We start from the raw sequence: 55741 nt of genomic DNA, 5'->3' as shown, positions 1-55741 counted from the left end.
TGCGTTGACGATTGCCGCGCCACCGGGTTCGAGCCCTTCAAAGATCGCTGCTTTTTCATGGGCGATACCAGCGACGGACTCGAAGGCTTCCAGATGTACCGCCGCCACGGTTGTAACCAGCGCCACATGCGGGCGGGCCTGCTGGGCCAGCGGGGCAATCTCGCCCGGATGGTTCATTCCGATCTCGATCACTGCGAACTCAGTGTTACACGGCATCCGTGCAAGGGTCAGCGGAACGCCCCAGTGGTTGTTGTAACTGGCCACGCTGGCATGGGTTTTGCCTTGTGTTTCGAGGATCACGGCCAGCATTTCCTTGGTCGATGTCTTGCCGACACTGCCGGTCACCCCCACCACACGCGCATTCGTTCTGGCGCGTGCCGCCTGCCCCAAAGCCTCGAGCCCCGCCTGAACATCATCGACGATCAGCAGTGGTGCGTCTGGCGATACGTTGTCGGGAATATGCGAGACCAAAGCCGCGCCCGCGCCTTTCTCAAGCGCTTGGGCCACGAATTCATGCCCGTCCCGCGCCGCTTTCAGCGCAACAAACAGATCACCGGGTTGAAGGGTGCGCGTGTCGATGGAGACACCATCAGCGGTCCAATCGGTCGTGACCCGCCCGCCCGTTGCCTGAGCGGCCTCGGATGCTGTCCAGAGCGTCATGCGACCCTCCCGTCCAGCGCGGCGACGGAAATGCTGGCCTGTTCCACATCATCAAAGGGCAGTACCTGATCGCCGACGACCTGCCCGGTTTCGTGGCCCTTGCCCGCAATCAGCAGTGCGTCGCCGGGTTGCAGGGCATCGATGCCGCGCAGAATGGCTTCGGCGCGGTCGCCGACCTCGGTCACGCTGACGTCGCCCGCTGCCTCGAGTGCACCTGCCATGACGGCGGCGCGGATGGCGGCGGGGTCTTCGCTGCGCGGGTTGTCATCGGTGACGAAAACCATATCCGCATAGTTCGAGGCCGCCCTGCCCATCAGCGGGCGTTTCGTGGCATCGCGGTCGCCGCCCGCGCCGACAATGGCAATCAGGCGGCCCATCACATGCGGACGCAGCGCCTTGAGGGCGGTGGCCACGGCGTCGGGGGTGTGCGCGTAATCCACAAAAACTGTCGCGCCGTTGTCGCGGGTTGCGGCCAGCTGCATACGCCCGCGCACGGTGGTCAGATGCGGCAGTGTTTCAAAAACCCGTTCGGGGCTGTCGCCCGCAGCAATCACCAGACCGCAAGCCAGCAGGATGTTTTCGGCCTGGAACCCTCCGATCAGGTTCAGGCGGGTCTGGAAGGTCCGGCCCTGCCACGCAAATCGCAGGTCCTGCCCGGTGGCATCGAACCGCTGGTTGATCAGGCACAGATCGGCGTCGCCCAACCCGACGGTCAACACCGATTGACCGCGCGCCTCGGCGATCCGGCGGACCCGAGACCCCTTGGGATCGCTCAGATTGATAACCGCGGTGCCATCCTGTGGCAGAACCCGGTCGAACAACCCGGCCTTTGCTGCGAAATACGCTTCAAAAGTCTCGTGGTAATCCAGATGGTCCTGCGTGAAGTTCGAAAACCCGGCAGCGGTCAGGTGCACGCCATCCAGGCGGCGCTGTTCGAGGCCGTGGGACGAGGCCTCCATCGCGGCATGGGTCACGCCGTTTTCGGCGGCTTCCGCCAGACAGCGATGCAGGGTGATCGGCTCGGGCGTAGTATGGGCCAGCGGTGCTGTCCATGCCCCTTCGACACCGGTTGTCCCAAGGTTGACGGCGGCATGGCCCAGTTCGGTCCAGATCTGGCGCACAAAGGTGGCAACCGAGGTTTTTCCGTTTGTTCCGGTGACCGCGACAATGGTCTGCGGCATCGCGCCGAACCACAGGGCGGCGGCCCCGGCCAGCGCCTGACGCGGGTCTTCGACAACCACCAGCGCCGCATCCGACGCCGCAAGTTCAGCTGCTGCGATTCTCGCCCCTTCGGCATCGGTCAGGATGGCGGCGGCCCCCATGCGCAGGGCGTATTGGATGAACGAACCACCATGAACCCGCGTGCCGGGAAGGGCTGCAAACAGGAAACCGTCTTTCACCTCGCGGCTGTCGACGGCCAGACCGGTGATCTCGGGGTTTACCCCGCCTCGCGCGGTCAGGGCCAGTTGGCTGAGTTTCTTTGTCCTTGTGCCCATGACCCACCTCTTGCCGGACAGCCTAGTTTGAGGTCAGCGTTATAGCAGCGCCCGCCTCAGGCTCAAGCCGGGGACGCAAGCCCAGCAGAGGTGCCACGCGACCAATAAGTTCGGCAGCTACAGGCACTGCTGTCCAGCCTGCAGTTCGGCGTTTTTCGCCGTATGCCACGATCGAGGGTTCATCCAGCGTGACGATCAGAACATATTTCGGATCGTAGGCCGGGAAGATCGTTGCGAAAGTTGCGATGACCTTGTCTTCGTAATACCCGCCGCGTGGCTTGGGCTTGTCTGCCGTGCCGGTCTTGCCAGCCACGTCATACCCTTGCACTTCGCCAAAGCTGGCAGTGCCATCCGTCACCACCTTGCGCAGCATTTTCTGCGCCTGACGCGCGGTTCCCTGCGACATCACGCGGGGGCCGTATTGCGGGCCGTTCTGGCGCAGGATGGTCGGGCTGACATAGTGCCCGCCATTGGCAATCGCCGCATATCCCGCTGCCAGATGCATCGGGCTGGTTGACAGGCCATGGCCGTAGGAGATGGTCACGGTGCTCAGCTCGCCCCATTTCTTCGGCATCAGCGGCACACCACCCTTGGCTTCGACAATCTCGAACGGAGTCGGTTCGAACATGCCGAGCGCGTTCAGAAAGTCCTGCTGCCGCTGCGCACCGATCTGCAACGCCAGACGCCCGGTGCCGCGGTTCGAGCTGTGGACGATCACATCCGCCACGCTGATCTTGCCGTAATTCTTGCCGTTAAATTCACCAATCGGGAAGCGCCCGATCTTCATCGGGCCGGATGTATCGATGATGGTGTTCGAGTTTACCAGCCCAAGCTCGACCGCCTGCGCGGCGGTGAAAATCTTGAAGACCGACCCCAGTTCGTACACGCCTTGCACATAGCGGTTGAACAGCGGGCTGTCCGAGGGATCAAACCCCGCGGTCGGCGGGCGCGGACGATCATTGGGATCGAATGAGGGCAGCGAGGCGGCGGATACAACCTCGCCCGTATGCGCATTCATCAGAACCGCCGATGCACCCTTGGCATTCATGATCTTCATACCGCCATAGAGCACCTGTTCGACCGCGGCCTGAATGGTCAGGTCCAGCGACAGTTGCAGCGGCTTGTTGCCGTTGGCGGGATCGCGCAGATAGTCGTCAAACTGCTTTTCCACCCCGGCCACACCGATCACCTCGGCGGCGCTGACGCCCTCGCGGCCAAAGCCGGAGCCGCCAAGGATGTGCGCGGCCAGCTTGCCATTGGGATAGAGGCGCATTTCGCGCGGGCCAAACAGGATGCCGGGATCACCGATGTCGTGCACGGCCTGTTTCTGTTCGGGCGAGATGCGTTTCTTGATCCACAGGAACTTGCGGTTGCCGGTGAAGTCCTTGACCAGACGCTCTTTATCCAGATCGGGGAAGATCGCGACCAGCTGATCTGCTGCCGCAATCGGGTCGATCATCAGCGGTGGCTGCGCGTAGACGGAATAAGTGTCCAGATTGGTTGCCAGAATGCGCCCTTCGCGGTCGACGATATTGGCGCGCTGCATGGCAATCGCAGCCCCCGGCGCATTGGCCAGCGGCTCCTGCGCCTCGGACGTTGCCAACATACCCATGCGGACGCCAACCACCGTGAAAGCGCAAAAGAAGAACAACCCCAGCACCAGCAGACGCCCTTCGGCGCGGGCGCGGGCGCGGTCTTTCATGTCTTCGTGGCGCTTGCGGATGTTTTCACGCTCAATCGCCTTTGGGTTTTCGCCCCGGGCGCGGGCGTCAAGGATACGGGCCAGTGGGCGAAGGGGCGTGCGCGTCATGGGATCTGCACCTCGCCCAAGGCCTGAATGTCGGTGATGGCCTGCAATTCAATCGGGTCAACGATGGGCAGGTCAGGATCCTCGGCAAAGGCAATCTGGTCGGCGCGCCCGAACTGTTCGGCCCGCAGAGGCAGCAGACCAAGACGTTCAAAATTCAGGTCTGCCAGTTCTCGCAGCCGGTCCGGGCGGTTCAAATAGGCCCATTCGGCGTTCAGGACCGCCAGCCGCACCTGCGCCATGCCGATCTCGCGTTGCAGGGATTGCGTTTCCTTCACCACCTGTTGGGTGCGATAATTCTCCTGATAGGCCCAAAGCGCCAATCCGAACACGGACAGGGCAGTCAACACATACAAAACACTCTTCATCTTGCCCTTCCCCCCAGTTGAGGCGTTCCAATGGCGCGGGCCTCAATTTCCCCCGCCGGAGCATCGGTACGGATCGCAACACGCAGCTTGGCCGAGCGCGCGCGCGGGTTTTCCTGCAATTCCTGTTCGTCGGGCCCCACCGCCTTGCGGGTCTTCAGCGTGAATTGCGGCTGGTCCTGTTCCATCTCGGGCGCATAGCGGTTCGCACGCCCTGTCTTGCCCGCGCGCGACTGAAAGAACCGTTTGACCATCCGGTCCTCGATGGAATGGAAGGTGACAACGGCCAGCTGCCCACCAGGTTTCAGCGCACGTTCGGCAGCCATAAGGCCCTGAAACAGCTCTTCATATTCGGCATTCACCGCGATCCGCAGGCCCTGAAAACTGCGCGTTGCGGGATGCGATTGCCCCGGTTTCGGACGCGGCAGACAGGATTCGACAATCTCGGCCAGTCGCAGGGTTGTTGTGATCGGCGCCTCGGTTCGTGCCCTGACAATCGCCTTGGCAATCCGGCGGCTGGCGCGTTCTTCGCCATAGTGGAACAGGATGTCGGCCAGTTGCGCCTCGGTCGCGGTGTTCACCAGATCGGCGGCGCTTTCGCCTTGCTGGCTCATCCGCATATCCAGCGGACCGTCCTTCATGAAGGAAAACCCGCGCTCGGCCTGATCCAGCTGCATCGAGGACACGCCAAGATCCAGTACAACGCCGTCCAGGTCCTGCGCATATTCGTCCATTCGCGAGAATACGCCGGGCTGCATCACCAGCCGGTCGCCGTAATCCTGCGCCCAATCTGCCGCCATTTCAAAGGCCAGCGGGTCTCGGTCTACACCGATCACCTTGTCCGCACCGGCCTCCAACAGCCCGCGCGTGTAGCCGCCCGCGCCAAACGTGCCGTCCAGCCAGATGCCAGTGACCGGCGCAACCGCAGCCAGCAAGGGGCGCAGCAGAACGGGAATATGTGGTTTTTCAGATGAGGACGCAGCGCCGGCCATGCCGTTACGCATCCCCGGTGCCATCTAGGAACTGCATCGGATCAAAATCGTCCGGCAGATCATCCATCCATTCTTCGGTCTTGGCCAGTTCCTCGACCTCGTAGGTCTCGGGTTTCCAGATCTGAAAGGTGTCACCTGCGGCAATAAAGAACGCCTCGCCTTCCAGACCGATCTTGCTGCGCAGCTTGGCGGGCAGCACAAGACGCCCGGTTTCGTCCACGTTGGTCGGGAAGGACTGACCGTGGAACATGCGCTGCAACATCCGCCGCTGCATCGAGCCACGCGGCAGGGCATCGATCTTGGCATCAACCTCGTCAATCGCCTGCATGGTATAACATTCAAGGAACTTGCGGCGGTGGTCACCATAGACAATCACCAGTTCAGGGTTGTCACCGGGCTGCCAGTTGGGATCGGACGATTCAAGCACACGGCGAAACGAGGCCGGGATCGACACCCTGCCCTTCGTATCCACCTTGTGGTGGCTCTCACCTCTAAACCTGCGCGCCAAGACGACTGTCCCTTTCGCTTGCGCCCCACCTTGAATTCACGGTCCCCCCGGATGAAAAACGGCGGGTTGATCTGCTGCCACTGATCAACCCGCCGCATTGACCCGCTAAGCGGGATGTCCAGCTGCGCGCGCCACCTGGGGGGATGTCTGCTCGCCCGCGCGCCGGATCTCTTGGTTGATGAAAGCGAGATGCCTGTATGAAACCTGAATATTTTTGGTCGGGGTCGTTTGGTGCCCCTGCTGCCTCGTCCTCATCGGATGTATTAGGGATGACATGGGAATTCATGGAAATCAATAGGAAATTTGCGCAGCGTGTCATGAGGAACACGGCCAGAGCGGAATATCATTGAAGGATTCGAGCCCCACGACACCAGTTTTAGCGTGCGATGAAAAACACGCCCCTATATATAGAAAATTCTGCGGCCGAATTTTTTCCCGCGATTTCCCAAGAATTTTGCCTGCTTTTCTTTTGGACTGGAAATATTGGCCCCAAATGCACAATCAGCCCTTCGAATCGTTCAGAATTTCGGATCGCTTTCCAGTATTCTCCCCCGCGCGACCACATCGCCCCATGATTTCCCACGAGCGATTTACCCATGCCTTGTCAACATCAGAACGGATATGTTTTGCCCATTTTCCCGCCGAGTGCGCTCAATTCAAAGGCAGGCTATCGGGAAGGGCCAGATGCCGCCGACAAAGCTGACCTAGGGTCGACCCCATATTTTCAAGGCGCATCGCGGCAGGAAGAAAAAACTGAGCCAATCTATGCATTTGCTGCATAGCGGCATTGATGTCGTGACCTATTGTGCAATTGCAGCATTTGCCTATCTTCAGTCTCAAGCAAGGGCCGGACGATACCGGCAAGACAAAAAAGATACGGATGATGAGCATGGCAGTCGCAAGCACGCATACAGCAGTAAAGAACGCACCGGCGTTTGGTTTTGGCGCAGTTTTGGAAAACGCAAAGACCCGGTTCGTGCGCTATCGCCTGTACCGCCAGACCGTCAATGAACTGTCCGCTCTGTCGAACCGCGAGCTAGCCGATCTTGGCCTGCACCGCTCGATGATCCGCCGCGTTGCCATGCAGGCAGCGAGCGAACAATCCGGGCGATAAGCGCAACACGCATACTGAGATCAGGCCCTTCCTCCTCCCTTAGGGTCTGTAATCAGCGGCAGCGTCTTCCTCCTCCCTGACGTTGCCGCACCTTATACCGGCCTCAACCTGCCGGACACGGATACATCGGGGCTTCCTCCTCCCTGCCTTGATGTTGAAAGCGCGCGGCGATGTCTTCCTCCTCCCTGACATCGCCGCGTCTTCCTCATACCGGGTTCAAACCCGGGTTCGCATACATCAGGGCTCTCCTCCTCCCTGCTCTGATGTTGACAAGACGGCGGTTCCCTTTCCTCCTCCCTGGGACCCGCCGTTTTTTGTTTTTCAGACACTGGTGTAGGATGGCATCCTGACTTCTGATGCGGAGGACGCCATGGCCGCCTATTTCATTGCGCAGATCAACATTCACGACCCCGACGGGTACCAGGGCTATCTGGCAGGTTTCATGCCGATCTTCGACCGCCACGGCGGTCGCCTGCTGACGGTCTCATCCAAACCGGTCGAACGGATCGAAGGCGATTGGCCAGAAGGCGGGATTGTGTTGATGGAGTTTCCGGATCTTGCAGCGGCGAAAGCCTGGAAGGACGACCCGGATTACATCGAACTGGCGAAGATCCGAAAGGCCACCGCAACCACCAATCTGGTTCTGGTCGACGGGATATGACGCCTCAGAACGGGACGTCATCCTTGTTGGTCAGAAAACGCGAGACCACTTTCTTGATGCCCGCCTTGTCGAAATCGACCTCGACCTTGTCACCTTCGATCCCGATCACCGCGCCATAACCGAATTTCTGGTGAAACACCCGCTCGCCCAGCGTGAAACTGGCCAGTGCGGTGGCGTCGATCACCGTGTTGCGGCTTTCGCGGGGTTGCGACATGCCATATTGGCCCTGCCGCGCCTGCAGCCGTCTCCAGCCCGGCGAGTTATAGACGTTGGCTTCGGCCGCGCGGGTTTCTATGCCCGCCGTCTGATGACCGCCACCATAAAGGCCCGGAGGTGTCAGCACCTCGACATGGTCCTCGGGCAACTCGTCAATGAACCGTGACGGCATCGAGTTCTGCCATTGCCCGAATACCCGCCGGTTAGCGGCGAAGGAAATCGTACAAACCTCTTCGGCGCGGGTGATGCCGACATAGGCCAGACGGCGTTCTTCCTCGAGTCCTTTGAGGCCGGTTTCGTCCATCGACCGCTGCGAGGGGAACAGCCCGTCTTCCCACCCCGGCAGGAAAACGACGGGAAACTCCAGCCCCTTGGCCGCGTGCAGGGTCATGATCGAGACTTTAGCGCCGTCACCATCCTGCTCATTGTCCATGACCAGGCTGACATGTTCCAGAAACCCTTGCAGGTTTTCGAAATTGTCCAGTTGGTTGACCAGTTCCTTGAGGTTTTCCAGACGCCCCGGCGCTTCGGGGGTCTTGTCGTTCTGCCAATGGGCCGTATAGCCGGATTCGTCGAGAATGATCTGGGCCAGTTCGATATGGGTATGCTCGGGCGCGCCATATCGGATCGGCGAAACCCCATCATCGATAACAGTGTCATCATCGACCTCAATCCGGGGACCGCGTGTCATCGCATTCCACCGGGCCAACCCGTCGATCAATTCGCGCAGCGCTTTGCCGCCCTTGCCCTTGATCAGCCCATTGTCGACTGCGATCCGGGCACCTTCGACCAGAGACACGCCGTTCTCGCGCGCCACAATCTGAATGGCCTGCTGCGCCTTGTCGCCCAATCCGCGTTTAGGCGTATTCACGATCCGCTCGAACGCCAGATCATCCTCGGGGCTGGTCACCAGCCGGAAATAGGCCATGGCATCGCGGATCTCCATCCGCTCGTAGAAACGCGGGCCGCCGATCACCTTATAGGGCAGACCGATGGTCAGGAACCGGTCCTCGAAGGCGCGCATCTGGTGCGAGGCACGGACGAGAATCGCCATCTCATCAAGGTTCATCGGACGGATACCGCGCGTCCCGCCCTGCATCGCGTCGATTTCCTCACCGATCCAGCGGGCCTCTTCCTCGCCATCCCAATGGCCGATCAGGTTGACCTTGTGGCCGTCTTTGGCATCGGTCCAAAGCTCTTTACCCAAGCGGCTTTCGTTGCCCCGAATGACGTTGGAAGCCGCCGCCAGAATATGTGGGGTCGAGCGATAGTTTTGTTCCAGCCGCACTACGCAGGCACCGGGAAAGTCCTTTTCAAACCGTAGGATGTTACCCACCTCGGCCCCGCGCCAGCCATAGATCGACTGGTCGTCATCGCCCACGCAGCAGATGTTCTTGTGCCCCCCGGCCAGCAGGCGCAACCACAGGTACTGGGCAACGTTGGTATCCTGATACTCATCCACAAGGATGTAGCGGAACCAGCGCTGGTATTGTTCCAGAACATCTGGATGGGTCTGAAAAATCGTGACCATGTGCAACAGCAGGTCGCCGAAATCCACCGCATTCAGCTCGCGCAGGCGGGTCTGGTATTGAGCATAGAGCTCAATGCCCTTGTTGTTATAGGCCCCGGCATCCGCCACAGGCACCTTGTCGGGCGTCAGCGCACGGTTTTTCCAGTCGTCGATGATCCCCGCCAGCATCCGCGCCGGCCAGCGTTTGTCATCGATATTGGCGGCCCGAACCAATTGCTTGAGCAGGCGCAGCTGGTCGTCGCTGTCCAGAATCGTGAAGTTCGATTTCAGATCGACCAGCTCCGCGTGGCGGCGGAGCAGTTTGACGCATATGGAATGGAAGGTGCCCAGCCATGGCATTCCTTCAGCTGGCTGGCCCAGCAAGCGGCCTACTCGTTCTTTCATCTCGCGCGCGGCCTTGTTGGTGAAGGTCACCGACAGAATCTCGTTCGGGCGCGCGCGCGCCGTGTTGAGCAGATGCGCAATCCGGGCCGTCAGCGCCTTGGTCTTGCCAGTCCCCGCCCCGGCCAGCATCAGAACCGGGCCGTCCAGACGTTCGACCGCGTCACGTTGCGCCGGGTTCAGATCATCCAGATAGGGCGAAGGGCGCACGGCCATAGCCCGCGCCGACAGGGATGCGCCTTCGAAGGCGTCCATTTCGTCAAAACTGCTCATGCCCCCAAACTACGCCGGATGATCGCCAAGGGAAAGAGTTTGTTCACGGCTTGTTCGCGGGGATTTTTCACGTCTTTTTGCATTCAATTCTGAACAAAGATGCCGCTGCCCTGTAGGGCTGTTAACCCTCTGTCAAGTCCTGACCCGGATGCTGGTTCCATGGCTGCGGGAGTGGAACAGATGGAAGCGACGGAACTGGCGGGCGGGTCGTCACGGCTGAAACTTGTGGGTGTGACCTTGATTCTGATCGCGCTGACAGCGGCAGCGGGATGGGGCATCTATGCTGCCCCTGCCCCGGTTGTAGACCGCATGTTGGAATCGGACCTGCGAAAAGACGCCATGCGGTTAAGCCGTCAGGTCGAAAGCCATCTGAACAATCTGGATGCAACGTTTCGGTTCCATGAGTTGAACGAGCATGACGCGGAATTCCTGATGCTGTTGCCCGAAACCTCGGATATTTATCGGTTCAAGCTGTTTGACGCATCCGGTCAGGTGTTCTGGTCGACCCGTGCAAACGATATTGGGGCCGTAAATACAAAACCTTACTTCCAGTCGGTCGTCGCCGCCGGAAGGGTCTACTACAACCACGAAGAAAAGCCCGCGACAGAGGTTGATTCATTTGACAACGACCCCGCTAAGCGAACCGGCCCGGGCAGCCGCCATGTGGCCGAAGTCTATACGCCGATCACCGTGGATGGCGTATTCCTGGGCGCTATCGAGTTCTATTCGGACATCACCGATCTCAGGACCCTGTTCATTACCCGTGTGCGTTGGTCGTTGGTGTTTCTTAGCGGTGTCGCGCTGCTGGCACTGACCACTGTCATCCTGATTGTCCACCGCACCAACCGCCGCCAGATGCGTGATTTGCGCAAACGGGCCGTGAAAGAACGCGAACTGATGGGAGAGCAGCTTCGCCTGGCGCGCGAGGTGCGCCTGCTGGGCGAGTTGAACGAATGGCTGCAATCGAGCCGCTCACTGGATGAGCTTTTCGACATGGTGGCCCGCTTTATGACCCATATCCTGCCCGAGGCTGAGGGCAGCGTGTACGTCTATTCCAACTCGCGCGATGTGCTGGACGGGTGTGCCAGCTGGAACGGTGGAACGCATAAATCTCATATCCATCCGGAAGGATGCTGGGGTTTGAGGCGCGGCCGGACTTATGAGTTCGGTGCTTCTGAGATCGATTTTGTCTGCGAACATGCCGAACCGCATGACGGGCGGCCCTATTTCTGTTTTCCCATTCTGGCCCACGGGGAAACCGTTGGTCTGTTGCATCTGCGCGCGGCTGAGGGGCGAGAGGCCTGTTTCCATAAAAGCCGCAAGCTGGCGCAGCTGTGCGCCGAACAGATCAGCATGGCAATCGCCAATGTCCGTATGCGCGATCAGCTGCATGACCAATCGGTGCGCGACCCGCTGACCGGGCTGTTCAACCGCCGCCACATGACCGAGACATTGCGCAAGGCCATCAGCCGCAGCCAACAGACCGGCGCCGCACTGAGCCTGATTGCCGTGGACGTCGATCACTTCAAGAAATTCAACGACACGCATGGTCATGACGCCGGAGACATGGTGTTGCGCGCGGTCGGCGCGGCGCTGGAACAGGGTTGCGACCGGGACGAGATCGCCTGCCGCATCGGCGGCGAGGAATTCATGCTGATTCTGCCCGACAACAGCCCCGAAGATGCCATGACCCGTGCCGAGCAGTTGCGCCAGTCGGTCGAGGCGGTCATTGTCCGCTATGGTGAAAAGGCCCTGCCCCGTATCACAATCTCGGTCGGGGTCGCGCATTACCCCGCCCACGGCACCATGCCGCAGGATTTGATGCGTGCCGCGGATGATGCGCTGTATGTCGCCAAGGACAAGGGGCGCAATCAGGTTCACGTCGCCGCCGGGGCGCTGGTGCAGGCAAGGCTCGTTCCTGCAACGGGTAAACGCCCATCGCCGGAAGCCGCTTGAAAACCTTGCCGAATCGCCCCGCAGGCCGGATCAATCCTTATGGACCTGCACAGTACCTATCCCGGCATTCCCGATCTGAAACGCCGCGCACGCCGTCGGCTGCCGCACTTCGTGTGGGAATATATCGACAGTGGCACCGGGATTGAAACGACGCGGCATCGCAATCGAAAGGCGCTGGATGATGTCCGTCTGAGCCCCTCGATCCTGCATGGGGACCTTGAATTCGATACGTCAGTGAAAATCTTGGGCGTCACCTGTCCTTTGCCCTTCGGTATTGCGCCGATCGGGATGTCCGGTCTGGTCTGGCCTGATGCGGAGCGGTTGCTGGCACAGGCCGCCGCCAAAGCAGGCATTCCCTATTCGCTGTCGACGGTGGCCAGTCAGAGCCCAGAAGACCTGGCCCCCTATCTGGGCGAGACCGCGTGGTTCCAGCTGTATCCGCCAAGGGACCCCGAGATTCGCATGGACATGCTGAACCGGGCGCGCCGGGCGGGATTTCGAACTTTGGTTCTGACCGCTGACGTCCCTGTCGCCTCGCGCAGGGAGCGGCAAACACGCTCGGGCCTGCGGCAGCCGCCGAAACTGACACCGCGCCTGCTGGCACAGATCGTCCAAAGGCCCGCCTGGGCACTGGGCATGCTGCGCAGCGGCGTTCCACATATGCGCACACTGGACAAGTATATCGATGACCCCGGTGATCTGCCGCCGACGGCCCATGTCGGATACCTGCTGCGAACCTCTCCGAATCTGGATTACGTCAAATGGCTGCGCGATCATTGGGATGGGCCGTTTGTCGTGAAAGGCATCCTACGCCCCGAGGATGCGGACAGGCTGGGACAGGTGGGCGTGGACGCCCTGTGGGTGTCGAATCACGGGGGCCGACAGTTCGATGCAGCCCCGGCCAGCATCGAGATTCTTCCCGCGATCCGGAACGCGACGCGCCTGCCACTGATATTCGACAGCGGTGTCGAAGGCGGGCTGGATATCTTGCGCGCGCTGTCGCTGGGCGCGAATTTCGTCATGCTGGGGCGCGCTTTTTTGTACGGTCTTGCGGCACTTGGCGCAAAAGGCCCCGCGCATGTGATCGATATCCTGAGGCAGGATCTGCACGCGAATATGGGTCAGATGGGACTGGCCGATTTATGTCAGTTTGAGACGAAACGCTAAATTATTGATGCTGCAACGCGGCATCCCTATAAGTGTGCCGAGGCCAAAGGGCGTTTGCGAGCGATAACATGCCGGTTCTACCCAGAAGAACGGATGTACCTGTGCGTATTCTCCGCCCAATAAGACGCCCAAACACCAAAGACCGGGACCTGATATGACAGACTTCAACAAGATCCTGATCGCCAATCGCGGCGAGATTGCCATCCGCGTCATGCGCGCAGCAAACGAGATGGGCAAACGCACCGTCGCTGTTTACGCTGAAGAAGACAAACTGGGCCTGCACAGGTTCAAGGCGGACGAGGCCTATCAGATTGGCGAGGGCATGGGTCCGGTCGCGGCGTATCTGTCGATTGACGAGATCATCCGCGTGGCCAAACACTGCGGCGCGGATGCGATCCATCCGGGCTATGGCCTGCTGTCCGAAAACCCGGATTTCGTGGATGCCTGCGTCAAGAACGGCATCACCTTCATCGGCCCCCGGGCCGAGACCATGCGCGCATTGGGTGACAAGGCCAGCGCGCGGCGCGTGGCCATCGCGGCCGGTGTGCCTGTCATTCCGGCCACCGAGGTTCTGGGTGATGACATGGACGCGATCCGCAAGGAGGCCGCCGAGATCGGATACCCGCTGATGCTCAAGGCATCCTGGGGCGGCGGCGGGCGCGGGATGCGCCCGATCCAGTCGGAGGATGAGCTGGAAGAAAAGGTTCTGGAAGGCCGCCGCGAGGCTGAGGCCGCCTTTGGCAATGGCGAAGGCTATCTGGAAAAGATGATCATCCGTGCCCGCCATGTCGAGGTGCAGATCCTGGGCGACAAGCATGGTGAGATTTATCATCTGTACGAACGCGACTGCTCGGTCCAGCGCCGGAACCAGAAGGTCGTCGAACGTGCCCCTGCCCCTTACCTGAGCGAAGATCAGCGCGCCGAGATTTGCGAACTGGGCCGCAAGATCTGTGCCCATGTGAATTACGAATGCGCGGGCACTGTCGAGTTTCTGATGGATATGGAGACGGGCAAGTTCTACTTCATCGAGGTAAACCCGCGCGTACAGGTCGAACACACGGTCACCGAAGAGGTCACCGGGATCGACATCGTTCAGGCGCAGATCCTGATCGCCGAGGGCAAAACGCTGGCCGAGGCCACCGGCGCCGCCAGTCAGGCCGAGGTGCATCTGAACGGTCACGCGCTGCAGACACGGATCACCACAGAAGACCCGCAGAACAACTTCATCCCCGACTACGGGCGTATCACCGCCTACCGCTCGGCCACGGGCATGGGCATTCGTCTGGATGGCGGCACGGCCTATGCGGGCGGGGTGATTACGCGGTATTACGACTCGCTGCTGACAAAGGTCACTGCCTGGGCGCCGACACCCGAGAAGGCGATCAGCCGGATGGACCGCGCCCTGCGCGAGTTCCGTATTCGCGGCGTCAGCACCAATATCGATTTCGTCATCAACCTGCTGAAGCACCCGACCTTCCTGTCGAATGAATACACCACTAAGTTCATCGACACGACGCCGGATCTGTTTGCCTTCAAGCGCCGCCGCGACCGGGGCACCAAGGTTCTGACCTATATCGCCGATATCACGGTGAATGGTCATCCCGAAACCAAGGGCCGCCCCGAACCTCGTGCCGACCTGAAAGTCGCCAAGCCCCCCGCGCCGAAGGCCGAGCCGCGGATGGGCACGCGCAACCTGCTGGAGCAGAAAGGCCCGCAGGCCGTGGCGGACTGGATGAAAGCGCAGCGGCAGCTGCTGATCACCGACACCACTATGCGCGACGGACACCAGTCGCTGCTGGCGACCCGGATGCGGTCGATCGACATGATCAAGGTGGCGCCAACCTATGCCGCGAACCTGCCGCAGCTGTTCTCGGTCGAGTGCTGGGGCGGTGCGACGTTCGACGTGGCCTACCGCTTCCTGCAGGAATGCCCATGGCAGCGTCTGCGCGACCTGCGTGAGGCAATGCCGAACCTGATGACGCAGATGCTGCTGCGGGGTGCGAACGGGGTTGGTTACACCAATTACCCCGACAACGTGGTGCAGGAATTCGTGCGCCAGGCATCGAAAAACATTGATGTCTTCCGCGTCTTCGACTCGCTGAACTGGGTCGAGAACATGCGTGTTGCGATGGATGCTGTTATCGACAATGGCAAGATCTGCGAGGGCACCGTTTGTTATACCGGCGATATTCTGGATCCTGATCGCGCCAAATATAACCTGAAATACTATGTCGGCATGGCCAAGGAACTGCGCGACGCAGGCGCGCATATTCTGGGTCTGAAGGATATGGCGGGCCTGCTGAAACCAGCCTCGGCCAAGATTCTGATCCGGGCTCTGAAGGAAGAGGTTGGGTTGCCGATCCACTTCCACACCCATGACACGGCCGGCATCGCCAGCGCCACCATCCTTGCCGCCTCTGAGGCGGGTGTGGACGCGGTGGATTGCGCAATGGACAGCTTCAGCGGCAACACCTCCCAAGCGACGCTGGGCACCGTGGTCGAGGCCCTGCGCCACACCGACCGCGACACCGGGCTGGACATCAAGGCGATCCGCGAGATCAGCGATTACTTCGAGGCCGTGCGCGGTCAATATGCGGCCTTCGAATCGAGCCTGCAGGCCCCGGCGTCCGAGGTGTATCTGCACGAGATGCCGGGCGGTCAGTTCACCAACCTCAAGGCGCAGGCGCGCAGTCTGGGTCTGGAAGAGCGCTGGCACGAGGTCGCGCAGATGTACGCCGATGTGAACCAGATGTTCGGCGATATCGTAAAGGTAACGCCGTCGTCGAAAGTTGTTGGCGACATGGCCCTGATGATGGTCAGTCAGGGCCTGACCCGCGAGCAGGTCGAGGATCCGGCGACGGATGTGGCCTTTCCCGACTCGGTCGTCGACATGATGCGCGGCAATCTGGGTCAGCCTCCGGGCGGATTCCCGAACACCATCATCAAGAAGGTGCTGAAGGACGAGGCCCCCAACACCCAGCGCCCCGGCAAGGACGTGCCTGCCGTCGATCTTGAAGCCACCCGCGCCGAGCTGTCCAAGCAGTTGGAAGGCAAAGAGGTCGATGACGAGGATCTGAACGGGTACCTGATGTATCCCAAGGTGTTTCTGGATTACATGGGCCGTCACCGGATTTACGGCCCGGTCCGTACCCTTCCCACGCGCACCTTCTTTTACGGCATGGAGCCCGGCGAAGAGATCACGGCCGAGATCGACCCCGGCAAGACGCTGGAAATCCGGTGTCAGGCCATCGGCGAGACGGATGAAAAAGGCGAGGTCAAGGTGTTCTTCGAACTCAACGGCCAGCCGCGTGTGATCCGGGTGCCGAACCGGATGGTCACATCAACCACACAGGCGCGCCCAAAGGCCGAGGTCGGCAACCCCGATCATGTCGGTGCGCCGATGCCGGGTGTTGTGGCCACGGTTACCGTCACCGCAGGCCAGCAGGTCAAGGAAGGCGACATGCTGCTGACCATCGAGGCAATGAAGATGGAAACCGGTATCCATGCCGAGCGTGATGCGACGGTCAAAGCCGTGCATATCCAGCCCGGCGGCCAGATTGACGCAAAGGACCTTCTGATCGAACTGGAATAAGCCATAAAACAATCTAATGTTCATCAGGCCGTGCGGGAGACCGCACGGCCTTTTTCTATGATTGAGCGGAGACCCATTATGCTTGCAATCACCCCGATCTATGCGGCCCTGGTCGCAATTCTCTACGTCACACTCAGCGTCAAAGTGATCCTGCAACGACGCAGCGATAAGATCTCGGTCGGGGATGGTGGCAGCAAGCTGATGATCAAGGCGATACGGACACACTCGAACTGCGCCGAATACGCCCCGATTTCCCTGCTGCTGATTGCCATGGTTGAGCTTCAGGGCGCGGCCGGAATATTGGTCCATCTGCTGGGGCTGATGTTGCTGGCGGGGCGTCTTTTGCATGCGTACGGATTTGGGCGAACGCCGCAGATCGTCATCCTGCGGCAGGCCGGCATGAGCCTGACGTTCCTCGCCATTCTGGGGGCGGCTTTCGCAAACCTGATTCTGGCGCTTTAGGCCGTCTGGCGGGTGTTACCCTGCCAGAACGGTTGTTTCGATCTGCGGTGCACCCAGCAGAACCGGTGTGAACTGATCATGTTCATGCAGGTCCGGCTTCAGGATGGCAGCGCCGATCAGAATCATCGCGGCAAGTGTCACGATCTTCAGGTCTGCAACGGATATCATGACGGCACCTCCTGCCTGTGTTTTACTGATTTGCATTACGGGTTGAACGGATCACGGGCCGGATTCCGTCGAAAAGATTTTTCCCGCTTTTTGTGTTTTTCCGCTTGCAGCCCCGCGTGGGAATTTATACATCCCTCCTCACTCAACGGCGCGGGCGTAGCTCAGGGGTAGAGCATAACCTTGCCAAGGTTAGGGTCGGGCGTTCGAATCGCCTCGCCCGCTCCATTGAGAGGTCTTCGGACCACATATGTATCTGATGCGGGCGTAGCTCAGGGGTAGAGCATAACCTTGCCAAGGTTAGGGTCGGGCGTTCGAATCGCCTCGCCCGCTCCAGATACCAAACCTTCCAAACATGCTGGTTCTTCTGCCCCGGTTGCGGCATTCTGAATGCAATTCGCAACACGGGATGTTCGCATGTCTGATTATGTTATCCGCCCCTTGTCCGCTGATGAGTTGCAGGAGGCTGTGGATTGGGCCGGGCGCGAGGGGTGGAATCCGGGTCGTCACGATGCCGAGTGCTTTCGTACAACTGATCCCGATGGGTTCTTGGGAGGTTTTCTGGATGGCGAATTGATCGCGTCTGTCTCGGCGGTGAACTACGACGATGATTTTGCCTTTTTGGGTTTCTACATCGTCAAGCCAGAATACAGACACCATGGCCACGGGCTTGAGGTTGCGCAGCACGCGCTGGCCCACTGTGCCGGGCGCAACATGGGTCTGGATGGCGTGGTCGAGCAGCAGGACAACTACCGGAAATCCGGGTTCACCTTTGCCTATAACAACTACCGCTTTTCAGGGCGGGTTGCAGATATCCTAGGCGCGCTGGCACCGACCGCTGGTGTTGATGTGCTGAGCACCGTTTCAGATGCGTTAAGGGACTATGATCGTCAGCTTTTCCCCGCCCGGCGCGATGCGTTCCTGCATGGTTGGCTGAGCGCAAGCGGCCATGTGTCCCGCGTGTTTACCGAAGACGGGCAGATCAAAGGCTATGCCACGCTGCGCCCCTGTCGGACCGGATACAAGGTCGGGCCGCTGTTTGCGGACCGCGCCGACATTGCCGAAGCACTGCTTGCAAGCGTATTAAAAGCTCTGCCCGAAGATCAAAGCGGGCAAGAGGTGTTCATCGACATGCCACAACCCAACAGTGCCGCCTTTGCACTGGCCGACAGGCTGGGCCTTGCGAAAGTGTTCGAAACGGCCCGGATGTATTCCGGCGATCAGCCGGATATCGACCTGAGCCGCATCTATGGCGTGACAACGTTTGAGTTGGGTTAAAACGCCTTGAACGTCATTGTCGTCAGCGAGCGTTCGATATCGGGAATCACCAGCAGGTGCTCGTTGATGAAATGGCCCACATCCTCGGCTTCGGGGATGTAGAGCTTGAGCATCAGATCAAACTCACCGCTGGTGGAGTAAAGCTCTGAATGTATTTCGCGCAGGGCGATTTCCTCGGCGACCTTGTAGGTGGTGCCGGGTTTGCAGCGGATCTGGATGAATACGCAGGTGGACATGGCTTGGCCCTGTTGGTTCATGTTGTCTGCAAGCTGACATGGTGCCGGGCCGGGTGCAATCCCTTGCAACAGTTTGCAGCGATTGCAACGCATGGTCTGGATCAACCCGCCCCACCCCGTCTATAAGCGCGCCTGTAGCAAAAGGATTTCGCCCATGCGCACCGCTTCGATCAGCCGCAAAACCGCCGAAACCGATATTTCGGTCGAGGTCAATCTGGATGGCACCGGCACCTATGACAATCAGACCGGCGTCGGGTTCTTTGACCATATGCTGGACCAGCTGGCGCGCCACTCGTTGATCGACATGACGATCCGCGCCAAGGGCGACTATCACATCGACGATCACCACACGGTCGAGGATACCGGCATCGCGCTGGGTCAGGCCTTGACACAGGCCCTGGGCGACAAGAAGGGTATCCGACGCTATGGCGAATGCCATCTTCCGATGGATGACGCGCAGGTGCGCTGTGCGCTGGACCTGTCGGGCCGCCCGTTCCTGATCTGGAATGTCGATCTGCCGACGCAAAAGATCGGCACGTTCGACACGGAACTGGTGCGCGAGTTTTTTCAGGCGCTCAGCACCCATGGCGGCATCACCCTGCATATCGACCAGTTGCACGGGTTCAACAGCCACCACATCGCCGAGGCCGCGTTTAAGGCCGTTGCGCGTGCCCTGCGGGATGCGGTTGAGACCGATCCGCGCAAAGCGGATGCGATTCCGTCGACCAAGGGCGCGCTGTAGATGCTGACAGCCATCATCGACTATGAAAGCGGCAATCTGCATTCAGCGGAAAAGGCGTTTCAACGCATGGCGCAAGAGGTCGGCGCTGGTGACGTTGTCGTCACCTCTGACGCGGATGTGGTTGCGCGTGCGGACCGACTGGTTCTGCCCGGTGATGGTGCCTTCCCGGCCTGTGCCGCCGAGCTGCGCGGCCATAAGGGTATTTATGACGCGATGGTCGAGGCGGTCGAACAGAAGGGCCGCCCTTTTCTGGGCATCTGCGTTGGCATGCAGCTTATGGCAACCAAAGGCCATGAATACAGCGAAACGGATGGTCTGGGCTGGGTGGCAGGCGATGTTGTTCGGATCGAACCGTCAGATGCCGCGCTGAAAGTGCCGCATATGGGCTGGAACGAACTGGTTCTGGAAAGCGATCATCCAGTTTTCAACGGGGTGAAATCAGGCGATCACACCTATTTCGTCCATTCCTACCACTTCCGTGTAAGCAACCCGGCGCAGCGGTTGGCTTATGTGGAATATGGGCAGGACGTCACGGCCGTGATTGGCCGCGACACGATGGTTGGGATGCAGTTTCACCCCGAGAAAAGCCAGGATGTTGGCCTGCGCATGCTGGGCAACTTCCTGACCTGGAAGCCCTGAGGCTTACTGAACCCGCGTCCAGGTTTGCCCGCGACAGATCAGGCCGCCCGCCACGCATCCCTTGACGGTCAGCTTGTTCTGGCCGTCCAGTGACATCTTCGAGTTGTAGGTTTTGTCCCGGTCGGGGGCCCAGATTTTACCACTGTCATAGCTGCCGCCCCCTTCGGGAACCATGTCCCAGATGATCTTTTTGCCAAGGTTCTCATATTCCAGCTGCTGGTTGCCATCGGCGTCGAACGCGCTGTCGATGGTGCCGCAGATCGCACTGCCGCATTCGGCAATCGTCACATGCAGATAGCCACCCGTGTCGCCCGGCGCGGTTTTCCACAGGCCGTCAACCGGATCGTCTGCAAAAGCAGCTGTAGCAAGCAGCATCAGGCCCGCGGAAAGAGTAAAAGTCTTCATGATTTTCTCCCTGTTTTGAAGGCAGTCTGACCCGCCAGTGGGCGACGGGCAAGAATGACCCAGCGTCGCGTTGCATCCCCTGCCCTGCTTGTGCGATATCCCGCTCGTGTAACAGTGATATAGGGCCGCCCGACATGATCCTCTACCCCGCCATCGACCTCAAAGACGGCAATGCCGTACGCCTGCTGCGTGGTGAAATGGACAAGGCCACCGTGTTCAACGAAGACCCGGCCGCTCAGGCCCGTGCTTTTGTCGAGGCAGGGTGCGAATGGCTGCATCTGGTCGACCTGAACGGCGCATTCGCAGGCGAGCCGGTCAACGCAGCGCCGGTTGAGGCAATTCTGAAAGCGTGCAAGGTGCCTGCGCAACTGGGCGGCGGCATCCGTGACATGGCCACGATCGAAACCTGGATCGAGAAAGGGCTGGCGCGGGTCATTTTGGGCACTGTCGCTGTCGAAAACCCCGACCTTGTCCGCGAAGCAGCCAAAGCCTTTCCCGGCAAGGTCGCCGTCGGCATCGACGCACGCAACGGCATGGTGGCCACCAAGGGCTGGGCCGAAGAGACCGACGTTCAGGTCACCGATCTGGCCCGTAGTTTCGAAGACGCAGGCGTTGCGGCAATCATCTACACCGATATCAATCGCGACGGTGCCATGCAAGGCCCGAACATCGAAGCGACCGCTGCCCTTGCACAGGCCGTTTCCATCCCGGTGATCGCCTCGGGCGGTGTCAGTTCGCTGGACGACCTGATCGCCCTGCGCGATTGCGGCGTTGCGCTGAACGGCGCGATTTCAGGTCGGGCGCTTTATGATGGCGCGATTGATCTGGCCGAGGCCATCCACGCCCTGTCGTGATCGGTTATTGCGCGGCTGCGGCGGTCAGCTTGGCCAGCGCACCGCGCATCTTTTCGATGACCGGTGATTTGTCGACATCGTTCAGATCGTCCAATGTCTCTTTCGGGTCTTCATAGATCAGCCACACCTGGCCATTGGCGTCTTCGTAAGCCTGCACCTTGAGAGGCAGAAACAGCCCGGCACGCGGGTCGATCTGCATGGCTGGCGTACCCAGCGCAGGGTTGCCGAAAATCAGTACCTGATTGGCGGGAATGGGCGTGCCGATCTTTTCCGCCCCGGCCGCGTGGTCGATGCGGGCAAACACGGTTGCGCCTGCATTTCCGACGGCAGCTTCAAGCGCGTCCAGCGCCTCGGCCACGGATTTGTCGGTTTGAACCTTGATCAGATCATCAGCCATAGCGGTCAGCGCGCCTCCGAACGAAAAAACACAAGCCAGTATCAGTCTACGCATATCGATATTCCTTCTGTGAAATTCACTCCAATTTTCACAGATTTGAGACCGCTCACAATCACAAGTCTGGCATCGGCAAGGCTTTGCCAGAATTGAAAACGCCCATTTTACCCTTGCTTTCGAGAACAATCCAACCAGAAGCCAAACATTTTACTGCGTTGAGCCATAATTCGGGCGGAATCTCCGCTTAACTCCTTCGTCAAACACAACAACCCGGGTGGCAAACGTGAGTATTTCCAACCTAGACGTTCCCAAAACGTCCAGATTCGGATCGGCAACCATTGCGATCTTCTGTGCGGCGGTTTTCACAAGCGCCAGTCTGCTGTTCTTTGTCCAGCCGCTTTTTGCCAAACTGGTTCTTCCCAAAATCGGCGGTGCCCCGGCGGTCTGGACAACCGCAATGCTGTTTTTTCAAGTGGTGCTGATAATCGGGTATGTTTACGCGCACCTGTTGACCAAGTTTCTGCCCCTGCGCTGGCAGATCATCACCCATTTTGCCTTCTGGGTGGCGGCGCTGACTTTCCTGCCGCTGTCCACCCGCGAAAGCTGGAGCTATGACGCTTCGACCTCGACCGCGCTGCAAACGCTTGGCCTTTTCGCCGTAGGTGTGGGTGTACCTTTTGCGGTATTGTCGGCAAATGCGCCCCTGTTGCAGGCCTGGTACGCCAAGTCGGGCGGGCCTTCGGCGGATGATCCGTATTTCCTTTACAGCGCCAGCAATGTCGGATCCTTGCTGGCGCTGTTGGCCTTCCCCCTGGTTGCAGACCCGTTTTTTGGCGCTGCCGAGATCAGCCACGCCTGGCTGGTCGGCTTCGTGCTGTTCGGCGCGCTTTTGCTTGGCAGTGGCATGATCGCCTTGCGGGGATCACAGCATACAAAATCGTCGGTTCAAACGGCGCTTAAGGCCAGTTTTCCCACCCTGCGGCAAATCGCTGTCTGGGTGTTCGTCGCCTTCATTCCCTCTTCCTTGATGCTATCCTTTACAACGCGGGTCAGTACGGATCTGGGTGCTCTCCCGCTGATCTGGGTAGTGCCACTGGCAGTCTACATCCTGTCCTTCATCATCGCCTTCGCCAAATGGAAGCACCTGACGCTTGACGCCTTGAACCTTCCCATGCTGGCGGCATTGGCAGCGGGTGTCGTACTGGTGTCCGACGTGGTCAGCGAGCATGACGCGCCGGTGGTTATTCTGCTCTATGTCCCGGTGTTGTTCGTCATCGCTCTTTATGCGCACCGCCTGCTTTACGACATGCGCCCATCCGCCGAGCAGTTGACCGTGTTCTACATCGCCCTTTCCGTGGGCGGAGCGATTGGCGGGCTGTTCAACTCGATCCTTGCACCGATTGCCTTCACACGTGAGTTGGAGGTGCCAATCACCATGATCCTGGCCGGAGGATTGTTCCTTGTCCGCGCACCGGGATTTGCCTTTCGCCACGTCATCATGGGCATCGCGGCAAGTGTTTTCATCTTCGTCATCGCAGGTGCGACACGCGGCGTCGCGGCCCTGAGCGCGGACATCCCGCGTGCAGGTGCCCTGTTCGTGCTGATATTCGGAGTGCTGTACCTGTTCCGGGCACAGGCCATGCGTATCCCTGTGGTTCTTACCGTCGTTCTGCTGCCCGCATTTGCGGTAAAGAACAATCCTGTGTTCGAAGATCGCAGCTTTTTCGGCGTGCATTCGGTGTATTCAAGCGAGGGCTACCGCGTCTACAAGAACGGCACCACGGTGCATGGCTGGCAACGCGAATCCGAATATGGCACTCGGCCCACACCGCTGTCCTATTATCACCCCGAAGGACCGATGGCACAGGTCATCACGTCGGACTTCGGCAAGCAATCCAACAGCATCGGAATTGTCGGTCTGGGAACAGGTGCACTGGCCTGCTATCGGCAGCCTTCGCAAAACTGGGACTTCTTCGAGATCGACGCGACCGTAGACCAGATCGCACGCGATCCTTCACTGTTCACCTATCTGTCGGATTGCACGCCCGATTCCAAAACCCATCTGGGTGACGCCCGGATCGTTCTGAAGCAAAAGCCTTTTGCCTTCGATATCCTGGTTTTGGATGCGTACAGCTCGGACGCGATTCCGCTTCACCTGATCACACGCGAGGCGGTAGAGATGTATACCAGCCGCCTGACTGACGATGGGGTTCTGGTGTTCCACATCACAAACCGGTTCTACGATCTGGTCCAGCCTTTGGCCCGAATTGCCGACAGCTTGAACCTGACCGCAGCGCATCAGCGGCTGGCCGTGGGTGAAGAGCAGGTTGAAACCGGAGCCGCCACCAGCAGCGTTGTGATCCTGAGCCCCGACAAATCCCGAATTGAGAATTTTGCGCAGGATGGAAATTGGCGAATTGTCGAGACCGACGGAGCGCTGCCATGGACCGATGACAAGGCAAACCTGCTTTCGGCGCTGACGCTGCTGAAGAACCGGGATCACTAAGCCCCCCGCGCCGCCCATGGCCATTGCTACCAGGGCCAAGGATGGCAAAACGTCTGTGGCATCGGCAGCGCTTTGTCGGTAAAGGTCCGGCAACGAAGGACGATCAGATGCTGAAAACCCGGATCATTCCCTGCCTTGATGTTGCTGATGGCCGTGTGGTCAAAGGCGTGAATTTCGTGGGCCTGCGCGATGCGGGCGACCCGGTGGAATCGGCCAAAGCCTATGATGCAGCTGGAGCGGACGAGATCTGCTTTCTCGACATTCACGCGACCCATGAGAATCGCGGCACCATGTTCGATGTGGTACAGCGCACGGCGGAACAGTGTTTCGTGCCGCTGACCGTGGGCGGTGGGGTGCGAACAAAAGACGATGTGCGCGCCTTGCTGCTGGCGGGGGCGGACAAGGTCAGCTTCAACTCGGCCGCGGTTGCCAACCCGGACGTGATTGCCGAAGCGGCAGATCAGTTCGGCAGTCAATGCATTGTCTGCGCCATCGACGCCAAGACCGTCAGCCCCGGCAAGTGGGAAATCTTTACCCATGGCGGGCGCAAACCCACCGGCATTGATGCGGTTGCCTTTGCAAGAGCCGTGGTCGCCAAGGGGGCCGGTGAAATCCTGCTGACCTCAATGGACCGCGACGGCACCAAATCCGGGTTCAACCTGCCGCTGACCCGCGCCATTTCCGACGCGGTAGATGTGCCCGTGATCGCCTCGGGCGGTGTTGGCACTCTGGACCATCTGGTCGAGGGCGTCACCAAGGGCGGCGCAAGCGCCGTATTGGCGGCATCGATTTTCCATTTCGGCGAATACACCATCCGCGAGGCCAAGGAACATATGGTCGCAGCTGGCATCCCCATGAGGTTGACATGAGCATCTTGCACGATCTGGCCGCCACGATCGAGGCACGCAAGGGGGCTGATCCCGACAGCAGCTGGACGGCCAAGCTACTTGCGAAAGGCCCTGAGAAATGCGCCGAGAAATTTGGTGAAGAGGCCATAGAGGCCATCATCGAAGCCGTAAAAGGGGATCAGGTTAAGCTGACCTCGGAAGCGGCGGACGTGTTGTATCACCTTCTGGTCATGCTGGCCGCGCGGGACGTGGCGCTGGATGATGTTCTGGCCGAGCTGGACCGCCGTCAGGGCACCAGTGGTATCGCCGAAAAGGCTGCCCGCCCCAAAGGGTAAGGCCCGGGTTCCGCACCGTCGCCTGTGCCGTTATAATCGGATGCCAGACTGTCAGGCTGAAGGCGCGATATGATCCGAGTTTTGATGCTTGTGGCAACCCTTGCCATCGTGGCTGGCTGCACCCCGCCGCCGCGCTCGACCGGGGATGAGGTGCAGCGGCTCGCCTCGGAGATTCAGGGCCTTGGCCCGGATATCGACCCCGAGGAGGCCCGACGCGCGGCGGGAATTGCTTACGCCTATACCGCCCAGCTGGTCGAGGAATACCAGATCACAGACCCGCCCCTGATCCATAATATGAAGGTCAACAAGGGGCTGCGCCCGCGTGGGCTGTGCTGGCATTGGGCCGAGGATATCGAGCGGCGGCTGAAACAGGAAAACTTCCGGACGCTGGATCTGCACCGTGCCATCGCAAACGCGGACAACCCGACGCGGATCGACCACAGCACCGCAATCATCAGCCGTAAAGGCGCGACGCTGTATGACGGTGTCGTATTGGACCCGTGGCGTTATGGCGGCGTGTTGTTCTGGTCTCCGCTGGTCGAGGATACCCGGTATGACTGGGTCCCGCGCGACGTGGTGCTGGAAAAGCGGCGGAAGGAACAGGTCGCCCGCCTGAAACCTTACGTCCCCGCCAAACCCTAAAGCTTGGACGAAATGATCCCGGTCGAAAATCCACCCATGCGCAATTCGCCAAACAGGCGCTGATATTCAATTTTGGGGCAGCGGTTCATCACCACATCGACCCCACGGGCCTTGGCCTTTGCCGCCGCTTCAGGGTGTTCCACACCAATCTGCATCCAGATCGTACCGAGCGACGGAAACGCATCCAGCGCCTCGTCCACAATAGGTGGCACGGCCTCGGACCGCCGAAAAATGTCCACCATGTCCACAGGCTCGGAAATTTCTGACAGGCTGCCGCAAACCGTCTGACCAAACAGGTCATTGCCCGCGTGGCCCGGATTGACGGGAATCACCTTGAACCCTTTCAGCGACAAATAGCGCGCCACGTAATAGCTGGGTCGCACCGGGTTCATGGAAACGCCGACAACGGCCACCGTCTTGGTGCGTTGCAAAATGGCCTTGAGGTACTGATCGGAATAATCTGGCATGCCCTATCCTTAACAGCGTTCCAAAAAGAAAAAAGCGCCCAAGAAAGCTTGGGCGCCAGTTGTTGGAACGAGGGACAGTGAAATGACCCGCGGCAGTTCCGTTCCGCGGTCACTGTGACATTTAAGCATGGATCTATTAAAAAAAAGAGGGGCAGCGCATTTTTGTGATGACTTTTCACAATTAGCTGAACTTTACCTATCTTCCGTAAAGAATTGCGGGCCAATTTTCTTCGGCCATCGCAATGTACCCTGTTTGATCCTGCTGCCAGATTTCCTCGACCTCGGGCGAATGCGTCAGGTAAAGACGCCCATCGACCACCTGCCACGCATTGGGATCTGTGCTTTTCAGCACGCCCATCGCCATCCCGTACGAGCAATAGCCGCCGAACTGCGGCGCAAAGGCGCGCGGATTGCCCTCGAAGAGCTCACGATTTGTCTGCGATTTGAAATGCCACCGGGCACCTTTCCACATGACCGCATTTTCGGGCACCCCTTTTGAGGGCGCATCGCTGCCAAAATATGACACGGGATCATACCCCGCCAACGCCACACCATCAGTGGCGTAATACACGGGTTTGTCCTGCGCAAATACGGCAGGGGCAAGCAGCACAGTGCTCAGCGAGCAAAGAAGAGTACGTCGGTTCAGCATCGTCACATTGGAATCTGCACATTCAAGACCATCAAGATGCAACTTTTCGCGCTTTTCGAAACCCCTGTTGACGCGGTTGTGAATGAGTGTCCGCCAATTGAAACTTAGTCAAAGACGTCTTCGATCACGTCCCATGCTTCATCGAACACGCGCGCAAGCATGGTCTTTTTCCTCTTTTTGCGCTTTGTTTTCCGAGGGGCAGTATGAGACACAGCGGCGCGCATCGGTTCGGGTTTGAGTACTTTCCGCAAGGGCAACATCTTCAGGTCGTGCAGCGGTGCCCCACAGCTGGAACAGCTAAGCTCGTGCCGTTCCTTGCCTTTCAGGATCAGGGCAGCCCGGGTGCCGCAATAACAGCAGGTCGCGATTTTGGCAGGACCGGGAATGACGCTCTCCTTTATTCAGGGTCGCGATGCATATAAGGCGATTGCCGCAGCATTTGAGACGTTCAGGGAACCAAATCCCCCGGCTGCGTCAATTTTAACCAACTGATCCACGGTTTCCTTTGTCTTCTGCCGCAATCCTGGACCTTCCGCACCCAGCACAAGCGCGACTGGGCGGTTCCGGCCAGTGCCCAAAGCGCCTTCGATTGTCACGTCGGCTTCTCCGTCCAGCCCAAGAACCAGAAAGCCCATGCCCTGAAGCTCGACAATCGCGTCCGAAAGGTTGCGCACCCGCAGATAGGGCTGCCGTTCAAGCGCGCCACTGGCGGTTTTTGCCAGTGCTCCGGTCTCGGGCGCGGAATGGTGGCGTGTGCCGATCACAGCACTGGCCCCCAGAACTTCGGCCGAGCGCAGAATCGCCCCAACATTGTGCGGGTCGGTGACCCGGTCCAGCAGAATGACACGAGGGTTTTCACGACCGATGCAGTTATCGGCCAGACTACCCCATTCCAACGGCTTGACCTCTAGCGCTGCGCCCTGATGTACTGATCCGGCATCGATGGGGGCAGAAAACTTTCGCGGGTCGACTATCTCGGCCTCGATCCCCGCAAATTCAATAGCTTCCGCCAGTTTATCGCATGCATTCCGCGTCACCATCAGGTGTAGTTTTTGCCGTTTTGGGTTCATCAGCGCATCGCGAACCGCGTGCAGGCCAAACAGCCAGACGGTTTCTGCAGCGGTAGCTTTGCGCGCCTGTTCCTTTTCGACGACCCATTTGGGTTTCTTCATTTCAAGGGCCTCCGGGCCGGGAATTCGGTTTCCTGCGCCAAAGGGAAATTTTCCTGTTGACGCTCCTTTGGTGCGCTAGTAATCACGCCTCCACGTCAGGTGCAACGCCTGACAGTGGGCGACAGGCCGCAAGGTGTGGCAGGGGACTGTAACTCCCTCGCGGAGACGCACGCCTGGTTCGATTCCAGGGTCGCCCACCATCTTTCCAATGTATTTCGAAGATGGTCAGGACGTGTAGTCCGCACTGCTCTGTAATCTGGCAGCTGCGTTATTGCTTTTGGTCTGCCACCATTCTCAGATGCGACAGACCTGATCAGTTTTACAGATCTTAACCCGGGGCTAACGCGACTGGATCGTGGACGAAGGGTTCCGCGTGGTCTTCGCCACCGCATGTCATGACGTTCAGATCAACACGCCGGTCGATTGCCCACCTATTCGGCAGCCGGGCGCATCTGAGCTATGCGGTTGAACCAACGCACGATTTCGTCCAAGTCCGCAGGCAACTCCTCGGCCGCGCCTTCGGCGAAGGCGTTGAACTTTTCGGCGTTCAGCCCGTTCACGCCGACCAGCACCGGAATTTCCAGCGCCAGCGCTTCGCCGATCACCGGGCGGAACCCCCGCCCATCAGACTCATGTTTACCGAATTTGTTGATAATCAACAGGTCCGGCGCGTTCGCAAGCGAGGCGGTCACATACCCAACCGCCTGTTCCAGCGCTGCGGGGTCCAGACGGCAGCCACGGGACTGGGTGCCCAGTGATTGCGAGATACGGATGGTTTCGCCGTTAGGCAGCACGCGCACGTCCATATCGCATTTGCTGCTGTCGGCGCATTCCGTGTTTGTTTGCACGACACCGGCCAGTTTCGCGCCGGACGCCAGCAGACGTCCAGCAACAGCGCTGAGCAGGCGATCCGTCGCGCCGCGGTCGGTGGTGGTGACATAGGCCAGATGCATCTTGGACCTCTTGTAAATCGATTGTGACGTTTCAAATAGCACGCAAGGCGCTGCCCGACCACTCCCCCAGTCAAGGAAGCGGCGGCAGACCAATCACAGGTGCGTGCAGGTGAAGAAGAACCGCATAAGCGACCAGTGCGGTCAGCCAGACCCAGGGGCGTGGCCAGGGTCGCGGTGAGCGGAGTGAGAACCGCGACGTATTTCGGGACAACCGGACCCATTCAAAGCCCATCTCACGCGATTTACGCCTGTCGATCAGGTCCATGCCCATAACAGAAAATCCGGCAAACAGGCCGAACAGAATCACATGTGACAGGCTTCCATTGGCCAGAAGATGCGCCAAGGACCACAACAGCAGCGCGGCAAGGATCGGGTGGCGGGTGGTGCGCAGAATACCGGGGTGTTCGGGGTCAAAGGACCTGTTGCCCATCCCTCCGAAAGAAAACGGGTTCTGGATCGCAAGCCCGGTCACAGCCAGCCAGCACACCACGGGCATGATCAGTATCGGCACCCAGCGCAAGACTGCGAACGGCGGAATGACCTCGACATAGGGGGCGTTTGCAGCGGCAACAATCAGCCATGCCAGCACGGCCAAAGACAGAAGTGAATAGGCCGCGAAGTACCCCCGGCGGCCGAGCGTGCCGATCAGCCAACCCCGCACGGTGGGCCGTACAGGAATTGCATGGCTGAGCAGGAAAACGATGAGTGCTGCAAGGAACAGGCCCCAACCGGTCATGATATTCTCCAAACGTGTTGGGGTCGGTCTAGACTGGGAGGACAGCGACGTCCTTGCCCGAAATCAAGTTGGGCCGCAGGGGCGAACGCACCGTCCCTGCCTTGTATTACAGCCCAAGCGCCGCGCGGCGTTCTTCGGCAAAGCCCTGCACGATGCGGTCTGCGATCAGTGCCAGAATCGCCATCGCGGCCCCGGCAGATATGCCCAATCCTACATCCGCCTGACCCAGCGCCAGATAGATCGACTGGCCCAGACCGGTGGTCCCGATCAGTGCCGCGATGACCAGCATGGCGAAGGCGTAAAGGATGGTCTGGTTCAGCCCCAGAAGGATGGTCGGGGCCGCATAAGGCGCCCGCACATCGCGCATGATCTGCCACTCGGTCGCACCGCTTGAAATTGCGGCCTCCATCATCTCATCCGGTGTATTGACCAGCCCGTGCCGCGTGTAGCGGATCATCGGGACAATCGCATAGGCACAGATCGCCAGAAAGGCCGAGAACTCACCAATCTGGAACACCATCAGCACCGGGATCAGGAACACGAACAGGGGGATCGTCTGCAACATGTCGCAGATCGGGCGAACCACGTTCCACACAGGCTGCCATACCGCGCTGGCAAGACCGATCAGCCCCCCTGCCAAAGCGCAGGTAAACACCGCTGCACCACTAAGATAGAGCGACAGCAGCGCCCTTTCCCACAGGCCCGAGACGAGGATGGTGCAGAGCAGCCCCACGCAGAGCGCGGCCAGACGCCAGCCCCCGGCGACCCAGCCCAGCGCGGCAGCGCCGGTCAGGACAAAGGGCCACGGCAGGTTCGCGATGCCGGTTTCCAGCATTCCGATCAAGATCAGAACGACCAGCCCGCCAGTCAGCCGCCCGCGCCACGCCATCAAAAGCGCAATTCCGGCACCGGCCGCGAACAGACCATAGCTCATGCTCGACGTCCACTGGAAACCCCATGTGAAGGGCAGCACCGCCTGATCCAACCCGATCCGAAGCGGTAGCAGTACATAGAACAACGAGTTGTTCTTGAGGGCGTCCAGCCACTGGCCGTTGGCCTGCGTGAACGCGGTCAGGCCGCTGTCCACGACCTCGGCCATCGGGTCCAGCAGGGTCAATTCCGCAGGATTTGGCAACCACGCCCAGAAGGCGGCGGTGAAGACAACAGCAAAACCCAGCATCGCCCAGACAACGCGGCTGTCATAGCGTTTACGCTCGGTCGCCAAAGTGCCGCTCATCCGGTCGATCACCACCGCAAAGACCACGATAACCAGACCCGCCATCAGCGATTCGCCGAACTGCGCCTTGCGCATGGTCAGCAGAACCTCCCAGCCGATATCGTTGAACCCACCGATGACCGCGGCGATGATAACCATCGACAATGCGGCCATCAGACATTGGTTCACACCGACCATAATCTGAGTGGTGGCGGCAGGGATTTCGACCTGGAACAGCTGCTGGAACCGAGTGCCGCCAGACATGATGGCCGCCTCTTTGATTTCGGGTTCTACCCGTTCCAATCCCAGCATCACATTGCGCGCCATTGGCGGTGCGGCATAGATGGCCGAAGCAATCAGACCAACAACAGGACCAAATCCAAACAGCAGCAGCAGCGGTGTCAGATAGGCAAAGGTTGGCACCGTCTGCATGATGTCCAGCACGGCCTGCACAAAGGATTTCACCTTTGGCACTTCGTTGGCGAGGATGCCGATGGCGCCCCCAATGACCAGCGCCACAGGGACAGACACGGCGACAAGCGCCAGCGTATTCATGCTTTCGGCCCAATAGCCCGAGGCCAAAACAAAGCTGAGGCCCAGAAAGCCAAGTGCGGCCATGGACAAGCCGCCCAGATACCAGCCCAACGCGGTCACGATCCCGATCAGAATGGGCCATGGCGTTTTGCCCAGCACGAAATTCGCCCAGTTCATTGGGTGGGTCATCAGGTCCGAAAACAGCCGCATTGCCGGTTTGATCAGGTTCAGAAACCAGTCCAGAAACGCGCCAACCCATTGGGTTGCAGGCAGTTCCCACGCGGCGGGCCACTTGACCAGCCACGGGGCGATACCCTCGAGCGCAAGGCAAACTGCACCGACGATAACAGTTATCAGGGCGGCCTTCGCACCTGCCGTCAACTGCGCACTGCGCCGTGTCGGGAGGTCGGTTATGGCGGTCATGTCTCGTCCACCTGAAGAGCTGCGGCCAGATCGGACGGATGCACCGTGCCGACGACATTGCCCGCCTCATCCCGCACGGGCACGGGTTCATACAGCTCCATGCAATGCGCAAGGGCTGCGTCCAGCGTCATCGAGGTGGTGAGGCCGGGATCATCGGGGCCACATTCCGCCTCGCTCCGCATGACCGAGGCGACCTTGGCGTGTTGACCTTTGGCGACATCCTTCGAGAATTCGCGCACGTAATCATCCACCGGGCGCAACACGATATCAGTGGGCGTTCCGATCTGAACAATCTTGCCGTCGCGCATGATGGCGATGCGGTCGGCCAGCTTCAGCGCCTCTTGAATGTCATGGGTGATGAAGACGATGGATTTCTTCAGCGTCGCCTGAATACGCAGGAATTCATCCTGCAACTGGCGGCGGATCAATGGGTCGAGGGCCGAGAACGGTTCATCCAGAAACCAGATATCGGGATTTACAGCGAGGCTGCGGGCAATGCCCACACGCTGACGCTGGCCACCTGAAAGCTGGCGCGGAAAGCTGTCTTCGCGCCCTTCCAGACCGACCAGGGAGATCACCTCCTGCGCGCGCGCCAGCCGTTCCTTCTTGCCCACACCCTGCACGCGCAGCGGATAGGCCACGTTTTCAGAAACGGTCATATGCGGGAACAGGCCGAAATGCTGGAACACCATACCCAGTTTTTTGCGGCGCAACTCGGTCAGCGCCTTTTTTGAGGCTCCGATGACATTTTCGCCATCCACCCGAATCTCACCACCTGTGCCCGGCAGCAGCTGCGATATGCAGCGGATCAGCGTGGATTTGCCCGAGCCCGAGAGGCCCATGATGACGAAAAGCTCGCCTTCCTGAACCTCGAAATTGGCATCCTGAACGGCGGGGATCAGCCCCTGTTCCCGAAGGGCGGCGGCAGCCTTGTCGGCGTCATTCCCTGACCGAGACAGCGCGTCGGTCAGGGCTTTGTCAGCGCCGGGGCCAAACACCTGCCAGAGATTCCGGCAGGCGATGGCTGGCATAGTCGTGTCCGTCACCTACGCGGGCTCACTGGGTTGCCGCGTCAACAACCGGACGCCACTTGCCTTCGTTTTCGGCCATCCAAGCGGCGACAACTTCTTCGACCTTTCCGCCGTCAACGTCGATCGCGCCCATCATCGGCTGCTGATCTTCAACCGCCAGCTGATAATTGGTCAGGATTTCAAAGGCTGCTGGCCATTTCTCTTCCATACCGCTCCAGCCGGCCTTGAAGATGCGCGAGGGCGAGAAGTCGCAGTCATTGACAGCGTTCGGGTTCGGGCCCCAGGCCGGATCATTGAAGCACGCTTCTTCACCGGCGGGCAGTTCGACGAACTGAACGTCATAGGCCGACATCGCCCAATGCGGCTGCCAGAAAGTGATCAGCAGCGGCGATTTACGTTCGGTCGAGGCGCGCAATTCCGCGATCAGCGCCCCTTCGGACCCTGCTGGTACGGCTTTGAACGGCAATTCCAGACCGGTCATGCGATCCGCGCCCGGAGTACCCCAATCGGCCGGGTAGTCGACCAGACGACCACCGGGCAGAGTTTCCGCCGTCGCAAAGACCTGAGCGCAATCTTTCAGCGCTTCCCATGCGGGCAGGCCCGGGCACAGATCGGCCACATGCGCCGGGTATGCGATGCCTTCCTTGGCATCCAGACCCAGATCACCGATTTCAACCACAGTGCCTTCACCGATTTTCTTGGCGTATTCATCGGAAACGTTGGAAGACCAGATTTCCAGTGTCGCGTCGATGTCGCCATCGGCCAGCGCCTGGAACTGGTTCATCATGCCCGCGGTCACATATTCGACGTTGTACCCGGCAGCCTTGAGCATCTCTCCCGCCACATGCGTGGTGACATGCTGGCCGGTCCATTCGTTGATCGCCAATTTGATCGGTTCATCCACGGCACCCATATCCGCCGCCTGCGCTGCGCCTGCAACGCTCAGAGCCATTAGGCTTACACTTAGTTTTTTCATGGACTTAACTCCCTGTCATATTTGTTTTGCCCATCCCGGCAAGGATTCTCCCGCCGGTCTTTCTGTCTGATGACAATGCCATGCCGCAGCATGCACAAATTTGGCTGGAAAAGAACAGTGATCCGTTTCCAAATTGTGGAAAAGATCTTTCTGCCAGATTGTTCCCCCCTCCCGGCTCCCTTTACGCATCCAACCCGGCTTGCCTTGTTCCATTTCGCTAAGACGGGACGTTGACTGACGAGTCAATCAGAAAACATTTTGCCACCTTTTGTCGAGAACTTCTTTCGAAAATCCGCATTTTTCTGCGAATCCAGTTATTCGTTGGACTGCCTCAAATCTGGACACGGTCAGATTTTTCATTGCCAAACAAGAACAAAAGATAAACATTTATAGTCGGGCAACATCAAGGTTAGACAGATGCGAACGTTTGACGAAATCTTTGAAATCGCAGCCGCGCGCCACGGCGGTCCAGAAGCACTGGGCGCAAAACTGAGCAAACCGAAAACCCCTGCGGAACTGGCAGCGATGCCCGAGGATCGCTGGCTGTCGGTCATCACGAAATGCATCTTTCAGGCTGGCTTCAACTGGAAAGTCATCGAAAACAAATGGGACGGGTTCGAATCAGCCTTTAACGGGTTCGACGTGGGGCGATGCGCGTTCATGGATGATGAGAAGTTTGACACCCTGTTGCAGGATACGCGCATAGTAAGGAATGGAACCAAGATCGCGGCTGTACGGGATAACGCTGCATTCCTGCTTGAACTGCGTGAGGAAGGCGGCGCGGGTAAAGTGCTGGGCGGCTGGCCATCTGATGACTACGTCAACCTTCTGGCCATGCTGGCAAAACGCGGGGCCCGACTGGGCGGCGCTTCGGCGCAGTACACAATGCGGTTTGCCGGGCGGGACAGCTTCATTCTGTCTCAGGATGTCACCGCCCGGCTGATTGCCGAAGGTGTGATCGACAAGCCTGCCACCTCGAAGAAAGCGATGGAGGCGGTTCAGAACGCCTTTAATACATGGATGGGTCAGTCCGGGCGATCACTTACGGAAATCAGCCGGGTTCTGGCCATGAGTCTGTGAAAACGGTTTGCGGAATACCCGCAGCAGAATAAGATTCAACTTATGGTTCTGCGAATTTTCTTTGCTTCTCTTTTGTTGCTGGCCGCCTGCGGCCGTGAGTTGACTGAGCAGGAGCGCGATTTTGCGGAAACCATTCAGGGGGAAACCCTGGAACTGGATCACATCCGTCTGGTCGAAGGTGCCCCGGTTACCAACGTGACGTATTTCCGCGAAGAACGCCCGCGACTGGCCTGCCGCGAGCGCATTCTGCCCCCGGTGGACCCCGGGCCGGTGACGGGCAAACCTGCCGCCGTGGCCCTGTTCAACAAAGTCTACTTTGCCCGCGACTGGTATCTGGAGGACTATATGTCGGAATTTCCGGATCAGATGAACCTGCTGGCCGCGATGCTTTTGGCCCATGAGCTGACGCATGTCTGGCAATGGCAGAATCGCCGGACCACGGGTTACCACCCCCTGCGCGCTGCGGCGGAACATGGGGGCCGGAGGGATCCGTATCTGTTCGACCTCGAAACCTCTCCGGATTTTCTGACCTACGGGTTCGAACAGCAGGGCGCGATCGTCGAGGAATACGTGTGCTGTCGCGCATTGGCCCCCCAGGCCAAGCGTACCAAAAGACTGCACGACATGCTGGGCACCCATTTTGATCTGTCGCCCCTGCCGGAACAAGGGCGCGAGCGCCCGGTCCTGATCCCATGGAGCGAAGCCAGGATCGAAGGGATTTGCAGTTAGTTCCGTGCGCGCTGCACGGTTTCCAGATATGCCACCAGATCAACGATCGGCTGGCTGGTCAGGATCGGCTGACCTTCCGGTGTTTTCATGGATGTGTCCTGCCCGTCGAAATAAGGGCCATAGACCGGCATCGGGCTGCCATGGCTGACCAGCGGGTCCCTACCGTCGATGCGGGCGACAACGCGGGCGGTCGGGAACACCCCGCTTTCGCCGGACAATGCGGTCAGATCGGACGGCTGAACAACCAGCACGCTGGCCATCGGCCCCTGCCCGGTTGCGTCAATCCCGTGACAGGTCGCGCAGTAATGCAAATAGAGTTCCTCTCCGGTCGCGGCATCCTGCGCCCAGGCAGCTTGTGCGGCAGCAGCCGAAACCCCGAGAACCAGCATACCGATCGTTGCCTTGAACATCGTATCCTCCTGTCACGATTGACATTTGCAGGGTTGCCCGACAGGCATATGGGCGCAATGATCCAGATCAACGAAATAGGTGCAGAGGGTTCGGGCAATGACACAATACGCAGCCATCATGCTGGCCGCCGGATTTGGAATTCCGATACTGGCCGCTCTTAACGCGGCCCTTGGCAAGGTCATCGGATCACCGACAACGGCAGCTGTGGTGCTGTTTGCAATTGCCCTGGCCGCCTCGGTGCTGACCATGCTGTTGTTTCCCGGTTTTGCAGCCTTGTCCAAGGTTGCGCAAGCCCCGAAACACCTGTTGTTCGCTGGCATCCTGATTGCATTCTATGTGTTGTCGATCACCCATGTCGCCCCGCATTTCGGTGTGGGAAACGCTGTGTTCTTTGTTCTGTTGGGGCAATTGATCAGTGCCGCGGCAATCGATCACTTCGGCCTGTTCGGCGCACAGGTGGCACCCCTCACCCTGATGCGGGCAGGTGGTATCGCGGTCATGGCCATCGGTGTTGCGATCACTCAACTGGCCTGAGCACGCCGCCCTCAAGCCTGACCATGCGATCCATGCGCGCCGCCAGTTCGAGGTTGTGGGTCGCGATCAACGCCGACAATCCCTCGTCCCGCACCAGCGTCATCAGCGCATCGAACACCTGATCCGAAGTTTCAGGGTCCAGATTGCCTGTCGGTTCGTCTGCCAGCAAAACACGTGGCGCGTTGGCAAGCGCCCGGCAAAAGGCCACGCGTTGTTGTTCACCGCCCGACAGCGCCGCAGGGCGGTGGCTGGCGCGCGGGGCGACGCCCACACGGTCCAGCAAATCCAACGCCCGTGCCTGAGCAGCTTTTTCGGACGCGCCATTGGCCAGTTGCGGCAATGTGATGTTTTCCAGCGCCGTAAACTCGGGCAGCAGGTGATGGAACTGATATACGAACCCTATATCCTGCCGACGCAACGCCGTTCTGGTTCGGTCGCCCTTGCCGTTCACATTCTGTCCCCCGATTTCGACGGTTCCGTCGTCAGGCTTATCCAGCAGACCGGCGATGTGCAGAAGCGTTGATTTGCCCGCACCGGACGGCGCAACCATGGCCACGGCCTCACCCGCGCGCAGCTCCAGATCGACCCCACGCAGAACCTGCACCTCGCCCGGTGTACCTTTGAGGTAGGTCTTGGTCAGACCGTTCAGACGCAAGGTGACTTCATTCATAGCGCAGCGCCTCGACCGGGTTCAGCCGCGCCGCGCGGCGGGCGGGGAAATAGGTGACGATGAAAGACAGGCCAAGCGACAGGCACGTCGCCTTGAGCACATCGCTCAGATGCAGTTCGGCCGGCAGAGCGTAGATGCCGCGGATCGACGGATCCCACACGCCACCGCCCATCACGTAGTTCACGAATGAGAAGATCGGATCAATGTAGATTGCAAAGAGGCATCCCAGGATGACCCCCATTGCAGTGCCGATCAGGCCGGTGAACGCACCGCAGATGAAAAAGACACGCAGAACCGATCCTTCGCTCAGGCCGATTGTGCGCAAGATACCGATATCGCGCCCCTTGTTTTTGACCAGCATGATCAGGCCCGAAACGATGTTCATCGCAGCAATCAGAACGAGGATCGACAGGATGATGAACATCACGTTATCCTCAACCTCGAGCGCGCGCAGGAAGCCGCCGGATGCGTCCTGCCATGTCCAGATTTGACTGCGCTCGCCCGACGCCTCAAGAATGGGGATCAGGATCGGGCCGAGGTCTTCGGGCTTGTCCACCATCACTTCGATCTCATCCGCCACACCTTCACGGTTGAAAAAGCCCTGCGCCTGCGAAAACGGCATGTAGACGCGGGTGCGGTCGATGTCATAGCGACCGGCCGAAAACACATAGACAACGCGATAGGCATTCACGCGCGGTGACGTGCCAAAGGCGGTTTTGACCCCGTTGGGCGAGGTCAGTTTGACCACATCCCCGACAGTGACCCCAATACTGCGGGCCACACCCGATCCAATGGCGATTACATCCTCACCTGTCTGGAAGTCCGACAGGTCCCCCGCCGCCTGGTCCGCCTGCGCGATACCCGGCAGGTCGAACAGATCGTCTGGTCGGATGCCAAACACCTCGACCCCGCTGCTGCTGTCGCGGTTGGTGATCAGCACCTGCCCCTTCACCAGCGGTGCGGCACGTTCAACACCGGGCACCAGCGCAATGCGGTCAGTGCGTTCGTTGTAGTCGGCAATTGTCCGATCCACCCGGCCCTGCGCGTCAAATTCACCCGAGGAATAGACTGTCACATGCGCATTGGCGCCCAGAATGGTGCCGACGAATTCAGACCGAAAACCCGAACGGACGGCCAGCGTTGCAATCAGCGCGAACACGGCAAGCGTGATCCCGATCAGTGAGATCCATGTCATCACGCTGACGCCGCCTTCGGCCCTGCGCGCGCGCAGATATCGCCAGGCGATTTTCCATTCAAAAGGGGCAAAGGGCGGGGGTGTCTTGGCCATGCCTGCTCCGGGTTTTCTTGTTTGCGGCGACCCTTTCGGCATTTCGCCCAATGGTCAAGCCGGTTGTCACCCTGAACCGGTTCCTCAGCCTGAATGAGCCGAATCGTTTCGGGACATGACCAAAATACATGTGCAAAACAGGTGTCTTTCAATTCGGGCGCTACACCATGAGTTGTGAAGCGCATCACAGACAGAAGGTGATTGTTTCAGGTATGACGTTAATCATCGCGCATCGTGAGCCACTGAATCGTAAAGGCAACAATAAGTGCGAAATTTTATTACTCTTTTTGATTATTTTCAGAAACTTTGCCACCCTGACCATGGGGGAACACATTTAAAGAGCGGGGGTCGCTCAATGAATTTACAAATTTCAACCAATGGTGCGGGTGCAATTTCGACCCGTCAGGCTTCAACAGAATTAGATTGTGAAACCGCAGCCTTGCTGCGCGCGGCCATTCGGCCAATCTTTGTCACCGCGGCAAGCTGGGGCAATTTGGCAGACATCCTGAAAGACAAAGGATATCGTCTGGTTTTCCGGCAAGGCCGTTTGTGTATCACGGATCGGGCAACTGATGCGCGGATTTGCGGATTGCGCTTTCTGGATATCGAGTTTCGCGAACTGATCAGCCGCCTTGGCCGTCCGATTGTTGTGGCGACAGGTGACGGAGCCAACGGAGACGTCCTGGCCGAGCGCCCGACGTCGGATCAAAACTGAGAACCGACCGACTGACGCGGTCGGTATTCAGGTAGCTTGGGAAGGGCCGCCAGGTCTGAGCCTCCGGCACCCCATCCAGATCACAGGGTGAGTTTCAACACCACCTCGCAGCAGCAACTGATGGTCGCTTATGCGATCCGCTGGTAAATCTCAGCAACTTTGGTAACGGCCGCCTCGGGGCTCAGTTCCTCGTTTTCGCCAGTGCGGCGACAGGTCAGTTCAACCACACCATTCTTCAGACCACGCGGGCCAACCGTGATGCGCCAGGGCAAACCGATCAGGTCCATCGTGGCGAATTTGCCGCCAGCACGTTCATTGCGGTCGTCATAGAGCGGTTCCAGACCCAAAGCCGTCAGCGCCGTGTAGATCTTGTCACAAGCTGCATCGGCTTCGTCATCGCCCTGCTTGAGGTTGACAATACCGCAATTGAACGGGGTCACGCCCTCGGGCCAGATGATGCCTTTATCGTCATGGCTGGCCTCGATGATGGCTCCTACAAGGCGGCTGACACCGATACCATGGCTGCCCATGTGAACCGGAACCGGTTTGCCATCCGGGCCTTGGACAGTTGCGCCCAAGGGATCGGAGTATTTGGTGCCAAAGTAGAAGATTTGGCCCACCTCAATGCCGCGCGCCACGCGGCGGCGTTCTTCGGGGATCTGGTTGAACTGAGCTTCATCGTGGGTTTCATCAGTGCGGGCGTATTTCGAAGTGAACTCTTCCAGAATGGCTTGACACTGTTCGCGGTTGTCATAATCGATTTCACGATCGCCAAAGGTCAGGTCGGTGACGGCGCTGTCATAGAAAACCTCGGATTCACCGGTATCGGCCAGAACCAGAAACTCATGCGTGTCATCGCCACCGATGGGGCCTGAATCGGCGCGCATCGGAATCGCCTGAAGTCCCATCCGTTCATAAGTGCGCAGATAGCTGACCAGATGGCGGTTATAGGCGTGCAGCGCATCTTCCTTGGTCAGGTCGAAGTTGTATCCGTCCTTCATATAGAACTCGCGCCCCCGCATCACGCCAAAACGCGGGCGGATTTCATCGCGGAACTTCCACTGGATCTGGTAGAGCGTCAGCGGCAGGTCCTTGTAGCTGCTGACGTGGCCGCGGAAAATATCGGTCACCAGTTCTTCGGCTGTGGGCGTGAACAGCATGTCGCGGTCATGACGGTCCTTCATCCGCAGCATCTCTTGACCGTAGTCATCATAGCGCCCGGATTCACGCCACAGATCCGCCGACTGGATTATAGGCATCTGAATCGCGATGTGACCGGCCCGCGCCTGTTCTTCGTGGACGATGTTTTCCAGCTTGCGCAGCACTTTGAAGCCCAGCGGCAACCAGGAATATATCCCGGCAGAGGCCTGCTTGATCATCCCTGCACGCAGCATCAGCCGGTGGCTGACGATCTGAGCCTCGGACGGGGTTTCCTTGAGAACGGGCAGAAAGTAACGGCTCAGGCGCATGGACGGACCTTCAAAGGTAAGAATTCGACTGGACAGGTGATTATGCCAAAGCCCCGCCGGGGGCAATCGCGCATTGGTGTTTTCCGACCTTGCGGCAGTCGGTTTTTTGATTGACCCGCCAATCGGGACTGCCATGGTAGCGGAAACGCAAATTCCATGAGGCGCCGATGCAGACCATTCAGGAACCCGCACGCCAAATCCCCGTCATTCATCAAACCGATGTTCTGGTCGTTGGTTCCGGCCCTGCCGGGTTGGCAGCAGCGCTTGCGGCGGCACGTGCGGGGGCCGAGGTATCTTTGGTTGATCGTTTCGGCTGCATGGGCGGCAATATCACTGCCGTCGGCGTCGAAGGATTTGCCTGGTACCGGCACGAGCAAACCGTCGAGGCAGGCGGCATCGGGATGGAGTTTGAAACCCGCGCCAAGGAGATGGGAGCCGCCGTTCCGGAAAGCCAGTCCCTGAGCTATGAGCTGGACAGCGAAGGATTCAAACTGGTGGCCGACAAGCTGGTCGAAGAAGCGGGCGTGCATCCGATGTTGCATCGGCAATTCGTGTCCCCGATCCTGGAAGGCGACCGGATCACCGGTGTCATCACAGAATCCAAGGCCGGGCGCGAAGCGATTTTGGCCAAGGTCGTCATCGATGCCACCGGCGACGCGGATGTGGCCCATCGCGCGGGTGCGCCGACCCACAAAACTCCGCGCGAGGACATGATGGCGGCCTCGGTCATGTTCCATCTGGCGGGCGTCGACAAGCGGGCCTTTATGGAAGGTGTAAAAGCTGACCCGCAGACCTACAAGGACTGGGGCGGCGGCGGAGAGTGGAACATTGAGACCTCGGGTAAAGAGGACGACATGTTCTCACCCTTCGTGCACAAACCGTTCCAGCAAGCAATCGATCAGGGGCTGATCCCGCCGCATCTGAACACCATCGCCGGCACCTGGGGCGCGATGCATGACACGGGCGAGCTGACATACATGAACCTCATCCATCTGGCCGAGGTTGACGGCACCGATCCCGACAGCCTGACGCGCGGCGAGATTGAAGGTCGCCGCCAGACCATGCTGGCCATCGAGGCGCTGCGACGGTTCATGCCCGGTTGCGAAAACGCACGTTTGCGGAATTTCGGTATGACCATCGGCATCCGCGACACCCGCAAGATCGACGCGGTCTACAACATGACCGAAAACGATGCCCGCCATCAGGGCCGGTTCGAGGATACGATCGGCATCTATCCCGAGTTCATCGACGGCTATGGTATTCTGATCCTGCCAACTACGGGACGGTACATGCAAATCCCCTATCGGTCGATGCTGCCCAAGGGCATCAAAGGCCTGCTGGTTGCAGGACGGTCGCATGGCGCGGACCGGGTGGCACATGCCGCAACCCGAAACATGTCTTGTTGCGCGGTCATGGGTCAGGGCGCGGGCATCGCCGCTGCGGTCTCACTGAAAAGCAATCAGGAGCTGGACCAGCTGAATCTGGCACCGGTTCGCGCTGAATTGCAACGCCAGGGGGTGAGGATTCACTGATGGACAGTATCCCAACGATTGATATCGCGCCTTTGACTGCCCCGGGAACCGCAGCCTATGACGCGACGGTCCGAGACATCCTTGCGGCCTGTCAGGGGATCGGCTTTTTGTCGATCACCGGGACAGGCGTATCCCGGCAGACCGTGGATCAGGTACGCCAGATCACCCGACAGATTTTTGCCGTCGATGACGCGCAAAAATGGGATCAGGCCATCACCCGCGCCAACTATCGCGGCTATATACCCATGGGGTTTTTCACACCCAATGATGGCTCGGGCAAGGCCGACAAGTACGAGGGGTACAAACTGCATCACGAGGTCGCAGCAGACGACCCGGTGCGTGAGGATTGCGCGTTATACGGGCCAAACCTCTGGCCCGACGGTGTACCCGGTGCGAAGGAGGTCATTCTGGGTTACTGGCGGCAACTGGATCGCGTCACCGATCTGTTGCTGGGCGCGTTAGAGGCGGGACTGGATCTGAAAGCCGACGCGCTGCGCAGTGCATTCCGGGTCCCGATGACCAACATGACCCTGCTGCATTACCCGCCACAGGCCGAGGATGAGGCAGGCTATGGTATCCATCCGCACAAGGATACCGACGCCTTGACCATCATTGCCCCCGATCCGGTGGGCGGGCTTGAGGTGCAGACCCGCAACGGCGGCTGGATCACGCCCGACTGCCCGCCCGGTGGTTTCGTGGTGAATATCGGTGACATGCTGGAGCTGTGGTCGGGCGGGCGGTTGAAATCCACGCCGCATCGGGTTGTGAACCGATCGGGGCGGGAACGGTATTCTTTTCCCTATTTCGCGGTGCCCCGTCACGACATCGTCGTCGCGCCTTTGCTGCCGCCCCTGCCCGGCTTTGACCGTCCGGCGGTTCATTGTGGTCACTGGTCGGCCGAGATTTGGCGCACGAACTGGCCCGATGAGACCGCCACCGAAGACACACCTGAATTGGGAACCTTGCGCGGCTGACCCCTGCAAACCCAAGCGCCATGAACCGCTTGCATCATGGGCTTTGATGCGCCAAGAACACCTGCAAGGGCCTGAACAAGGGGATCGCCATGGCTTTGCCGGTTAAGGATCAGCTGAGATACTGGAGCATCGCCGCTGCGGTTTTCGCGTTGATCCTGTGGGCGCTTGGGGATGTCTTGCTGCCTTTTGTCATCGGCGGGGCCATTGCCTATTTCCTGGATCCGGTCGCTGACCGGCTGGAGCGGTTGGGCCTGTCGCGTATGGCCGCCACGGCAGTCATCACGGTCGTCGGTGTTCTGGGGTTTGTACTGGCAATTCTGATGGTGGTCCCTGCGTTGATCACCCAGTTGCTGGATCTTGTCGATGTACTGCCCGATCTGTTCAAACAATTGCGCAGTTTCATAGAAAAACAGTTCCCGTCCTTGCTTGACCGGGACTCGAGCACGCACGCGATGCTGGTGTCCTTTGGCGAAACGCTGAAATCCAAGACCGGGGACGTTATGCAGACGCTGCTGACCTCGCTGGGCTCCGCGATCAACATCGTTGTTCTGTTGGTCATTGTCCCGGTCGTTGCCGTTTACTTGCTGTTGGACTGGGATCGCATGACCGCCCGCATCGGAGAGCTGCTGCCACGTGACCACGCCCCCATCATCAGGCGGCTGGCGGGTGAGATCGACGCGGTTCTGGCCTCGTTCGTGCGCGGCATGGGAACGGTCTGCCTAATCCTTGGCAGCTATTACGCGGTCGCACTGATGCTTGCTGGCCTGCAATTCGGTCTGATTGTGGGCTTTATCGCGGGCTTGGTCACGTTCATTCCCTATCTGGGCGCCCTTATCGGAGGCTCGCTGGCCATCGGGCTTGCGCTGTTTCAGTTCTGGGGCGACTGGGCTCATATCGGGCTTATCGCGGGTATCTTTGCCATTGGGCAGGTCACCGAGGGCAATTTCCTGACACCCAAGCTGGTCGGCAGCTCTGTCGGGCTGCATCCAGTCTGGTTGCTGCTGGCCCTGTCGGTCTTTGGCGCGCTGTTCGGCTTCGTCGGCATGCTGATCGCTGTCCCGGTCGCCGCGGCATTGGGCGTGTTGGCCCGCTTTGCCACATCGCTATACCTCGACAGCAGATTGTACACTGGTCTTGAAGGTCTGGATCAGGAAACCGAGTAAATGGCGCGACAACTCAGCTTTGATCTGCCCGCCAAAACTGCGCTCGGGCGAGAGGATTTCTTTGTGTCACCGGCCAATGCGCTGGCGGTGGCAATGATCTCGGCCACGTCATGGCCCGGCAACAAGCTGGTACTGAGCGGGCCCTCCGGCGCGGGCAAAACCCATCTGGCCCATGTCTGGGCCGCTGAAACCGGCGGGCGTATCCTTCAGGCCAGAGACCTGCGATATGACGATGTGCCAGACCTGGCGCGTATGCCGATCGCGGTCGAAGACGTGCCTTTGATAGCCGGTGATCTCGAGCAGCAAAAAACGCTGTTCCACCTGCATAACCTTGTTCTGGCCGAGGGGCTCCCCTTGCTGATGACCGGCCGTCTTGCACCAAAATTCTGGGAGTTGCCGCTGGCCGACCTGCAAAGCCGGGTCGAAGGTGCCCATCACGTCGCACTGGATCCGCCCGACGACGCATTGCTGGGCGCGGTTCTTGCCAAGCTGTTTGTCGACAGGCAGCTCAACCCCGGCCCCGATGTCATCGCCTATCTTGTCAAGCATATGGACCGGCGGTTTGAAAGCGCAGCCGACGTTGTATCCCAACTGGACCAACTGGCCCTGGCGGAAAAACGCGACATTACACGCGCGCTGGCCATTCGCGTACTGAACACGGCTCCGGATGAGGTCGAGACCAATGATTGACCCGCTGACGTCAATTTCGCATCCTCAAACAGGACAATCTGGAAGGCACATGGATCAGACCGTCGAAACCGATATCCCGGACTGGGGAACAATCGGAAAGCCCCTGTTTGACAAACCGGATGCACGGGCACTATCCCGCGTCGGGGTTGTCGATGTCGGGTCGAACTCGGTCCGGATGGTCATTTTCGACGGGGCGGCGCGATCACCGGCCTATTTCTACAATGAAAAGGTCATGTGCGAACTGGGGGCAGGCCTGTCCGAAACCGGACGACTGAACCCGCGTGGCCGCGACCGCGCCTTGTCGGCCCTACGACGGTTCCAGCACCTGGCAATGGATCTGGATTTGCCCGGTTTGCATGTTGTGGCCACCGCTGCTGTGCGCGAAGCCTCGGATGGGCCCGAGTTCTGCGATCAGGTGCAGGCTGAAACCGGTTTGCAGGTTGCCATCATTGACGGTGACGAAGAAGCCCGCCTGTCGGCGCAGGGTGTCTTGTTGGGGTGGCCCGGAGCTTATGGACTGATCTGCGATATCGGCGGGTCGTCGATGGAATTGGCCGAAATAGGCGGTGGTCAGGTCGGCCGCCGCGTGACCTCGCCGCTTGGGCCGTTGAAACTGCGTGACATCAAAGGCGGGCGACGTGCGCGAAAAGCGCATATCAAGGAAACGATGGAGGATCTGCGCAATCAGATGGGCCAGCAGCGGGACCGTTTATTTCTGGTCGGCGGCAGCTGGCGGGCCTTTGCGCGGCTGGACATGCTGCGGCGGGGCTATCCGCTGAACGTGCTGCATGAATACCGCATGACCACCAAACAGGTGCGCGAGACGATCAAATACATCGAAAAACACGATAGCGAAAAGCTGCGTGCTCAGGCGGGCGTGTCCAGTTCGCGCATGGCGCTTATCCCATATGCGATGGATGTTCTGGCGCGGCTGATCCGCACGTTCAAACCCAAAGATATCGCCATCTCAAGCTATGGTATCCGCGAGGGCTTGTTGTATGAGCAGATGCCGCAGGAAGTGCGCGACCGCGACCCGCTGATCGAAGCCAGCCGGTTCTCGGAAGCAAAGGACGCCCGCCTGCCCGGATTTGGCAGCAATCTCTATGATTTTGTCATCCCGCTGTTCAGATCCGCACCGCCCAGCAGGGTGCGCCTGATCAAGGCGGCCTGCCTGCTGCATGATGTAAGCTGGCGCGCGCATCCCGATTATCGGGCCGAGGTGTGTTTCGACAACGTCACGCGCGCCAATCTTGGTGGCTTGAAGCACTCCGAGCGTGTCTTCATCGGATTGGCACTGCAACACCGCTATCGCAACAAGCGGGAAGGCAACCGGTTCTCTCGGCTTTACGAGTTGCTGGACGAAAATAGCCAGAAACAGGCCGAGATTCTGGGCAAGGCCATGCGCTTTGGCGCGATGCTGTGGATGCACAACGATGCCAATATGGGGCAGCTCAAGTTTTTCCCCAAGAAGCGAGAGCTGGAACTGTATCTGCCCGAAACCGCTGCCCCCCTGTTCAGCGAAGTGGCTGAAGCCCGGCTGAACGCTTTGGCAGCGGCGCTGAAATCTCAGACTCGCGTGATTGTCAAAGGCTGACTCTTGAGCGGGTCAGATATCTGTGGGTCCTTCGGGCACCTCGATATCTTGCTTTTCGGGCTGAGAAGGCTCTTGGGGCGGTTTTCTGCGGATAATGATATCGCCATTGGGCAGGATCTCGGGTGGTTCATAAACACTCCAGTCCTTGACCTCAGCCGCCAGTTCAGCAAGTGCCGGGCCCATCTGCTGCAAGAATGACTGCATTGCCGGGCCAAGCTCTTCCGCCAGACCCAGCAAGTTTTCCAATGCCGGTTCCATTTCCTTGCGCAGACCTTCGAAAAACAGTTCGGCCCCCTGCTCCATCAGGGATTTTTCATTGTCTTCCTGCGCCATCGCAGGCGCGGCAAGGAACATTGAGATCGTACCGATCAGCAAAATGCGTTTCATACCTGACATATAAGGCCCGTGTGGCAGGCTGGAAAGGTCACAGATCAATATCCAGCGTGACCGGAAAATGATCGGAGGCCGTCAAAAGCGCCTGCCGCAATTCCTGTTCAGTCCAACAGGTGGCATCCTGAAACGGGTGCCAGATACGCCAGGACGGGCGATATGCTTGCAGGTCCGCGGTAATCATTATGTAATCCAGCAAAGCGTCCAGAAATTTGCCTTCCTCAGGACGGGCAAAGCGCGCAGTGGCAGGCACCGGGCCGGGCCGAAACCTGTAGGCTGTGACGGCGTTCGGATCGAACAATCCGGCTTGCAGCAACACCTCGACCGACGAGCGGCCAAAGAGGTGTTCAAACTCATCCAGCCCGGGGCCATCGTTCAGATCGCCCAGCAAAATGACAGGCTGTTTTTGCGCAACATGCCATTCGACGCGCCGTGCAAGCCAGATCGCTTGCGCCAGCTGCTTGCGGCGATTGGCAATCGAGATCCGGATCGCCTCGTCCCGCGATTCGGCACCGTGCGGTGCCTTGGATTTCAGATGTGCCCCGATCAGGCGGATGTTGTGCCCGGCTTGCGTCGTCACCGCCAGTTCCATCGGCGGTTTGGAGAACCGCACGACGTCCTCGGTCGCATCAATATCGAGGTCGATTTTGAACACGCCATCGAACCGGGGGGCTGCCGTATCTGCAATATCTCCCTTGGGGTCATGGCGAACACTCAGCACCGTTCTGTCATAGAGCAATGCCAGTTCCTGATGTGTGTCGTTTGCATAGCCCATCACCGCATCAGACGTGCGCAAGTCGAACGCTTCGGCAAAGGTTTGCAGGGCCCGAACCGTGTTCTGGCGTCTGCCGGTGTTGGGCGCCTCGACGATTACAATCGCATCAGCGTCAATTGCGGTCAGCACCTTGGCAATCGCTTCGACCTGCTGCGCTTTGGTGACGTCGTGCCTGCCAGACCAGCTGTCATCGACGATCAGCCTGTCTTTCTGGTCAAACAGATTGGCGAACCATTCGATATTATAAGTCGCCAGCCGCATCTGATCAGGCCCGCGCGCCGTTGATTTCATCCCAGGCACGATTGATGTCGATCATCTTTTTTTCGGCCAGCCGGATCGCCTCTTCGGGGACACCCCGGGCCATCATGGCGTCGGGGTGCGTTTCCCGAACCAGCTGCCGCCAGACCTTGCGAATATCGGGCAGCGGCATGTCATGCGGAACGCCCAGTACCGTATAAGGATCGTTTGGCGCATCGGGGACAAAACGCGCCCGCAGTGCTTTGAACTGCGCGTCGGTTTGTCCGAAGATCTGGCTGACATCTTCGAGAAATGCGTTTTCGTTCGGATGATAGAAACCGTCCGCCATCGCAATGTGAAAAAGCCCCTCCATCAAGTCACACAGGGTTGTGCTGTCTTCCGAGAACATGCGTGCGATCTTGCGCGCGTAGTCCTGATATCCCGCCACGTCCGTACGGGCCATGTTGAAGACTCGGGCTGCACCTTCCTCATCTTCGCGCGCAATCTGAAACACGTCGCGAAAGGCGGTGACCTCATCACGGGTCACCTGACCGTCTGCCTTGGCCATTTTGGCACCCAGTGCGATGACCGCAATCGTAAAGGCCACGGACCGCTCCGGTGGCGAGCGTAGTTTTTCAAAAACTGCGGTCAGGCTTTCGCCTTGGGCAAGCGCGCTCAGCGCATCGGATATGCGGGTCCAGATCGACATGACCGCACCCTAGCGTCACAATTCGGGACTGTCAGGTGCAACAGGTCATTCAGCACCAAGAATTTTCTGCATCAGCACAAGGTCCAGCCGCTGGCCGAACTTAAAGCCGACTTCGGGCATCACCCCGACTTTCGAATAGCCAAGTGCGGCATGAAACGCCTCAGCCCCCGGATTGGCCGAGGATATGCCCGCGACCAGAACATGAACGCCTTGGGATTGCGCGATTTCCTCCAGCTCTGACATCAACGCACGTCCCACCCCTTTGCCCCACGCATCCGGTGACAGCTGGATCGTATGTTCGCATGTTTGCGCATAACCGGGCCCGGTTCGGAAAGGGCCATATGTGGCAAAGCCGATAACGTGGCTGTCGTGCTCGGCAACCAGATAACCAGGCACGCGTGCCTTGATATCTTCGGCAATCTGGGCGGCGCTGCGCTCGTCCGGCGTGAAAGTGACCAAAGTGTCCCGGATGATCGCATTGGTGATCCGGGCAATGGCTGGTGCATCTGACGCTGTGGCCGGGCGAATGTTCATTCCAGCACCCGAAGCCCATGAGCTGTCTCGATCTCTGCCTGCAAAGCCGCGGGGCCGGTATCGAACACAACAAGATCCAGCTCACCCAGTCGACGGGCCAGTGTCAGGGCATCGGGGTGATAGACAACCAGACGCCGCAACCGGCACGCGCTGTCCTGCAACATGTTTGCCGGGTGCAGGTCGCCCTGCCATTCGATAAGGGCGGGAAACAGATTGTCGAACGGCAAACGCCCCGTTGGCGGAACCGCCATGCGCCATTGCAACGCGCCGCGGGTCAGGTCGATGGGCTCTCCGGTGCCATCGGGAAAGATCGACAGTGTGGCCTCGATATCCTCGACCCGGCATATCCAGTTCGTCAAACGCGGGCCGCCCTGAAAATTGTCCAGATCGAACCATCGCGGCCTGCCCGGAGGCTGCGCCTGCGGATCGATGGCAATCGCTTCCAGATAGAGCCCGTCTCTGAGCCCCAGCAGCCTGTTATGTGTCCCGAATTTTTCGTGTTTCCCACCGGGTTGCAGTGCAACACCAAGCGCCTGTTCGATATGCGCAGACGCTTCTTCAAGCGTTTCGCCCGCGACGGCCAGATGATCGAGTAACATGTGCACCCTCCTGCGAAAACGACCGGACCCAAAGGGATCCGGCCGCATGTTTTCGCCATTGGCGCAGGATCACAAGAGCTTTCGTTGAAAGACTTGCCTTGTGTCAGGGCCGCGCTTCGCGGATCAGGCGCAGAATGTCCTGAGCGGCCTCGGGAATGTTGGTGCCCGGACCAAAGATAGCCTTGACCCCATGGTCATACAGGAACTGGTAATCCTGTTGCGGGATCACCCCACCACAGATCACGATGATATCGTCGGCCCCTGCTTTCTTCAGCTCTTCCACCAGCTGCGGTGCCAGTGTTTTATGCCCCGCCGCCTGTGAGGAAATGCCGACCACATGTACGTCATTGTCCACCGCGTCCTGCGCGGCCTCGGCAGGTGTCTGGAACAGCGGGCCAACGTCCACGTCGAACCCGATATCGGCAAAGGCCGTGGCGATAACCTTGGCACCGCGATCATGCCCGTCCTGCCCCATCTTGACCACCAGCAGACGGGGGCGGCGGCCCTCGGCCTCGGCAAAGTCCTCGATGGATTTCTGGATCGCGGCAAAGCCTTCGTCGCCTTCATAAGCAGCGCCATAGACACCGGCCAGGGTTTTCACCTCGGCGCGATGGCGGCCGAATTCTTTCTCCATTGCCATGCTGATCTCTCCTACGGATGCACGGGCGCGGGCGGCTTCGACCGCAGCGGCCAGCAGGTTTCCGCCCTCCTGGGCGGTCTTGGTCAGGGCGTCCAGCGCGGCTTGGCACGCGGCTTCATCACGGGTTGCGCGAATGCGTTCCAGCCGCGCCACTTGCGCCTCGCGCACGGCGACGTTGTCGACATCCAGAATGTCGATCGGGTCTTCCTGTTCCTTGCGGTACTTGTTGACGCCGACGATCACTTCGTCGCCCCGGTCGATCATGGCCTGACGGCGGGCTGCGCTTTCCTCGATCCGCAGCTTGGGCATACCCGAGGCAACCGCCTTGGTCATGCCACCCATCTCTTCGACCTCTTGCATCAGGGCCCAGGCTTTTTCGACCAGTTCATTGGTCAGGCTTTCAACATAGTAAGAACCGGCCAGAGGATCGACCACATCAGTTACACCGGTTTCTTCCTGAAGCACGAGCTGCGTGTTCCGCGCAATGCGGGCCGAGAAATCGGTGGGCAGCGCAATTGCCTCGTCCAGAGCATTTGTATGCAACGATTGGGTGCCACCCAGAACTGCGCTCATCGCTTCATAGGCGGTGCGGATAACATTGTTGTAAGGGTCCTGTTCCTGAAGCGAAACGCCGGAAGTCTGGCAATGGGTGCGCAGCATTTTCGACCGTTCGGACTTTGCCCCGAACTCGGTCATTACCCGGTGCCATAGCGTGCGAGCGGCGCGCAGTTTGGCGATCTCCATGAAGAAATTCATGCCGATGGCAAAGAAGAACGACAAACGGCCCGCGAACTTGTCCACGTCCATCCCGGCCTCAGTCGCGGCACGGACGTATTCGCGCCCATCGGCCAGCGTATAGGCCAGTTCCTGAACAAGGTTCGCCCCGGCCTCTTGCATGTGATAGCCCGAGATCGAGATCGAGTTGAACTTGGGCATCTCATTCGACGTGTATTCGATGATGTCCGAGATGATCTTCATCGACGGTTCAGGCGGGTAGATATAGGTGTTGCGCACCATGAATTCTTTCAGAATGTCGTTCTGAATGGTGCCGGAAAGGACAGACTTGTCGTGACCCTGTTCTTCACCCGCAACGATGAAACTTGCCAGGATCGGAACAACCGCGCCATTCATGGTCATCGAGACCGAGACCTTGTCCAGCGGGATGCCGTCAAACAGGATCTTCATATCCTCGACACTGTCGATCGCAACGCCTGCCTTACCGACATCGCCAACAACGCGCGGGTGATCACTGTCATAGCCGCGATGTGTCGCCAGATCGAAGGCAACCGAAACGCCTTGCTGGCCTGCTGCCAAGTTGCGTCGGTAAAACGCGTTCGACTCCTCGGCGGTTGAGAAACCCGCATATTGGCGGATCGTCCACGGACGCCCGGCATACATCGTGGCCTTGACACCACGGGTAAACGGTCCAAATCCCGGCAAAGACCCCATATGAGGCAGATCGGCGGTGTCTTCCTGGGTGTAAAGCGGTTTGACCGCGATACCTTCCAGCGTTTCCTTGGTCAGGTCGTCCAACGGACGTCCGCGCAGCTCTTTCTCGGCAAGCGCTTTCCAGTCCTTCGTGTCGGTCATTTCGATTTCCTCTCGTCAATACGGATGGCGGTCGCTGAAAGCGTCCGCGCCAAAGTCCTGCACTTGGCCTGTTCATTCAGGTGCAAGCGCGAAAATGTGGTCACCCGGCGCAAATCGCCGGTCGCAATCGCGGGCACAGGGGCTATATTTGAAAGAACAGGAGGCCACATGACACGCACGCTTGCCTTTGTTTTCTCGGCACTAATCCCTCTGGCTGCCCTAGCGGCAGACGGAACCGCGCCGTCTGATGACAGTTTTGTCCGCCCGGTGGGTGAAAGTGAACTCAGCGAGTTCTTGTGGGTCAAACGCCCCATCGTGGTTTTTGCTGACACGCCTGCCGATCCGAGGTTCCAGCAGCAGATCGATATGCTTGTCGCAGAAGAAGCAGCCATGCGCGACCGCGATGTCATCGTGCTAACAGACACGGACCCGTCTGCCCGGTCCCCGATCCGGACCAAGCTGCGACCGCGTGGTTTCCAGATGGTGTTCGTCGACAAAGACGGTGTGGTCAAATTGCGCAAACCCAGCCCGTGGAGCGTGCGTGAGATTGGCAGATCTATCGACAAGACCCCCCTGCGCGAACGCGAGATCCGCGACCGGCGCGAAGGGGGCTGAACGCTTTCGCCACACCCAATGGCCCCGGCGCGATGCGCCGAGAACGTTGGAATGTATATCGAAAGCGCCAACATGGTCACTCGAACTCGATGATTACGTCGTCCACAGCAAGGCTGTCACCGGGGCCTGCATTGACTTTGGCCACCACGCCCCTCTTTTCTGCACGCAGGATGTTTTCCATCTTCATCGCCTCAATCGTGCAAAGCGCCTGACCTTCCTGCACTTCCTGCCCCACTTCGACATCGACCTTCACGACTAGGCCCGGCATTGGGCAGAGCAGCAACTTCGAGGTATCAGGCGGCAGTTTTTCCGGCATCAGTTTGGCCAGTTCCGCCTGCCGTGGGCGGCGCACATGCACTTTCATGTCAGCGCCCCGGTTGCGAACACGGAACCCGCCCGAGACCTTGCCGATTTTCAGAACCAGCGGGCTGCCATCCACGTCCAGAACCGCCAGCTGATCGCCCGGCGTCCAGTCCGAGGCGACACGCAAGGACGGTCCGTCCTCAAACTTGACCGTTGACCCCTCTTTGTCGGCATTGACCTGCACGGCGAACTCCTGCCCCTGCAATGTCACAACCCAGCGCTTGCCTACTTTGCGTTCGTGATTGTCCATCCGCCCCGACACGCGAGTGCGCCGGATTTCGGCGACGCGGTGCATGGCCGCGCAGGAAGCAGCAATCCGGCGCAGATCAGCTTCGGGCAGCGTGACGCCCTCGAACCCGTCTGGGTATTCTTCAGCAATGAAGGCCGTTGTCATGTCACCGCTGACAAACTTTGGGTGATCCATAACTGCCGACAGGAACGGCAGGTTGTGACCGATGCCTTCCACTTCGAAACTGTCCAGCGCCACGCGCATCGCCTCGATAGCTTTTTCGCGGGACGGCGCCCAGGTGCAGAGTTTGGCGATCATCGGGTCGTAATACATGCTGATCTCGCCGCCTTCGTAGACGCCGGTATCATTGCGCACGGCGGTTTCGCCTTCTGGTGCTTCACCCTGCCATTTGCCGTTGACCAGCAACGGACCAGCCGCGGTTTCCTGCGGCGGGCGATACCGGGTCAGACGACCGATCGACGGCAGGAAGTTGCGATACGGGTCTTCCGCATACAGACGGTTTTCAATCGCCCAGCCGGTCAGGGTCACGTCATCCTGCGTTATCGAAAGCTTTTCACCCGCTGCGACACGGATCATCTGCTCGACCAGATCGACGCCGGTGATCAGTTCCGTAACAGGGTGTTCCACCTGCAGGCGCGTGTTCATTTCGAGGAAGTAGAAGTTCTTGTCTCCGTCCACGATGAACTCGACCGTACCTGCACTTGCGTAGTTCACGGCCTTGGCCAGAGCGACAGCCTGTTCACCCATCGCCTTGCGGGTTTCGGGATCAAGGAAGGGTGACGGCGCCTCTTCCACCACTTTCTGATTCCGGCGCTGGATTGAGCATTCACGCTCGCCCAGGTAAATGCCATTTCCGTGACTGTCGCACAGAACCTGAATTTCGATGTGGCGCGGCTGGGTTACGAATTTTTCGATGAAGATCCGGTCATCTCCGAACGAGTTTGCGGCTTCGTTCTTGGACGACTGAAAGCCTTCGCGCGCCTCTTCATCGCTCCACGCGATGCGCATGCCCTTACCACCGCCACCGGCGCTGGCCTTGATCATGACCGGATAACCGATTTCGTTCGAGATCTTGACCGCCTCGTCCGCGTCCTCGATTAGCCCCATGTAACCCGGAACCGTCGAAACTCCGGCCTCCTGTGCGATCTTCTTCGAAGTGATCTTGTCGCCCATGCTTTCGATTGCACCAACAGGGGGACCGACAAAGGCGACACCTTCGGCCTCGAGCGCCTCGGCGAACTTCGAATTTTCCGACAGGAAGCCATAGCCGGGATGAACCGCCTGCGCGCCGCTTTTGCGGATGGCATCCATGACCTTGTCGATCACAATGTAGGACTGGTTCGCCGGGGGCGGACCGATATGCACGGCTTCGTCGGCCATCGACACATGCAACGCGTTCTTGTCCGCGTCCGAATAAATGGCAACGGTGCCGATACCCATCTTGCGGGCGGTCTTGATGACCCGGCAGGCGATCTCGCCCCGATTGGCGATCAGGATCTTATTGAACATGAAACGTCCTTTGGCTTGGTGTTCCGGAAACGCAAAACGCCGCCGCAGGGAACGATCCCCACGACGGCGTGATGCGCGATGATGGCTGAGGCGCCAGGCGCCCCGAAAGATTTGCGTTAGTTACAGGTGTTCTGCGTCTTGCAGTACAGCACGTTGCCCGCTGCGCCGACAGCCGCGCCAAACAGCGGGTCGGCATTGAGGACCGCGGCCCCCACAGCCCCGGCACCGCCGCCGAGGATTGCCTGTTCGCCCGTGGTGTCACCGCACGCGGCCAGACCAGCACAGGTCGCCGCAACAAG

55 protein-coding genes and 3 tRNA genes (2 of these 58 only partly in view) are annotated in these 55741 nt (G+C 59.4%); 27 read left to right on the top strand and 31 right to left on the bottom strand.

Translation table 11 applies throughout. The features are described from left to right. The 6 genes in view from ACR3FC_RS14380 to mraZ are tightly spaced (at most 22 nt apart) and all read right to left on the bottom strand, a layout consistent with a single transcriptional unit that may run on beyond the window. Nucleotides 1-660, bottom strand: the 5' end (the start) of a protein-coding gene (locus ACR3FC_RS14380) for a UDP-N-acetylmuramoyl-tripeptide--D-alanyl-D-alanine ligase (RefSeq protein ID WP_480475929.1). Its footprint begins 735 nt before the window's first position; the window shows 660 of its 1395 coding nt (coding positions 1-660); the start codon lies at nt 658-660; its stop codon lies off the left edge, out of view. Beyond that, entirely contained in the window at nt 657-2156 is a 1500-nt protein-coding gene (locus ACR3FC_RS14375) for a UDP-N-acetylmuramoyl-L-alanyl-D-glutamate--2,6-diaminopimelate ligase (RefSeq protein WP_480475927.1), read from the bottom strand. Before ACR3FC_RS14375 ends, ACR3FC_RS14380 begins: the two co-directional genes overlap by 4 nt. Before the next feature lie 22 nt (nt 2157-2178). Continuing rightward, nucleotides 2179-3966: a peptidoglycan D,D-transpeptidase FtsI family protein gene (locus ACR3FC_RS14370; RefSeq protein ID WP_480475925.1), complete on the bottom strand. Its 1788-nt coding sequence runs from the start codon at nt 3964-3966 to the stop codon at nt 2179-2181. Continuing rightward, on the bottom strand, nt 3963-4331 hold the full coding sequence (ftsL, locus tag ACR3FC_RS14365) for a cell division protein FtsL (RefSeq protein ID WP_209504535.1): 369 nt from the start codon (nt 4329-4331) through the stop codon (nt 3963-3965). Before ftsL ends, ACR3FC_RS14370 begins: the two co-directional genes overlap by 4 nt. Then, nucleotides 4328-5320: a 16S rRNA (cytosine(1402)-N(4))-methyltransferase RsmH gene (gene rsmH / locus ACR3FC_RS14360; RefSeq protein ID WP_480476928.1), complete on the bottom strand. Its 993-nt coding sequence runs from the start codon at nt 5318-5320 to the stop codon at nt 4328-4330. The genes ftsL and rsmH overlap by 4 nt, the downstream gene beginning before the upstream one ends. A 4-nt stretch (nt 5321-5324) precedes the next feature. Then, nucleotides 5325-5792: a division/cell wall cluster transcriptional repressor MraZ gene (mraZ, locus tag ACR3FC_RS14355; RefSeq protein ID WP_480475923.1), complete on the bottom strand. Its 468-nt coding sequence runs from the start codon at nt 5790-5792 to the stop codon at nt 5325-5327. A gap of 925 nt (nt 5793-6717) precedes the next feature. Here mraZ and ACR3FC_RS14350 point away from each other — a divergent pair. Together ACR3FC_RS14350 and ACR3FC_RS14345 are read left to right on the top strand one after the other, a co-directional pair. Further along, nucleotides 6718-6942: a DUF1127 domain-containing protein gene (locus ACR3FC_RS14350; RefSeq protein WP_480475921.1), complete on the top strand. Its 225-nt coding sequence runs from the start codon at nt 6718-6720 to the stop codon at nt 6940-6942. 370 nt (nt 6943-7312) lie between these two features. Further along, on the top strand, nt 7313-7603 hold the full coding sequence (locus ACR3FC_RS14345; protein ID WP_480475919.1) for a DUF1330 domain-containing protein: 291 nt from the start codon (nt 7313-7315) through the stop codon (nt 7601-7603). A gap of 4 nt (nt 7604-7607) precedes the next feature. On the opposite strand, the gene ACR3FC_RS14340 is transcribed toward ACR3FC_RS14345, so the two are convergent. After that, nucleotides 7608-10004 carry an ATP-dependent helicase gene (locus ACR3FC_RS14340; RefSeq protein ID WP_480475917.1) on the bottom strand — a complete coding sequence of 799 codons (2397 nt, stop codon included), beginning with the start codon at nt 10002-10004 and terminating at the stop codon, nt 7608-7610. Nucleotides 10005-10163: 159 nt separating this feature from the next. Between ACR3FC_RS14340 and ACR3FC_RS14335 the strand changes: the two genes are divergently transcribed. From ACR3FC_RS14335 to ACR3FC_RS14320, 4 genes are all read left to right on the top strand, one after another. Then, nucleotides 10164-11960 (top strand): sensor domain-containing diguanylate cyclase, encoded by a 1797-nt coding sequence (locus ACR3FC_RS14335; RefSeq protein ID WP_480475915.1) that lies wholly within the window; start codon nt 10164-10166, stop codon nt 11958-11960. A 39-nt stretch (nt 11961-11999) separates the two neighbouring features. Beyond that, nucleotides 12000-13127: an alpha-hydroxy acid oxidase gene (locus ACR3FC_RS14330; RefSeq protein WP_480475913.1), complete on the top strand. Its 1128-nt coding sequence runs from the start codon at nt 12000-12002 to the stop codon at nt 13125-13127. A 154-nt stretch (nt 13128-13281) separates the two neighbouring features. Next, nucleotides 13282-16719: a pyruvate carboxylase gene (locus ACR3FC_RS14325; RefSeq protein WP_480475911.1), complete on the top strand. Its 3438-nt coding sequence runs from the start codon at nt 13282-13284 to the stop codon at nt 16717-16719. Between the two features lie 78 nt (nt 16720-16797). Next, the gene (locus ACR3FC_RS14320) at nt 16798-17181 is read left to right on the top strand and encodes an MAPEG family protein (protein ID WP_480475909.1); all 384 of its coding nucleotides are present in this window, start codon (nt 16798-16800) and stop codon (nt 17179-17181) included. Between the two features lie 15 nt (nt 17182-17196). On the opposite strand, the gene ACR3FC_RS14315 is transcribed toward ACR3FC_RS14320, so the two are convergent. Continuing rightward, nucleotides 17197-17349 (bottom strand): hypothetical protein, encoded by a 153-nt coding sequence (locus tag ACR3FC_RS14315; RefSeq protein WP_480475907.1) that lies wholly within the window; start codon nt 17347-17349, stop codon nt 17197-17199. 150 nt (nt 17350-17499) lie between these two features. On the opposite strand from ACR3FC_RS14315, the gene ACR3FC_RS14310 reads away from it, so the two are divergent. From ACR3FC_RS14310 to ACR3FC_RS14300, 3 genes are all read left to right on the top strand, one after another. Further along, nucleotides 17500-17574, top strand: a tRNA-Gly gene (locus ACR3FC_RS14310). A 33-nt stretch (nt 17575-17607) separates the two neighbouring features. Then, nucleotides 17608-17682: transfer RNA gene (locus ACR3FC_RS14305), tRNA-Gly, on the top strand. An 81-nt stretch (nt 17683-17763) separates the two neighbouring features. Then, nucleotides 17764-18624 (top strand): GNAT family N-acetyltransferase, encoded by an 861-nt coding sequence (locus ACR3FC_RS14300; protein ID WP_480475905.1) that lies wholly within the window; start codon nt 17764-17766, stop codon nt 18622-18624. On the opposite strand, the gene ACR3FC_RS14295 is transcribed toward ACR3FC_RS14300, so the two are convergent. After that, complete coding sequence (locus tag ACR3FC_RS14295) at nt 18621-18860, bottom strand: Lrp/AsnC family transcriptional regulator (protein ID WP_480476926.1); 240 nt, start codon at nt 18858-18860, stop codon at nt 18621-18623. The genes ACR3FC_RS14300 and ACR3FC_RS14295 overlap by 4 nt on opposite strands. Before the next feature lie 154 nt (nt 18861-19014). On the opposite strand from ACR3FC_RS14295, the gene hisB reads away from it, so the two are divergent. Both hisB and hisH read left to right on the top strand, forming a co-directional pair. Next, a complete protein-coding gene (gene hisB, locus ACR3FC_RS14290) occupies nt 19015-19602 on the top strand; it encodes an imidazoleglycerol-phosphate dehydratase HisB (RefSeq protein WP_480475903.1) in 588 nt (195 codons plus the stop codon). Then, complete coding sequence (gene hisH / locus ACR3FC_RS14285) at nt 19603-20241, top strand: imidazole glycerol phosphate synthase subunit HisH (protein ID WP_480475901.1); 639 nt, start codon at nt 19603-19605, stop codon at nt 20239-20241. Between the two features lie 3 nt (nt 20242-20244). Here hisH and ACR3FC_RS14280 read toward each other — a convergent pair whose 3' ends face one another. Next, nucleotides 20245-20646 carry a DUF2147 domain-containing protein gene (locus tag ACR3FC_RS14280; protein WP_480475899.1) on the bottom strand — a complete coding sequence of 134 codons (402 nt, stop codon included), beginning with the start codon at nt 20644-20646 and terminating at the stop codon, nt 20245-20247. Nucleotides 20647-20780: 134 nt separating this feature from the next. Here ACR3FC_RS14280 and hisA point away from each other — a divergent pair, with 134 nt between their 5' ends. Next, entirely contained in the window at nt 20781-21500 is a 720-nt protein-coding gene (hisA, locus tag ACR3FC_RS14275; protein ID WP_480475897.1) for a 1-(5-phosphoribosyl)-5-[(5-phosphoribosylamino)methylideneamino]imidazole-4-carboxamide isomerase, read from the top strand. A gap of 4 nt (nt 21501-21504) precedes the next feature. Here the strand turns inward: hisA and ACR3FC_RS14270 are convergent, their stop codons facing one another. After that, nucleotides 21505-21951 (bottom strand): DUF302 domain-containing protein, encoded by a 447-nt coding sequence (locus tag ACR3FC_RS14270; RefSeq protein ID WP_480475895.1) that lies wholly within the window; start codon nt 21949-21951, stop codon nt 21505-21507. Nucleotides 21952-22177: 226 nt separating this feature from the next. Here ACR3FC_RS14270 and ACR3FC_RS14265 point away from each other — a divergent pair, with 226 nt between their 5' ends. From ACR3FC_RS14265 to ACR3FC_RS14250, 4 genes are all read left to right on the top strand, one after another. Beyond that, nucleotides 22178-24400, top strand: a complete 2223-nt coding sequence (locus ACR3FC_RS14265) for a fused MFS/spermidine synthase (RefSeq protein ID WP_480475893.1) — start codon at nt 22178-22180, stop codon at nt 24398-24400. Between the two features lie 107 nt (nt 24401-24507). Then, a complete protein-coding gene (gene hisF / locus ACR3FC_RS14260; protein ID WP_480476924.1) occupies nt 24508-25269 on the top strand; it encodes an imidazole glycerol phosphate synthase subunit HisF in 762 nt (253 codons plus the stop codon). Further along, nucleotides 25266-25583 carry a phosphoribosyl-ATP diphosphatase gene (locus ACR3FC_RS14255; RefSeq protein ID WP_480475891.1) on the top strand — a complete coding sequence of 106 codons (318 nt, stop codon included), beginning with the start codon at nt 25266-25268 and terminating at the stop codon, nt 25581-25583. Before hisF ends, ACR3FC_RS14255 begins: the two co-directional genes overlap by 4 nt. Nucleotides 25584-25652: 69 nt before the next feature. After that, the gene (locus tag ACR3FC_RS14250) at nt 25653-26225 is read left to right on the top strand and encodes a hypothetical protein (RefSeq protein WP_480475889.1); all 573 of its coding nucleotides are present in this window, start codon (nt 25653-25655) and stop codon (nt 26223-26225) included. Here the strand turns inward: ACR3FC_RS14250 and ACR3FC_RS14245 are convergent. The 3 genes from ACR3FC_RS14245 to rlmB form a co-directional block, all read right to left on the bottom strand. Continuing rightward, complete coding sequence (locus ACR3FC_RS14245; protein WP_480475887.1) at nt 26222-26692, bottom strand: CoA-binding protein; 471 nt, start codon at nt 26690-26692, stop codon at nt 26222-26224. The two genes, ACR3FC_RS14250 and ACR3FC_RS14245, sit on opposite strands and share 4 nt — an antisense overlap. A 196-nt stretch (nt 26693-26888) precedes the next feature. After that, the gene (locus ACR3FC_RS14240) at nt 26889-27341 is read right to left on the bottom strand and encodes a YHS domain-containing (seleno)protein (RefSeq protein ID WP_480475885.1); all 453 of its coding nucleotides are present in this window, start codon (nt 27339-27341) and stop codon (nt 26889-26891) included. 401 nt (nt 27342-27742) lie between these two features. Next, nucleotides 27743-28513, bottom strand: coding sequence for a 23S rRNA (guanosine(2251)-2'-O)-methyltransferase RlmB (gene rlmB, locus ACR3FC_RS14235; RefSeq protein WP_480475883.1), 771 nt, complete (start codon nt 28511-28513; stop codon nt 27743-27745). Nucleotides 28514-28629: 116 nt separating this feature from the next. On the opposite strand from rlmB, the gene ACR3FC_RS14230 reads away from it, so the two are divergent. Beyond that, nucleotides 28630-28713, top strand: a tRNA-Tyr gene (locus ACR3FC_RS14230). Nucleotides 28714-28944: 231 nt separating this feature from the next. On the opposite strand, the gene ACR3FC_RS14225 is transcribed toward ACR3FC_RS14230, so the two are convergent. From ACR3FC_RS14225 to ACR3FC_RS14205, 5 genes are all read right to left on the bottom strand, one after another. Continuing rightward, nucleotides 28945-29466 (bottom strand): DUF2478 domain-containing protein, encoded by a 522-nt coding sequence (locus tag ACR3FC_RS14225; protein WP_480475881.1) that lies wholly within the window; start codon nt 29464-29466, stop codon nt 28945-28947. A 70-nt stretch (nt 29467-29536) separates the two neighbouring features. Then, nucleotides 29537-30202: an NnrU family protein gene (locus ACR3FC_RS14220; RefSeq protein ID WP_480475879.1), complete on the bottom strand. Its 666-nt coding sequence runs from the start codon at nt 30200-30202 to the stop codon at nt 29537-29539. Between the two features lie 106 nt (nt 30203-30308). After that, entirely contained in the window at nt 30309-32375 is a 2067-nt protein-coding gene (locus ACR3FC_RS14215; RefSeq protein WP_480475877.1) for an ABC transporter permease, read from the bottom strand. Next, complete coding sequence (locus tag ACR3FC_RS14210) at nt 32372-33421, bottom strand: quaternary amine ABC transporter ATP-binding protein (protein WP_480475875.1); 1050 nt, start codon at nt 33419-33421, stop codon at nt 32372-32374. The genes ACR3FC_RS14215 and ACR3FC_RS14210 overlap by 4 nt, the downstream gene beginning before the upstream one ends. 10 nt (nt 33422-33431) lie before the next feature. Next, the gene (locus ACR3FC_RS14205) at nt 33432-34382 is read right to left on the bottom strand and encodes an ABC transporter substrate-binding protein (protein ID WP_480475873.1); all 951 of its coding nucleotides are present in this window, start codon (nt 34380-34382) and stop codon (nt 33432-33434) included. A 417-nt stretch (nt 34383-34799) separates the two neighbouring features. On the opposite strand from ACR3FC_RS14205, the gene ACR3FC_RS14200 reads away from it, so the two are divergent. Then, nucleotides 34800-35462, top strand: coding sequence for a DNA-3-methyladenine glycosylase I (locus ACR3FC_RS14200; RefSeq protein WP_480475871.1), 663 nt, complete (start codon nt 34800-34802; stop codon nt 35460-35462). 42 nt (nt 35463-35504) lie between these two features. Then, a complete protein-coding gene (locus ACR3FC_RS14195) occupies nt 35505-36191 on the top strand; it encodes a hypothetical protein (RefSeq protein WP_480475869.1) in 687 nt (228 codons plus the stop codon). Here the strand turns inward: ACR3FC_RS14195 and ACR3FC_RS14190 are convergent. Further along, nucleotides 36188-36601 (bottom strand): c-type cytochrome, encoded by a 414-nt coding sequence (locus tag ACR3FC_RS14190; protein WP_480475867.1) that lies wholly within the window; start codon nt 36599-36601, stop codon nt 36188-36190. The two genes, ACR3FC_RS14195 and ACR3FC_RS14190, sit on opposite strands and share 4 nt — an antisense overlap. A gap of 97 nt (nt 36602-36698) precedes the next feature. Here ACR3FC_RS14190 and ACR3FC_RS14185 point away from each other — a divergent pair, with 97 nt between their 5' ends. Then, nucleotides 36699-37136, top strand: coding sequence for a DMT family transporter (locus ACR3FC_RS14185; RefSeq protein ID WP_267366019.1), 438 nt, complete (start codon nt 36699-36701; stop codon nt 37134-37136). Here the strand turns inward: ACR3FC_RS14185 and ACR3FC_RS14180 are convergent. Both ACR3FC_RS14180 and ACR3FC_RS14175 read right to left on the bottom strand, forming a co-directional pair. Next, the gene (locus tag ACR3FC_RS14180; RefSeq protein ID WP_480475865.1) at nt 37120-37806 is read right to left on the bottom strand and encodes an ABC transporter ATP-binding protein; all 687 of its coding nucleotides are present in this window, start codon (nt 37804-37806) and stop codon (nt 37120-37122) included. The two genes, ACR3FC_RS14185 and ACR3FC_RS14180, sit on opposite strands and share 17 nt — an antisense overlap. Beyond that, on the bottom strand, nt 37799-39094 hold the full coding sequence (locus ACR3FC_RS14175; protein WP_480475863.1) for a lipoprotein-releasing ABC transporter permease subunit: 1296 nt from the start codon (nt 39092-39094) through the stop codon (nt 37799-37801). The genes ACR3FC_RS14180 and ACR3FC_RS14175 overlap by 8 nt, the downstream gene beginning before the upstream one ends. Nucleotides 39095-39449: 355 nt before the next feature. Between ACR3FC_RS14175 and ACR3FC_RS14170 the strand changes: the two genes are divergently transcribed. Further along, nucleotides 39450-39809 carry a hypothetical protein gene (locus ACR3FC_RS14170; protein ID WP_480475861.1) on the top strand — a complete coding sequence of 120 codons (360 nt, stop codon included), beginning with the start codon at nt 39450-39452 and terminating at the stop codon, nt 39807-39809. A 128-nt stretch (nt 39810-39937) separates the two neighbouring features. On the opposite strand, the gene proS is transcribed toward ACR3FC_RS14170, so the two are convergent. Further along, nucleotides 39938-41278, bottom strand: a complete 1341-nt coding sequence (gene proS, locus ACR3FC_RS14165) for a proline--tRNA ligase (RefSeq protein ID WP_480476922.1) — start codon at nt 41276-41278, stop codon at nt 39938-39940. 167 nt (nt 41279-41445) lie between these two features. Between proS and ACR3FC_RS14160 the strand changes: the two genes are divergently transcribed. From ACR3FC_RS14160 to ACR3FC_RS14140, 5 genes are all read left to right on the top strand, one after another. Next, nucleotides 41446-42810 (top strand): FAD-dependent oxidoreductase, encoded by a 1365-nt coding sequence (locus ACR3FC_RS14160; protein ID WP_480475859.1) that lies wholly within the window; start codon nt 41446-41448, stop codon nt 42808-42810. Further along, nucleotides 42810-43784: an isopenicillin N synthase family dioxygenase gene (locus tag ACR3FC_RS14155; RefSeq protein ID WP_480475857.1), complete on the top strand. Its 975-nt coding sequence runs from the start codon at nt 42810-42812 to the stop codon at nt 43782-43784. The genes ACR3FC_RS14160 and ACR3FC_RS14155 overlap by 1 nt, the downstream gene beginning before the upstream one ends. Nucleotides 43785-43873: 89 nt before the next feature. Then, on the top strand, nt 43874-44947 hold the full coding sequence (locus ACR3FC_RS14150) for an AI-2E family transporter (RefSeq protein WP_480475855.1): 1074 nt from the start codon (nt 43874-43876) through the stop codon (nt 44945-44947). Beyond that, nucleotides 44948-45637, top strand: coding sequence for an HdaA/DnaA family protein (locus ACR3FC_RS14145; RefSeq protein WP_480475853.1), 690 nt, complete (start codon nt 44948-44950; stop codon nt 45635-45637). Nucleotides 45638-45686: 49 nt separating this feature from the next. Beyond that, a complete protein-coding gene (locus tag ACR3FC_RS14140) occupies nt 45687-47231 on the top strand; it encodes a Ppx/GppA family phosphatase (RefSeq protein ID WP_480475851.1) in 1545 nt (514 codons plus the stop codon). A gap of 12 nt (nt 47232-47243) precedes the next feature. Here the strand turns inward: ACR3FC_RS14140 and ACR3FC_RS14135 are convergent, their stop codons facing one another. From ACR3FC_RS14135 to scpA, 6 genes are all read right to left on the bottom strand, one after another. Further along, nucleotides 47244-47618: a hypothetical protein gene (locus tag ACR3FC_RS14135; protein ID WP_480475849.1), complete on the bottom strand. Its 375-nt coding sequence runs from the start codon at nt 47616-47618 to the stop codon at nt 47244-47246. Between the two features lie 37 nt (nt 47619-47655). After that, nucleotides 47656-48657: an endonuclease/exonuclease/phosphatase family protein gene (locus ACR3FC_RS14130; RefSeq protein WP_480476920.1), complete on the bottom strand. Its 1002-nt coding sequence runs from the start codon at nt 48655-48657 to the stop codon at nt 47656-47658. Nucleotides 48658-48661: 4 nt separating this feature from the next. Next, the gene (locus ACR3FC_RS14125; RefSeq protein WP_209597848.1) at nt 48662-49342 is read right to left on the bottom strand and encodes a molecular chaperone DjiA; all 681 of its coding nucleotides are present in this window, start codon (nt 49340-49342) and stop codon (nt 48662-48664) included. A gap of 45 nt (nt 49343-49387) precedes the next feature. Continuing rightward, nucleotides 49388-49876: an N-acetyltransferase family protein gene (locus tag ACR3FC_RS14120; RefSeq protein ID WP_480475847.1), complete on the bottom strand. Its 489-nt coding sequence runs from the start codon at nt 49874-49876 to the stop codon at nt 49388-49390. Continuing rightward, entirely contained in the window at nt 49873-50475 is a 603-nt protein-coding gene (locus ACR3FC_RS14115; RefSeq protein WP_480475845.1) for a VOC family protein, read from the bottom strand. Before ACR3FC_RS14115 ends, ACR3FC_RS14120 begins: the two co-directional genes overlap by 4 nt. Nucleotides 50476-50578: 103 nt before the next feature. Next, the gene (scpA, locus tag ACR3FC_RS14110) at nt 50579-52705 is read right to left on the bottom strand and encodes a methylmalonyl-CoA mutase (protein WP_480475843.1); all 2127 of its coding nucleotides are present in this window, start codon (nt 52703-52705) and stop codon (nt 50579-50581) included. Nucleotides 52706-52873: 168 nt separating this feature from the next. On the opposite strand from scpA, the gene ACR3FC_RS14105 reads away from it, so the two are divergent. After that, entirely contained in the window at nt 52874-53320 is a 447-nt protein-coding gene (locus ACR3FC_RS14105) for a DUF4174 domain-containing protein (protein WP_480475841.1), read from the top strand. A gap of 76 nt (nt 53321-53396) precedes the next feature. Here the strand turns inward: ACR3FC_RS14105 and ACR3FC_RS14100 are convergent, their stop codons facing one another. Together ACR3FC_RS14100 and ACR3FC_RS14095 are read right to left on the bottom strand one after the other, a co-directional pair. Then, complete coding sequence (locus ACR3FC_RS14100; protein WP_480475839.1) at nt 53397-55442, bottom strand: ATP-binding protein; 2046 nt, start codon at nt 55440-55442, stop codon at nt 53397-53399. A 116-nt stretch (nt 55443-55558) separates the two neighbouring features. Further along, a protein-coding gene (locus ACR3FC_RS14095) for a hypothetical protein (protein WP_480475837.1) crosses the window boundary here: on the bottom strand, nt 55559-55741 show its 3' portion. The gene runs 21 nt beyond the window's last position; 183 of the gene's 204 nt are visible here — the last part of the coding sequence; its start codon lies off the right edge, out of view — the gene reads right to left on this strand; the stop codon is at nt 55559-55561.

Source organism: Ruegeria sp. AF3, from assembly GCF_056536285.1.
Note: the sequence above shows the minus strand (reverse complement) of the source record. Positions and strands in the feature narration are given on the sequence as shown.

Excerpts from the sequence above, each read along its gene's own strand:
- ACR3FC_RS14375 (WP_480475927.1), bottom strand. The coding sequence starts at position 2,156 with ATGGGCACAAGGACAAAGAAACTCAGCCAACTGGCCCTGACCGCGCGA.
- ACR3FC_RS14370 (WP_480475925.1), bottom strand. The coding sequence starts at position 3,966 with ATGACGCGCACGCCCCTTCGCCCACTGGCCCGTATCCTTGACGCCCGC.
- ftsL (WP_209504535.1), bottom strand. The coding sequence starts at position 4,331 with ATGAAGAGTGTTTTGTATGTGTTGACTGCCCTGTCCGTGTTCGGATTG.
- rsmH (WP_480476928.1), bottom strand. The coding sequence starts at position 5,320 with ATGGCCGGCGCTGCGTCCTCATCTGAAAAACCACATATTCCCGTTCTG.
- ACR3FC_RS14350 (WP_480475921.1), top strand. The coding sequence starts at position 6,718 with ATGGCAGTCGCAAGCACGCATACAGCAGTAAAGAACGCACCGGCGTTT.
- ACR3FC_RS14345 (WP_480475919.1), top strand. The coding sequence starts at position 7,313 with ATGGCCGCCTATTTCATTGCGCAGATCAACATTCACGACCCCGACGGG.
- ACR3FC_RS14340 (WP_480475917.1), bottom strand. The coding sequence starts at position 10,004 with ATGAGCAGTTTTGACGAAATGGACGCCTTCGAAGGCGCATCCCTGTCG.
- ACR3FC_RS14335 (WP_480475915.1), top strand. The coding sequence starts at position 10,164 with ATGGCTGCGGGAGTGGAACAGATGGAAGCGACGGAACTGGCGGGCGGG.
- ACR3FC_RS14330 (WP_480475913.1), top strand. The coding sequence starts at position 12,000 with ATGGACCTGCACAGTACCTATCCCGGCATTCCCGATCTGAAACGCCGC.
- ACR3FC_RS14325 (WP_480475911.1), top strand. The coding sequence starts at position 13,282 with ATGACAGACTTCAACAAGATCCTGATCGCCAATCGCGGCGAGATTGCC.
- ACR3FC_RS14320 (WP_480475909.1), top strand. The coding sequence starts at position 16,798 with ATGCTTGCAATCACCCCGATCTATGCGGCCCTGGTCGCAATTCTCTAC.
- ACR3FC_RS14315 (WP_480475907.1), bottom strand. The coding sequence starts at position 17,349 with ATGATATCCGTTGCAGACCTGAAGATCGTGACACTTGCCGCGATGATT.
- ACR3FC_RS14300 (WP_480475905.1), top strand. The coding sequence starts at position 17,764 with ATGTCTGATTATGTTATCCGCCCCTTGTCCGCTGATGAGTTGCAGGAG.
- ACR3FC_RS14295 (WP_480476926.1), bottom strand. The coding sequence starts at position 18,860 with ATGTCCACCTGCGTATTCATCCAGATCCGCTGCAAACCCGGCACCACC.
- hisB (WP_480475903.1), top strand. The coding sequence starts at position 19,015 with ATGCGCACCGCTTCGATCAGCCGCAAAACCGCCGAAACCGATATTTCG.
- hisH (WP_480475901.1), top strand. The coding sequence starts at position 19,603 with ATGCTGACAGCCATCATCGACTATGAAAGCGGCAATCTGCATTCAGCG.
- ACR3FC_RS14280 (WP_480475899.1), bottom strand. The coding sequence starts at position 20,646 with ATGAAGACTTTTACTCTTTCCGCGGGCCTGATGCTGCTTGCTACAGCT.
- hisA (WP_480475897.1), top strand. The coding sequence starts at position 20,781 with ATGATCCTCTACCCCGCCATCGACCTCAAAGACGGCAATGCCGTACGC.
- ACR3FC_RS14270 (WP_480475895.1), bottom strand. The coding sequence starts at position 21,951 with ATGCGTAGACTGATACTGGCTTGTGTTTTTTCGTTCGGAGGCGCGCTG.
- hisF (WP_480476924.1), top strand. The coding sequence starts at position 24,508 with ATGCTGAAAACCCGGATCATTCCCTGCCTTGATGTTGCTGATGGCCGT.
- ACR3FC_RS14255 (WP_480475891.1), top strand. The coding sequence starts at position 25,266 with ATGAGCATCTTGCACGATCTGGCCGCCACGATCGAGGCACGCAAGGGG.
- ACR3FC_RS14250 (WP_480475889.1), top strand. The coding sequence starts at position 25,653 with ATGATCCGAGTTTTGATGCTTGTGGCAACCCTTGCCATCGTGGCTGGC.
- ACR3FC_RS14245 (WP_480475887.1), bottom strand. The coding sequence starts at position 26,692 with ATGCCAGATTATTCCGATCAGTACCTCAAGGCCATTTTGCAACGCACC.
- ACR3FC_RS14240 (WP_480475885.1), bottom strand. The coding sequence starts at position 27,341 with ATGCTGAACCGACGTACTCTTCTTTGCTCGCTGAGCACTGTGCTGCTT.
- rlmB (WP_480475883.1), bottom strand. The coding sequence starts at position 28,513 with ATGAAGAAACCCAAATGGGTCGTCGAAAAGGAACAGGCGCGCAAAGCT.
- ACR3FC_RS14225 (WP_480475881.1), bottom strand. The coding sequence starts at position 29,466 with ATGCATCTGGCCTATGTCACCACCACCGACCGCGGCGCGACGGATCGC.
- ACR3FC_RS14220 (WP_480475879.1), bottom strand. The coding sequence starts at position 30,202 with ATGACCGGTTGGGGCCTGTTCCTTGCAGCACTCATCGTTTTCCTGCTC.
- ACR3FC_RS14215 (WP_480475877.1), bottom strand. The coding sequence starts at position 32,375 with ATGACCGCCATAACCGACCTCCCGACACGGCGCAGTGCGCAGTTGACG.
- ACR3FC_RS14205 (WP_480475873.1), bottom strand. The coding sequence starts at position 34,382 with ATGAAAAAACTAAGTGTAAGCCTAATGGCTCTGAGCGTTGCAGGCGCA.
- ACR3FC_RS14200 (WP_480475871.1), top strand. The coding sequence starts at position 34,800 with ATGCGAACGTTTGACGAAATCTTTGAAATCGCAGCCGCGCGCCACGGC.
- ACR3FC_RS14195 (WP_480475869.1), top strand. The coding sequence starts at position 35,505 with ATGGTTCTGCGAATTTTCTTTGCTTCTCTTTTGTTGCTGGCCGCCTGC.
- ACR3FC_RS14190 (WP_480475867.1), bottom strand. The coding sequence starts at position 36,601 with ATGTTCAAGGCAACGATCGGTATGCTGGTTCTCGGGGTTTCGGCTGCT.
- ACR3FC_RS14185 (WP_267366019.1), top strand. The coding sequence starts at position 36,699 with ATGACACAATACGCAGCCATCATGCTGGCCGCCGGATTTGGAATTCCG.
- ACR3FC_RS14180 (WP_480475865.1), bottom strand. The coding sequence starts at position 37,806 with ATGAATGAAGTCACCTTGCGTCTGAACGGTCTGACCAAGACCTACCTC.
- ACR3FC_RS14175 (WP_480475863.1), bottom strand. The coding sequence starts at position 39,094 with ATGGCCAAGACACCCCCGCCCTTTGCCCCTTTTGAATGGAAAATCGCC.
- ACR3FC_RS14170 (WP_480475861.1), top strand. The coding sequence starts at position 39,450 with ATGAATTTACAAATTTCAACCAATGGTGCGGGTGCAATTTCGACCCGT.
- proS (WP_480476922.1), bottom strand. The coding sequence starts at position 41,278 with ATGCGCCTGAGCCGTTACTTTCTGCCCGTTCTCAAGGAAACCCCGTCC.
- ACR3FC_RS14160 (WP_480475859.1), top strand. The coding sequence starts at position 41,446 with ATGCAGACCATTCAGGAACCCGCACGCCAAATCCCCGTCATTCATCAA.
- ACR3FC_RS14155 (WP_480475857.1), top strand. The coding sequence starts at position 42,810 with ATGGACAGTATCCCAACGATTGATATCGCGCCTTTGACTGCCCCGGGA.
- ACR3FC_RS14150 (WP_480475855.1), top strand. The coding sequence starts at position 43,874 with ATGGCTTTGCCGGTTAAGGATCAGCTGAGATACTGGAGCATCGCCGCT.
- ACR3FC_RS14145 (WP_480475853.1), top strand. The coding sequence starts at position 44,948 with ATGGCGCGACAACTCAGCTTTGATCTGCCCGCCAAAACTGCGCTCGGG.
- ACR3FC_RS14140 (WP_480475851.1), top strand. The coding sequence starts at position 45,687 with ATGGATCAGACCGTCGAAACCGATATCCCGGACTGGGGAACAATCGGA.
- ACR3FC_RS14135 (WP_480475849.1), bottom strand. The coding sequence starts at position 47,618 with ATGAAACGCATTTTGCTGATCGGTACGATCTCAATGTTCCTTGCCGCG.
- ACR3FC_RS14130 (WP_480476920.1), bottom strand. The coding sequence starts at position 48,657 with ATGCGGCTGGCGACTTATAATATCGAATGGTTCGCCAATCTGTTTGAC.
- ACR3FC_RS14125 (WP_209597848.1), bottom strand. The coding sequence starts at position 49,342 with ATGTCGATCTGGACCCGCATATCCGATGCGCTGAGCGCGCTTGCCCAA.
- ACR3FC_RS14120 (WP_480475847.1), bottom strand. The coding sequence starts at position 49,876 with ATGAACATTCGCCCGGCCACAGCGTCAGATGCACCAGCCATTGCCCGG.
- ACR3FC_RS14115 (WP_480475845.1), bottom strand. The coding sequence starts at position 50,475 with ATGTTACTCGATCATCTGGCCGTCGCGGGCGAAACGCTTGAAGAAGCG.
- scpA (WP_480475843.1), bottom strand. The coding sequence starts at position 52,705 with ATGACCGACACGAAGGACTGGAAAGCGCTTGCCGAGAAAGAGCTGCGC.
- ACR3FC_RS14105 (WP_480475841.1), top strand. The coding sequence starts at position 52,874 with ATGACACGCACGCTTGCCTTTGTTTTCTCGGCACTAATCCCTCTGGCT.
- ACR3FC_RS14100 (WP_480475839.1), bottom strand. The coding sequence starts at position 55,442 with ATGTTCAATAAGATCCTGATCGCCAATCGGGGCGAGATCGCCTGCCGG.